Here is a 54,716-nt window from a genome sequence, read left to right as displayed (position 1 = left end):
CCCGGCTGTGGACCCGCAGGATCGTCTGTGCGACGGAGAGTTCGTACTCACGCGGCTTCAGCTCGTAGTCGACGAAGGCGCCGGGAAGCCGGTGCTCGCCCGCGTGTCCGGCGGACATCGCGATCTCCGCCTCGCCCTTGTGGTTCTGCCGCCGGCGCGGCAGCGCCCTGAACTCCTCAAGGTGTTCCCGGAGGCCTGGCGCGGAGTCCGCGACGGCCGTGAAGTCGGCGCGGGACAGGGTCAACAGGGTGCCCGCCGTCTCGGCCGTGGCGGTGCTCTCCCACCGGGCGTCCGGGTCCAACAGGGCGTCGTCCCCGAACCGTTCGCCGTCGGCGAGCACGGCCACCGCCAGTTCGTCGCCGTACTGGCCGACGGTGGTGCGGCTGACGCGGCCGTGGGCGATCAGATGGAGCCGGTCCGCGGGCGCGCCGCGCTCGGCCAGCGTTTCGCCCGCCCGGAAGTCGCGCTGGACACACCGGTCGGCGAGCGCGGTCAGCACCTGCACGTCGTCGAAGCCGCGCAGCAGGGCCAGTTCGCCGAGCTCGCGGGGGATCACCCGGACCTCGGCGCCGTCCTGGACGAAGTCCACGCGCCCGTCCCCGACGGTGTAGCTGAGCCGGCGGTTGACCCGGTACGCCCCGCCCTTGGTCTCCACCCAGGGGAGCATCCGCAGCAGCCAGCGGGAGCTGATCTCCTGCATCTGCGGGGCGGACTTGGCCGTGGTGGCGAGGTTGCGGGCTGCGGCCGTACTCAGGGACTGCTGCCGAACCGGTGCCACCTGCGGCTCGGGGCTCGTGTCAACGCTCATCGGGCGGGCTCTCCTTGGTGGGGCAGCGACTCGGCGGGGCAGCGACTGGGCCGGGGCGGCGGCCGTGACGCACCCATGGGCGGGCAAGAGGCACAACTGGCAGCAAAGGAACGGGAATCCGTCCAGATGTCGTGGACAGTAGCGGCCGATCCGGCCCTTCGACCCGGAGAATCCGGTGACATTAGCTCGATACGATGATCGTGGCCGCGCGAGGTTTGCCCGGGTACCGTCGGGATCCGGCCGAGTACACCCGGCACGTCCGCCGCACGCCCGCCGCACAGTCGCCGCACAGCCCGGCCGGCGCGCAGGCGCGGCCCGGGAGCGCATCGAGAATCGGCCACGCTCCGTGGGACGGCAGGTAGCGGACGCCCTGGCCATGCCGTAGGCAGCGAGCAGCCGCGCACGCACCGGACCTTTTCGCCCCGCAGAGCCCGTTCGGCGCCGCTCAGCGCCGATCGCACCGATCAGCGCCGGTCAGGGCTCTTCGGCACACTCGACGCCGGTCAGGACTCTTCAGCACACTCAGCGCCCTTCACGGCCACTCAGCGCCCCCCGGTGAACAGCGGTCGACGAGACGGCATCCAATTACACCGCGCTTGCATTAACCCGCGTCTGCAACTATTGTCTTCGCTTGTAAGACGCTACCGCAACGTACCTCGGAAGGTCTCCCCCATGCCTCTCGCGCTCCTGGCCCTCGCCATCGGGGCCTTCGGAATCGGCACCACCGAGTTCGTCATCATGGGGTTGCTCCCCGACGTCGCCGCCGACTTCGGCGTCTCGGTGCCCACCGCCGGATTCCTGGTCACCGGATACGCCCTGGGGGTCATGTTCGGCGCGCCGCTCATGACCGTCCTGGGCACCCGGATCTCCCGCAAGAACATGCTGATGCTCCTCATGGGCCTGTTCATCGTGGGCAACGTCGTCTCGGCGGTCGCCCCCACGTTCTCCGTGATGATCGTCGGCCGGGTGGTCGCCTCGCTCGCCCACGGCGCGTTCTTCGGCATCGGTTCGGTGGTCGCCGCCGAGCTGGTCGCCCCCGAGAAGAAGGCCGCCGCCATCTCCATGATGTTCACCGGCCTGACCGTCGCCAACGTCGTCGGCGTGCCGCTGGGCACCTTCGTCGGACAGAGCGCCGGCTGGCGCGTCACCTTCTTCCTCGTCGCCGCGCTCGGCGTCCTCGGCCTGGCCGGCATAGCCAAGTTGGTGCCGGACGTACCCAAGGCGGAGGGGGTCCGGCTGCGGCACGAGCTGGCCGCCTTCAAGAACGCCCAGGTGCTGCTGGCCATGGCGATGACCGTGCTCGGATTCGGCGGAGTCTTCGCGGCGATCACCTACATCGCTCCGATGCTGACCGAGGTCACCGGCTACGCGGAGTCCTCCGTCACCTGGCTCCTCGTCCTCTTCGGCCTGGGCATGGTCGCCGGCAACCTGACCGGCGGAAAGTTCGCCGACCGCAAGCTCATGCCGATGCTCCTCACCGCGCTCGGCGGCCTGGCCGTGGTTCTCGCCCTCTTCACCGTCGGCGCGCAGAACAAGGTCACGGCGGCCGTCGCCGTCTTCCTGATCGGAGCCCTCGGCTTCGCCACGGTGCCCCCGCTCCAGAAGCGCGTACTGGACTACGCCCACGGCGCGCCCACCCTGGCGTCCGCGGTCAACATCGGCGCCTTCAACCTCGGCAACGCGCTGGCCGCCTGGCTCGGCGGCATCGTGATCGCCGCCGGATACGGTTACACCTCGGCGAACTGGGTCGGCGCGGCCCTCGCCGTCGGCGCACTGATCCTCGCCGTCGTCTCCAGCCTCCTGGAGCGCAGGGAGCCCGCACGCCCCGTGGCCTCCGGTGTGGTCGCCGGATCTCCCGGGGCCACGGCAGCGGACCGTACGCCGGCCGAAGCCGCTCCGGCCGAACAGGCCGTCGCCACCGCCCACCGCTGACCCCACCTCCCCCGCTCCCCCTTCCCACGTACCGACTAAGAACTTCCCCCTTCCCCCGTACCAACAAGGAACAGCGCATCATGACCTCCCTCCCCCACATCCCCACCGTCACCCTGAACAACGGCGTCACGATGCCCCAGCTCGGCTTCGGCGTCTTCCAGGTCCCCGACGAGGAGACCACCGCCGCCGTCGGCTCCGCACTCGCCGCCGGGTACCGCAGCATCGACACCGCTGCCGTATACGGAAACGAGCGGGGCGTCGGCCGGGCGATCGCCGCATCCGGCATCCCCCGCGACGAGCTGTTCCTCACCACCAAGCTGTGGAACGCCGACCAGGGCTACGACGCCACGCTCGCCGCCTTCGACGCCTCCCTCGACAAGCTGGGTCTCGACCACGTCGACCTCTACCTGATCCACTGGCCGACCCCCGAGCGGGACCTCTACGCCGACACCTGGCGCGCCTTCGAAAAGCTGCTCGCCGACGGGCGCACCCGCGCCATCGGCGTCTCCAACTTCCAGCCCGCCCACCTGGAGCGCCTGCTCGCCGGTGCCTCGGTCGTCCCGGCGGTCAACCAGATCGAGCTGCACCCGGGCCTCCAGCAGCAGGAGCTGCGCGACGTCCACGCCCGGCACGGCATCCTCACCGAGGCGTGGAGCCCGCTCGCCCAAGGCGCCGTCCTCAAGGACGAGACGATCGTCTCGATCGCGGCCCGGCACGGCAAGAGCCCCGCCCAGGTCGTGCTGCGCTGGCACCTCCAGACCGGCAACGTCGTCATCCCGAAGTCGGTCACCGAGGCCCGCATCCGCGAGAACCTCGACGTCTTCGACTTCGTACTGAGCGAGCAGGAGCTCGAAGCCGTCGGCGCCCTGGACCGCGGCATGCGTACGGGTCCCGACCCCGACACCTTCAACTGAGTCACCCCCTCGTCCGACATCACGGCGGGCCGGGCCGGGCACCCCCGGCCCGGCCCGCCCCGGCGCCTTCCGTTCTCAGTCACCCGGTCACCCGGGCGCGCAGCCGGTCGACGAAGGTCCGCTGGCCCGTCACGAGCCGCTCGGCGGCCTGCTCAGGCGTGCACCAGGCGAACCGGTCCAGCTCCGGAAACTCCTGCTGTACGCCGGACCCGCGCGGCCACTCCATGACGAACGTCCCCGGCACCACGTCCGCCGGGTCCAGCTCCGCCTCCAGCGCCCACACGGTGACCGTTTTGCCGTTGCGCTGACGTACGTCACCGAGCGGAAGCCAGCTTCCGTCGGGAACGGGCAGCCCGAGTTCCTCCTCGAACTCCCGGCGGGCGGCCGCCGCGGGATCCTCGTCGGGCCCGTACTCGCCCTTGGGCACCGACCAGGCCGCCGCCTCGCGCCTCGCCCAGAACGGGCCGCCCATGTGCCCGATCAGCACCTCGACGTCCCGCTCCTCGCCGGTGCCCGTGACCCGGAAGAGGAGCAGTCCGGCACTGCGCCTGTCCTTCGCCATGCCGTCCAGTCTCCCGTCTGGCGTAGTACCGCGCCGCTCGGGCAGCGCGGGCAGCGGAGAGTGGAAGGCGTCGCCCCGTTCCTCACCCGAAGTTCCTCACCCGAAGTTCCCCACTCGAAGTTCCCCACTCGAAGCCTGGAGATGACATGGCCTCCTGCATGAACCACCGCCGCGACCTCGGTCTGCTCGTACTGCGGGTGGGTACCGGCGCGGTGCTGGCCGCGCACGGCACACAGAAGCTCTTCGGCTGGTTCGGCGGTGGCGGTATCAAGGGGACCGGCGCCGCCATGGAGTCCATGGGGTTCACGCCGGGCACGCAGAGTGCGGTCGCCGCGGGGCTCGGCGAGGCGGGCGGCGGCGCGCTCCTCGCACTCGGCCTCGCCACTCCGGCGGCCGGTGCGGCTGCCGCGGGGGCCATGGCGGGCGCTGTCGCCGTACACGCCCCCGCCGGGTTCTTCGCCCAGTCCGGCGGATTCGAGTACCCCGCCTTCCTCGGCTTCACGGCCGCCGCGATCGGCCTCGCGGGGCCGGGGCGCCACTCGCTCGACCATGCCACCGGCCACCGTTTCGACCAGCCGTGGACGGTGGCTGCCGCCTTCGTGGGCAGCGCGGTCGCCGCGGCGGTGGTGGTCGGCAAGCGGCAGAAGCGCAACGCGGAGGAGAACGGGGAAGGAAACGGAGAAGGGAACGGGGACGACACTCGCTGATTGGCCCCAAGTGCGGCTTTTCACACTCTGGTTGACGCTCCCTCATGTGTGCTTGGATGCGCGCGTGTGACCGGAGCGATGCCAGGGAGAAGAGTTGCGCATGGACCGACGAGGGTTCCTCAAGGGTGCGGCGGCCCTCTCCGCCACCGGACTTCTGACCTACGCGGGAACGGCACCGGCGGGCGCCCGGGTACGGGCTCGCGAGGTGCGGGCTCTCGGGGTGCAGGACTGGATGGCGGGGATCGACTCCGCGCGGCCGCTGCGCACGCTGACGTTGCCCGGTACCCATGACTCGGGCGCCCGGTTCGGCGGCCCGTGGGTGGAGTGCCAGAACACCACGATCGCGCAGCAGCTGGCGTCCGGCATCCGGTTCCTCGACGTACGGTGCCGGGCCTTCGAGGGGTCGTTCACGATCCATCACGGCGCGTTCTACCAGAACCTCAACTTCGACGACGTCCTCACCGCCTGCCGGGACTTCCTGGCGGCGCATCCGTCGGAGACGGTGCTGATGCGGGTGAAGCAGGAGTACTCGGAGGTCTCCGACAGCGAGTTCGGCGCGCTGTTCACCGACTATCTCGACCGTAGGGGATGGCGTTCGCTGTTCCTGATGGCCGACGCGCTGCCGTCCCTCGGGCAGGCCCGCGGCAGGGTCGTCCTGCTCGCGGACAACGGCGGGCTGCCGGGCGGGGTGCGCTGGGGCGACACGTCGGTCTTCGACATCCAGGACGACTACCAGGCGGAGCCGTTCGCCAAGTACCCGAAGATCGAGGCCCAGTTCAGGAAGGCCGCCGACCAGCCGGGCAAGCAGTACATCAACTTCGTGAGCACCGCTGCCGGCCTGCCGCCCCGGTGGAACTCCGACCGCCTGAACCCGAAGGTGCACTCCCTGGTGGACAGTTCCGGGGCGAGCGGCTGGCGGGGTCTGGGCATCATTCCACTGGACTTCCCGAACACCCGTGCGGGACTGGTGGATTCGCTGATCCGGCACAACTGAGCGGGCGCGATGCACGTCGGTTCCCTCGACGGGCATGCCCCCGTTCTCGATGCCCAGGCGCTGCCGCAGATCATCGACGCGGTCCGCACCGGCGGCTACACGATCACCAGCCTGCTCGTCCAGCCGTCTTCAGCCGCCGAAGCTCCACGAGATCGAGTTGTTCAGGTCGACGACGGTGGCGAGCACCACGAGGTCGGCGACGCCGAGGCCGAAACCGAGCCAGGCACGGAACCGGCGGGTGGTGCCGCCGCGCAGGGCGAGGGTGGCGAGCACGAGGGCGGCCGGGCCCAGCAGGATGTTCATGGCGAGCAGCCCGACCAGGCCGAGCACGAACGAGGCGACGGCCATCCCGTCGGCATCACGCAGGCCGACGCGACGGGAACGCTCGGTGGCGGCCGGATCGGCGGGGGCAGTGGGTGCGGTGGGGGCAGTGGGTGCGGTGGGGGCAGTGCGTGCGGTGAGCTGCATGGCGGGTCCTTTCTCGGTGGTACGGATGCCGGGGTACGGATGCCGGGGTACGGATGCCGGGGTACGGATGCCGGGGGTACGGATGTCGGGCTTGCCGTTTCTCAGCGCCGCCGGCGTTCCCGGACGGCGAAGACCAGCAGCCAGCAACCGATCAGCGCGGCGGCGATCAGGGTGACGGGCAGCGGTGCGTGGGCGACCGGGCCCAGCAGGACGCCCAGGAGCAGAAGTACGGCGACGAGAGCGATCACGGGTTCAACACCTCTCGAGGGAGTGGGAGTTGATGAGTTGAGTGAACAGTTGTAGTTACAGTTGTCCACTGAACCACACACCCATGCTTCCCTTCTTCGGAGAACGACTGTTTACTGGATGACATGAGTCACACCGCAACAACGGGGATCCGGCAGACCCAGAAGCTCAGGACCCGTCAGGCCCTCATGGACGCGGCCCTCGGCCTCCTGGAGCACCAGAGCCTGAGCAGCCTCGGCCTGCGTGAGGTGACCCGGGCGGTCGGGCTCGCCCCGACCGCGTTCTACCGGCACTTCAAGGACACCGCCGAGCTGGGCGTCGCCCTGGTCGAGGAGTCGCTGGGCGGTCTGCACAGTGCGATCCGCGCGAGCCTGGCCGCGCCCGACGCGGACGACAGCGAGGCCCGTATCGCCCTCACCGTCGCCCTGATCGCCGAGCTCGTCCGGTCCGCCCCCGCCCACGTACGGTTCATCGCCCGGGAGCGGCACGGCGGGGTGCGGCCGGTGCGCGAGGCGATCGGCGCCCAACTGCGGCTGTTCGCCGAGGAGGTGGCCGACGCGCTCGGCGCGCTGCCGGACTCCGCGGGCTGGTCTCGCGAGGACCTGGTGATGCTGGCCGGGGTCTACGTCGACCACATGGTGATGACCGCCTCGGCATTTCTCGACACGGAACCCGGCGACGAGGAGACCACCGCCGAACTGGCCCGCCGCCAACTGCGCCTGGTCAGCCTGGGCCGCCTCCACTGGCTCGACGCGGGGCAGGCAAGGGCACGGTGACGGGGTTTTGTCAGAGCAGGGCGGCGACGGGGTTTTGTCAGAGCAGGGCGGCGAGGGGCAGGGCGGCGACGTCGGCCGCGGGCCGGGACAGGTACAGGTCGGCGTGGTAGTAGCCGTCCGCCTCCTTGCCCGTCGTACGGAGTCCGGCCGCGGCCAGGGCGTCGAACGCCGCGTTCCGTTCGGCCTCGTCGGCGAAGCGGCGCTGCCGGAAAGTACGGGCGGGCAGCTTCTCCGTCACCAGGCCCGAGGCGCCGAGCAGTTCGGCGATCGGCCGGTACGGCACGGTGCGCAGCACGAACGAGGCGACCCACGGCGGGACCGGCATGCAGTCGAGGAGCCTGGCGAAGGTCCGGGTGCGGATGTAGCCGATGCCGCCCGTCACGGTGATGAGGTCCGCGCCCGCCACCGCGCGGCGCAGGGCGGGGCTCGGCGCACCGACTTCGAGGTTCTCCGCGAAGGAGTGGTCGAGCAGACCGACGTCACGCGCGTATCCGGCGGCGCGGGCCGCCGCGTCGACGCCAGTCACCGACACCGCCTCCGGTGTGCGGCGTGCGGTGAAGAAGGCCCGGTCCTCGGCCGTGAGGCGGCGGGCCGACAGTGTGGCCAGATGGCGGGCGGTGTAGCGGGCGTACAGCTCGGTCAGGGTGACCCGGTGGTTGAGGAGGGCCGCGTTGATCCCGTACGAGCAGCACAGGTCCACCACGTTCAGCGGTGACCGGTCGGGGCGCAGGCCGCGCAGCGCGCCGGTCAGCGCCCGGAAGACGGCCTGGCCGTGGTGGGGTATCTGGTACGCGAGGGGGCGCAGTGTGGCGAAGTACGAGCGGGGGTCGGGGCAGTCGTAGATGTCGCCGAAGTTCGCTTTGCCCCAGTCGGCGTTCGTGGTGGTGGTGCTGCTCGGTCGTGCAGTCATGGAAGCCCTCCTGACGTGCGTCGCCGTGCAAGGGACTCGACAGCCGCAGGACTGCGGCCGAAGCCGGTGCGCGGCGCACCACGCGTCCGCTCCCGCCTCGTCGGCACCAGAGGGCACCTCCGAGGAGCAGGCCGGGTGGGGCTCCACGTCCACAGTGTCACCAGCCCGGCCGGGCCCGTGCCAGCGGGAAACCAGCCAACACTTCGGCCCCGGGGCGCCCTTCCGTCACCTTCTGTCACCTCACGTCACCTCCCGCCACAAACGGCGTGCCCGGCGGCGTGTCGTAAATCCGGATGACGATCCATCAGATTCCATGCTGCTGCACCTGCCAGGCCGTACGAACGACGTGGGCCCCGGGTTCCCGTACCGAAGTCGGCAGAGTCCCACCAGCGCCGGAGGGCCCGTTGCCCAACAAGTCCCTGCCCTGGCTCCAGCGGAGCCTGGGCCGGCTGCGTGGCCTGGAGTCGGCCCCCGACCCGTTCATGGCTCCGCCCGCCGACCCCGAGCGCCCGGACGCCGCATTCGTCATCGCCCTCGCGCTGCTGATCGGCGATTCCCTGATGGCCAACGGCGCGGCCGCCGAGGAGACGGTCGCGGGCATGCTGGTCACGGCGGAGGCGTACGGACTCCAGTGGTGCGAGCCCGATGTGACGCTGTGGGTGGTTTCGCTGGCGGGCCGGATGGCCGAGGACACGGAACCCACCTCCGAGCACCGGGTCATCCGCCGCCGCACCCTGGACTTCACCGCGCTGGAAAGCACCCACCAGCTCGTCCAGGACATCAGCGACGGCCGCTTGAACGCCGTCGAGGCACGTGCGCGCGTGGTCACCCTCTGCCCCGCACCCGCGACCGAGGCCGCCGTGAGCCGTGCCGCCCACTGGGGCAGGGAATCGGCTCATGCGGGTCTGGTCGCCGCTTCCGGAAGTCTGATCGCGGGCGGCGACCTTCCGGTCGTGGTCCCCTCCTTCATCGCGGCCACCATCGCCGGACGCGTCTCCACCGCACTCGCCACGTACGGCGTGCCCGCCTTCTACCGGATCGCACTCGCCGTGCTGCCCGCCGCGCTGTTCGCCGTCCTGGCCGACAACCTCGGCTACGGCCGCAACGCCCCGGCCATCATCGTCGGCGGCGTACTGGCACTGCTGCCCGCCCTCACCATCATCAGCGCCGTCCAGGACGCACTGACCGGCCATTACGTGACGGCGTACTCCCGGCTCATGGAGGCGCTGCTCGTCTTCCTCGCGATCGTCTCCGGGACGGGGGTGGTCATGGCCCTCGCGGCGAAGGCCGGCTACAGCCTGCCGATCCTGCCGCAGACCAAATCCCTGGACTACTTCTCCTGGCGGCTGCTCGGGGCCGCGACGTTCACCGTGGCGATCGCTTCCCGGATGCGCGTCCCCCGCCGCAAATGGATCGTCGCCGCTCTCCTCGGGGTGGCAGGTGTCATCGGCTACCTCGCCCTGCGCGACGCGGGCTTCCTGCGGCTGTCGGCCACCGGCATCATGGCCGGCGCCATCGGCGCGGTCGGCCAGTTCCTGGCCCACCGGGACCGGGTGTCCGCGCTGCCCCTGGTCATCCCCGCCGTCACCCCGCTGCTGCCCGGCAGCATGCTCTACCGGGCACTGAGCGAACTGTCGATCGACCGCATCCCGCAGGGGACGACCCACATGGTGCAGGCCGTGGCCATGCTGATCATCCTGGCCACCGGGGTCAGCATCAGCGGCGAGGCGGCGTACTTCCTCAGACAGCTCAGGGATCAGCACCGCACGAAGCGGAACGCGCGGCCCCGGGGCGCGCCTTAGGACGTGCCGCCCCGGTGCACCGTTTCGCGGCCCGGTGCACCGTTCGCGGTCAGGTGCACCGTTCGCGGGAGCGGTTACGCGTCCAGCCAGGGCCGGCGTCCGGGGCCGGTCGGGTGGGTGCCCGTGACGGCCATGACCACCGAGTAGAGGCTGGTCTCCGCGGTGATGAAGAGGCGGTTGCGCTTGGCGCCGCCCCAGGAGATGTTGGCCACCGCCTCGGGGACGTCGATACGCCCGATGAGCGTGCCGTCGGGGTCGTAGCAGTGCACTCCGTCGCCCATCGCGGCGGCCCAGAGCCGGCCCCCGTCGTCGAAGCGGAGGTTGTCGAAGCGGGCCTTCTCGCGGGCCCCCGCCTCGGCGAAGACCTTGCCGTCGGACAGCGTGCCGTCGTCGCGCACGTCGAAGACCCGGATGAAGCCGGCCTTGGTGTCGGAGACGAACAACTGGCTCTCGTCGGCCGAGAAGACCAGGCCGTTCGGCGCACCGAAGCCGTCGGCGACCTGGCGCACCTCGCCGGTGACCGGATCGATGCGGTAGACGTTGTTGGCGCCGATCTCGCTCTGCGCGCGGTAGCCCTCGTAGTCGCTGGTGATGCCGAAGTCCGGGTCGGAGAACCAGATCGAGCCGTCGGACTTCACCGCCGCGTCGTTCGGGCTGTTCAGCCGCTTGCCCTGGCACCGGTCCGCCAACACACTGACGGTGCCGTCGTGTTCGGTGCGGGTCACCCGGCGGTTGCCCTGCTCGCAGGTGATCAGGCGGCCCTCGCGGTCGAGGGTGTTGCCGTTGGTGTGCCCGGCGTTGCGCCGGAAGACGTTGACCGCGCCACTCTCCTCGTCCCAGCGCAGCATCCGGTCGTTGGGGATGTCGCTCCAGATCAACTGCCTCCAGGCGGGCAGGTAGATGGGCCCCTCGGCCCAGCGGCAGCCGGTGTACAGCACCTCCAGTGCGTCGTCACCGTTCATGCACCGCCCGGTGCGGAACCTCTCGTCGAACATTTCGTACATGTCTCAACCACCCCTTGCCGAACGCTGTTTGGCCTGAGGCGAAGATTGCAGGATGTCGTATGGTCGGCACAAGACCTTCCCGAATGGAGAGTTGTGGATCACATAGACCGCGTGCTGCTGGCACAGCTCCAGCAGGACGCCACCCAGCCCTACGCCGCACTCGGCCAGGCCGTCGGCCTTTCCGCCGGTGCCGCTCATGAGCGCGTACGGAAGCTGCGCGAGCGCGGCGTCATCCGCCGCACCGCGGCCGAGGTGGACCCCGCCTCGGTGGGCGCCTCCGTCCTGGCCTACGTGATGGTCGACTCGACCTCGTGGATGGGTGATTCGGCGGAGGCCTTCGCCGCGCTCCCCGAGATCCTGGAGGCGCACGTCATCGCGGGCACCGCTTCAGTGCTGGTGAAGGTCAGAACCGCCGGCACCGAGCAGCTGCAGGACGTACTGCGCAGGCTCCACGCCGTCGAGGGGGTCAGCGGGACGCATGCCACGGTGGTGCTGGAGACGTTCTTCGAGCGCCCGGTCGACCCGCAGACCGCTGCTTCCGCTTCCCCTTCTGCCATGGGATAAGACGGCCGGGCGGCCGGGCGCAAGCACCGGCTGCACTTCCGAAAGGCAACCTGGTGCTGCTGGGCCACGGCGGCGGTACGGACAAGAGAGCACCGGGAACGGTGGGCGAGCCGGTCGGCCCGATCGTCGTCCGGTACCACGCGAGCCTCGCGGAACGCGCCGTACCGGAGTGGCAGGCCACCCTGGACGCGCTCCAGGAGCTGCCGGAGATCGGCACCGGAGGACCGGTCGGCTACTACAGCCCGGCCTCTCGCCCTGTTCGACGCCTTCGCCTCCAAGGAGAAGACGCTGCACGCCAACGCGGGCACGCACCTGGAACTGCTCGGGTGGCGCGCGGACTACTGTCGGATCGACGTACCAGAAACGGAGGAGAGACATGGCCCTTCCCCTGCATCTGACTCTCGACGACGTACGCGACGCCGCCGCACGGCTCAAGGGCGTCGCCCACCGCACCCCCGTCCTGCGCTCCCGCACCCTGGACGGGCTGGTCGGCGCCGAGGTGCACCTCAAGTGCGAGAACTTCCAGCGCATCGGCGCTTTCAAGTTCCGCGGTGCGTACAACGCCGCCTCCCGGCTCTCACCGGAGCAGCTGGCCAAGGGAATTGCCGCCTACTCCTCCGGCAACCACGCCCAGGCCGTCGCCCTGGCCGCGCGGGAGCTGGGCACCACGGCGGTGATCCTGATGCCGCAGGACGCCCCGCAGTCCAAGGTGGCCGCGACTCTCGGCTACGGCGCGGAGATCGTCACGTACGACCGGTACACCGGGGACCGGGACGCTCTCGGCGAGGCGCTGGCAGCCGAGCGCGGCCTGACGCTGATCCCGCCGTACGAACACCCGCACGTCATGGCCGGACAGGGCACCGCCGCGCTGGAACTCATCGAGGAGAGCGGTGAACTCGGCGCACTGGTGGCCCCGGTGGGCGGCGGTGGTCTCATCGCGGGCAGCGCCACCGCGGCCAAGGGCCTGTACGGCGGGACGCGGGTGATCGGGGTGGAGCCGGAGGCCGGGGACGACACCAAGCGGTCCTTGGAGGCGGGCAGGCGGGTCACCGTTCCCGTACCGCGCACCATCGCAGACGGCCAGGCGATCCAGACGCCCGGCGAGCTGACCTTCTCCGTCAACCAGCGGCTCGTCGACGAGATCGCCCTGGTCACCGACGACCAGATCCGTGACGCCATGCGGTTCGCCTTCGAGCGGTTGAAGATCGTCGTCGAGCCCAGCGGCGCCACCGGACTCGCCGCCCTGCTCACCGGCCGTATCGGCCAACTTCCTTCCCGGGTCGGAGTGATCATTTCCGGCGGCAACATCGACACGCGCCGCTTCACCGAACTGTGCGGGTGATCCCCGCGCCCGTGACCAGCAGCAGGCCGGCGGTGACGAGCCAGCCGTTCGCACAGCCGGCCGTCGCTGTCGCCGCGCTGTCCACCTGAGTGGGAAGCAGGAAGCAGCCGAGCAGGAGGGTCGTGCCGAGCAGGAGGGTCGTTCAGTCGCGCAGGGCCTTCTTCATGATCTTCCCCATGTCGTTGCGCGGCAGCGCCTCCCGCAGCCGTACTGTCCGGGGCCGCTTGTACGGGGCGAGCTGGCCGGCCACGTGGTCGGCGAGCTCCTGCGCGCTCGGCGGTGCGGCCGGGTCCCTCGGCACGATCCAGGCGACGACGGCCTCCCCCAGATCGGGGTCGGGTTCGCCGGTGACGGCGGCGTCGGCGACGGCGGGGTGTTCCAGGAGTACGTTCTCGATCTCGCCCGCGCCGATCTTGTAGCCGCCGCTCTTGATCAGGTCGGTGGAGCGGCGGCCCACGATCCGTACCGATCCGTCGGCGTCCTGTGTCGCCATGTCGCCGGTACGGAACCAGCCCTGGTCGAAGGCGGCCTCGGTGGCGTCCGGCCGGCCCAGGTACTCGGTGAAGAGGTTCGGTCCCTTCACCTGGATCTCCCCGAGCGTCTCTCCGTCCCCGGCCTCGACGGGCCGCCCGCCGTCGTCCACCAGGCGCAGCTCGACGCCGTCCAACGGCGTTCCCACACTGCCCGGTTGGGGCGGGCCGCCCGGCCTTACGCTCGTGTTCATGAGCGTCTCGGTCATGCCGTACCGCTCGACGACCTGCTGACCGGTCGCCCCGGTGATGGCCTCGTGGTCGCGGCGGGACAGCGCTGCGGAGCCGGAGACGAGGAGCCTGGCGCCGGCGAGGGCCTTCCCCAGTGCCGGGTCGGCCGGCAGCGCCTCGGCGAGCCGGTGGTACATCGTCGGCACGCCGAAGAGCACGGTGGCCCCGCCGGCCAGCTCCTCCCTGACCCCTTCCGGAGAGAAACGGCCGAGGTGGCGGAGGCTGCCGCCCCTGCGCAGCGGGCCGAGTACTCCCAGTACCAGACCGTGGACGTGGAACAGCGGCAGCCCGTGCACCAGGACGTCGTCCCCGGTCCACTGCCACGCCTCGGCGAGGGAGTCGAGGGTGGCGCGGATCGCACGGCGCGGCAGGACCGCCCCTTTGGGCGGGCCCGTGGTGCCGGACGTGTAGATGACGAGCGCGGGCGCCTCGTCACCTGGCTCTTCGGGGAGGTCCGGCAGGGGGCCTTCGGGGGTGAGGTCCGGATGTACGACGGGCAGTCCGGCGAACGCTTCCGGCAGCTCCACCCCGGGGGCCGCGAGGACGAGTTCGGGCGCGCTGTCGGCCACGACGTGCGCGAGCTCGCGGGCACCGCTGCCGGGGTTGACCGGCACGAGGGGAACCCCGGCGACGAGCGCGGCCACCGCCCCCACCGCGGACTCCAGGGTCGGGGTGGCCCAGAGGGCGACCCGGCCTGCCCCGGCGAGACGGACCGCCGTGGCCGAGGCCGCCGCCCTCAGCTCTGCGTAGTCCAACGAGCGGTCCCCGAACCGCAGGGCGGGTGCGTGGCCCGCGGTTTCGAGGGCGGGAAAGAGCTGGGGCATGTCTGTCTCCTGCGAAAGCGCTGAAGGACCGAAGGGCTCAGGGGCTGAAGGCCCGAAGGGCTCAGGGGCTGAAGGGCCGAAGGGCTCAGGGGCTGAAGGGCCGAAGGGCTCAGGGGCTGAGGGGTCGAAGGGCTTGCCTGGTGGGCAACATCTCATGATCCCGCGCCTCCCGACCAGTGCCCCGGCCCCGGGCTCAGAGCGGGAGGCGCTCACCGCCCCACGCCCGCGCGTACGTCACGGTCGCACGGTCCACCACGAACCCGGACTGCTCGTAGAACCCCCGCGCACCGCTCGGATTGGCCGTGTCCACGATCCACGATCAGTGACGCCGTGTCGTACCCGGCGTCGCGGGCCGCGTCCAGCAGCTCGGCCCTGGAGGGCTGAGCGGGGGCGCCGGGACGGATCACCCGCCGGTCGCCTCGCGCGGTGCCGTCCGCCCCGGGAGCAGTGTGTCCCCGCAGGCCGCCCGGCCGGACTGGTACTCCTGTCGGTCGAGGCGGTCCACGTGCTGCTGGGCCCAGCCGCGTACCGCTGCGATGCGGCTCTTGTCGCGTACGGCGTCGTACCGGAGCCAGTCGCCGTGCGAGCCCCTGAGCGCCAGCGGTACGTAGCCGTGGGCGGCCAGCGCCTCCCCTGTGAGGCCGGTCCTGCGGGTCCAGGCGCTGTGGACGTGGATGAACTCCGGGCGCACCTTGCGCAGTACGTGGTCGCGGACCCGTGCGGCGTCGTGGGTGGCGTGGGCGTCGGCGAGGGGTCGGTCGGTGAGTCCGGCGACGTCCAGGGCGGTCAGCCGGGTCGTGAGGAGGGTGCCGCCGAGGTCGGGCAGCGCCAACGTGGCTTCGTCCAGGCCGAGTTGGTCCGCGTAGGAGTTGAAGGTCTCGCCGTAGCGCTGGGCCACGTAGCACATCGGGACGGTCGGGTGGGCTTCGAAGCGGGCGTCCGCGTCCTGCCGTCCGGCGGCGGAGAGGACGAGCGCGACGACCGCGGTGGTGACCAGTGCGGGGCGGCCGCGGGCCGGGAGCGCCGGCCAGGCCGCGACCAGGACCAGCCCGGCCGCCAGCGCGCCCACCGACCACACGGGGGTGGCGAAGCGGTACATCGACATCCAGTCGGGGGTGAGCGCCCCGTACACACCGAGTGCGAGTGCGAGGGGGACGAGGACGGCCGCCACAGCCCGGCGGGCCGGGCCCGGACGGCTCAGGGCCAGGCCGGTGCACCCGGCCAGGACCAGTACCAGCAGCCAGCCGGCGTACGTCAGCAGCTGGCCGGTGCGCGCGAGTTCGGCGAGCGCGGGTGCGCCCTGCGACTTCGCGACTGCCGTGTTCGGCACCCAGCGCCCGAAGGTCTCGTGCCGCCAGAGCAGGAAGGAGCCGTACGGCACGGCGAACGCGGCGAGCGACGCGGCGGCGGATCGGGCGGACCGGCCCGGCTCCGTACGCCAGGTGCACAGCAGCAGTACCACCGGGTACGCCAGCACGTAGGCCGCCCCGTCCGGGCGGGTCAGCGCCGCCAGCAGGGCAAGCAGCCCGGCGGCGGCCGCGGTGCGTCCGGCGAGCAGGGTGCCCCGGGCGGCAGCGCGGGCCAGTACGGCGGTGAGCACGGACACGGCCAGCGCGTAGAGGGGGTTCTCCAGCCCGGAGAACAGCCAGATCACGAACGAGAAGTTGCCCGCGGCCGCGGCTCCCGCGAGGAGCGTCACGGCGGGTACGGCGAGGGGCCTGGCCGGGAAGGCGGCGCGTGCGGTCGCGGCCACCGCGACCAGGATCCCGGCCACGCAGAGCAGCGCGAGGAGCTTGGGGTACCAGACCAGGTCGGCGACGCCCGCCAGGGTCGTACCGCTGTCGAAGAGACCGAGGCGGCGGCCGAGGACGAGGAGCAGCAGCCAGGAGGGGTTGGAGTATCCCTCGACCGGTCCGGCACCGTGCTGCTGGACCGGACCGTAGCCCTCGTCGATGCTGCGCGCGTACGCGAAGGTGATGGCGGCATCGTCAATGAGCCAGTGCCCGAGCCGCGAGGCCTGCACGGCGGTGGCCACGGTGCCGAGTACGACGGCACCCCCCTCGGCAAGCCGGAGACGACGGGGAGCGGCGGGCACGGACGGGGCGGGGGAAGTGCTCGGCGGCGGAGGGGAGTCGGGTCGCTCCAGGAGCGCCGGATAAGTTCCAATCACCCGGGAAACATATGATATCGGGCGCTTCGGGACGGTGAGGCGCCGGAGTGGTTTCCCCTTCCCGACACACCCACCGGCACGGCCACCCGCCGGCGCGGGCGTCCGCCGGCGCGGGCGTCCCGTCTCGCCCCCCCACGGGCGCATACCGGTTCCCCGCGCCGCGCGCAAAGGGGGCGTTCGGATGGTTTATCTACCCGGACGGACGCTACCGCTCGCCCGGCTGACGAAACGTCAGGACATTACGGGCAGCGAAGTTTGTCTGAGTATCGACGGAAGAATGGTGACCACGGTGCACACGGTCCTTGGCAGATTCGGCAGTACGGGGCTCAGGGTGGCGGGGGTGACCTGGCTCGCTGCCGGTGCCGTGCTCCTGCCGCTGGGCATGGTCGGCCCGGCGGCCGCCGCGTCCCAGGGGGTGCGGGCGGATCCGTTGCCGGGCGGGCTCGGTCCCTGTGTGCCGGGCCGCTGCCCGGACCCGTACCCGCCCATCAACAACGACGACATCGCGGGCTACGACAACGGCATCAACGTCTTCGCGGGCGGCGACTTCCGGGTGCGCGGCAAGGCCGCCGAGGCGGAGGGGCGGGTCGTCGTGCTCGGCTCGTTCGACATGAACAAGTCGGCCGACGGCAGTCGGATCTACAACGTGGGCGTCGCGGGCGTCGGCTCCCGCGTCCCGCCGCCCGAAGGCTCGGACTACCTCACCACCGGCGGCTCCGTGACCATCGCCGCCGGTCAGCGTCTCGTCGCGGAGGGCGGTGTGGTCCGGCACGCAGGTCCGCTCACCGGCACGGTCGACGGCACCAAGACCCGCGACCCCGCCGCAGCCGTTCCGTACGTCGGGCTGCGCCAGGAACTGTCCGACGCGAGCCAGTGCTACGCCGACGGGGACACCGGTTCGCGCCCGGCCACCGGCACGGCGGTCAACGAGGGCGGCCAGACCGTCTTCACCGGCGACGGCACCTCCGCCCTCCAGGTCTTCAACGTCGACTTCGACCTGACCTCGGCCAACGGCGGCCAGCAGGGCATCGTCTTCCGCGGGATCCCGGCCGGGGCGACCGTCCTGGTCAACATCCTCGGCGCGAACCGCACCATCAACACGTACAGCGGCGGCATCGACGACCGCACCGACCCGCTGAACGGTCTCCGCGACAGGCTGCTGTGGAACTTCCCCGACGCCACGGCCGTGGATCTCAAGGGCACCGGCCAGTTCCAGGGCAGCGTGCTCATCGGCAACCAGGCCTCGGAGACGCACGTGACCCTGCCTGGCGTCAACGGACGCTTCTTCACCACCGGTTCGCTCACCCACGAGAGCCCGGCGTCCGGCGGCGGTGGGCAGGAGTTCCACTCGTACCCCTTCAACGGTGACCTGCCCCACTGCGGCACGCCCGTCCAGGAGGGCGCGCTCAAGGTCGTCAAGAAGGACGCCTCGACCGGCGCACCGCTGGCCGGCGCCGTCTTCCAGCTCTGGCGCGAGACCAACGGCGTCTCCGGCCTCCAGACCTCCGGCACGCGCCCCGACCGGCGCGAAGGCACACCGTGCACCACCGGCGCGCAGGGCGTGTGCGGTACGACTGCCGAGGTGGGCCACTCCTACTACTGGCAGGAGACCAAGGCCCCGGCGGGCTACGACCTGCCCGACCCCAACGTCTTCGGGCCGCTCCACCTCACCACCGCACTCCCGCACCCGGGCGTCACCACGGTCGTACGCGACAAGAAGACGCAGACCCCCGAAGTCACCGGACGGCTCCGGGTGCGCAAGGTCGACGCACGCACCGGGCACGGTCTGGCCCGCGCCGTCGTCGAACTGTGGCGGGAGAACGGCCGCAAGACGGGCCTCCAGACCTCCGGCCCGGACCGCGACCGGCAGGTCGGCACGGGCTGCGCCACCGACAGCCAGGGCCGCTGCGACTTCGACCGGCTGCAGCTCGGCTCGTACTACGTGCGGGAAACCGTCGCCCCCGAGGGCTACCTGCTGCCGGCCAACCCGGTCTCCGGACCGCACGCCGTGACCGGCTCGAACGCGGCCGAGGCCCTCGTCGTACGGATGACCAACGAGGCGAAGCCGAACCCGAAGAAGTAGCCGAAGAAGTAGCCGGAGGAGTAGCCGCACCGGCGGGACAGCACCTCGCCGGCCCGCCCGGCACCCCGGCCCGCCCGGCAAGCGCCGGACGGGCCGGACGGGCCGGACGGGCCGGACGGGCCGGACGGGCCGGACGGGCCGGACGGGCCGACTCAGGCAGGGATGCTCCCCGCCATGCGTTCGAACGCGGTGGGGGCCGGCCGCCGGCGGAGGAAGTCCTTGATCTGCCGGGCGCACTCGGCCGGGCTCGAACTGCCGCTGTCGCACTCGATGTCGTAGACGCCATGGGCGTGGACGCGGTCGAACTGGCGGGCGGCAAGACCGGCCGGCCGGTCACCGCGTGCCCGCTCACGGCGTTCCAGCTCCGGCAGCGGGCACCGCACTCCGACGAGGACGACGTCCTGGGGGGAGAACAGGGCCAAGCAGTCGCGAAGCCGCCACGGCTCGCTCAGGACGTGGTCCACGATCACGGTGTTGCCTGCCGCGGCCATGCCCGCGACCGCACGGTGGAACCCCAGCCAGGTGCGCTTGAGCACGACGCCCAACTGGTCCGGTGTCATCTCGGGCCCCGACCGCATGGCGTGGAACGCGTCCACGGGCATGTGGAACGACGGCCCGTCGAGGACCGCGGTGAGTTCCCTCGCGATGCTCGACTTGCCCGAACTGGACGTCCCGTTCAGGAAGATGACCAGTCCGCCGGCCGCCTGCCCCGCCTGCCCCACCGCTGGATCGCTCACCGCTTGATCACCCACCGCTGGATCACTCACCGCTTGATCACTCACGGCGCCGGCCTACTGGCCGGGTACGAGACCGTCGGCCTGCAGGCCGGTGAGTACCGCCTGGCCCAGGGCCTGCACGGCGGACTGGGGGCGGACCATCACGGTGAACTCCTTGATCCGGCCCGACTCGTCGAAGTGGAGCAGGTCGATGCCGTGGATCTCCTTGCCGTCCACGGTGGCCCGGAAGAGCAGGATCTCCGACGGGGCCTCCTCGCCGTCGGCGCTGGTCTCGGAAGCGCCCTCGAAGTGCCCGGTGTAGCGGAAGTCCTCGAAGGTGCGCAGCAGGACGCCGAAGAGTCCCAGGACCATGGGCCTGCCCTCGAAGGGGGTGAACTTCACCGGGCTGTAGAAGCGGACATCCTCGGTGAACAGGGCCTCCAGGGCGGCGAGTTCGCCCTTCTCCACTGCGGCGCGGAAGCGCTCAGCAGCCTCCATGACTCCTCCTCGTACTCATTCGTGCTCATTCGCACTCATTCACATTCATGTGTACTCAAGAATGTGACTAGTCAGTTTCTTGAGTATGATGCCGTGCCGGACGAGGAAAAGGGAAGGGGCTGCGCTTCGATGGCCTTGCGACATGCCGTACTGGCGGCGCTGCTGGACGGCGAGTACAGCGGTTACCAGCTGGCGAAGGCGTTCGACGTCGGCGTCGCCAACTTCTGGCACGCGCTGCCCCAGCAGCTGTACGCCGAGCTGACCAGGCTGGAGAAGGAAGGGCTGGTCGCGGGCCGGCAGGTGATTCAGGAGACGCGGCCGAACAAGCGGCTGTTCCAGGTCACCGACGCGGGCCGGGCCGAGCTGGAGAGGTTCGCCGCGGCCGTGTCGAAGCCCTCGTTCATCCGCGACGATCTGCTCGTCAAGGTCCAGGTCGCCGACCGCATCGGCACCGCCCCGGTGATCGAGCAGCTCCAGGAGCGGGCGTCCGCCGCCGAGGGCAAGATCGAGCTTCTCGGCAAGCTGCTGCGGCAGTTGCGCGGCGACGCGGACGAGGACGAGTTCCTGCGCAGCGGCGAGCGGATCGGGCCGTATCTGACCTGCCTGCGCGGTCTGGCCTTCGAACAGGAGCACCGGGACTGGTGCCTGCGGATCGCAGCCGTACTCAAGGAAAGGCAGTCGACCCGTGCCGAACGGTGAACACCCGCACAGCGGTCAGTACTCGCGTTACGTCGCCCTGGGCGACAGCCAGACCGAGGGGCTCGGCGACGGGGACGACACCGTCGGCCTGCGCGGCTTCGCCGACCGCCTCGCCGAGCAGCTCACGGCCGTCAACCCCGGTCTGCAGTACGCCAATCTGGCCGTCCGTGGACTGGTCGCCGGCCAGGTGCGCACCGGCCAGCTGGAACCGGCCCTGGCCATGCGTCCCGACCTGGCGACCGTGGTCGCCGGGGTCAACGACCTGCTCCGGCCCCGGTTCGACGCCGCGGAGGTGGCCGGGCAGGTGGAGGCGATGTTCGCCGCGCTCACGGCCGCCGGGGCCCATGTGGTGACCGTGACCTTTCCCGACGTGGGGAAGATCGTGCCGCTCGCCCGGCCTGTCAGGTCACGTGTGTTCGAGCTCAATGCCCGCATCCGCGTCGCCGCCGCCCGGCACGGGGTCACGGTGGCCGAAACCGGCCGGCAGGCGGTCACCGCCGACCCGCGGATGTGGAGCGTGGACCGGCTCCACGCCAGCTCGCTGGGCCACGAGCGGATCGCCGCAGCCATCGCTCAGGCCCTCCACCTGCCCGGCAGCGACGACGCCTGGACGCTCCCCCTGCCGCCGCAGCGGGTCCCCGCGGGGCTGCGGGCCACGGCCGCCGAACTGCGCTGGGCTGGCGAGTTCCTCGGCCCCTGGCTCGGCCGCCGGCTGCGCGGGCAGTCCTCGGGCGACGGCCGCACCGCCAAACGGCCACAGCTGCTGCCCCTGCTCGCTGCGGCCGGCGCCCCCGCGGATCTCAGCTCTTGACCGCTTCCGCGATCTGCCGCGCCACCTCGGCGGGTGTGCGGTGCGTGGTGTCGACGACCTCGGCCTCCTCGTGCAGCCAGGTGCGGGCCGCCTCCGCGTACGGGTCGAGGTGGTCGAGGCGGAACTGCGAGATGCCGAGGGTGGTGTCCCCCTCGATGCGCCCACGGAGGGCCTCCCGGTCGGCGTGCAGGACGAAGTGCCGTACGGGGACGGAGTGCTGGGCCAGGCCCGTGCTGATCTCGCGCCAGTACTGCTCGACCAGGACCGTCATGGGCATCACGAGGGTGCCGCCGGTGTAGTCGAGCACACGGCGGGCGGTCTCGACGACGAGCGGGCGCCACGGCGGCCAGTGCTGGAAGTTGCCCGTCCAGGGCAGCCGGGGCGTGATGTCCATGAGTGTCTCGCCGACCTTCTCCGCGTCGAACACCCTTGAGTCCGGGAGGAGTTGCTGCACGAGCGCACTGGTCGTCGTCTTGCCTGCACCGTGGGTGCCGTTGAGCCATACGATCATGGGACCGACCCTAGGGCCTCGCAAACCCCGGCGCAGGCCCGTCGACCGGCTCCTGTATTCGTACGGGTAGTCACGGGTGCATACTCGGGGTATGGCCGACACCACCGTGAAGATCGACACCGAGACGCGTGACCGGTTCGCCACGATCGCCGCCGCCCGCGGGCAGAGCGTGCGCGCCTATCTCGCCGAGCTTGCCGTGCAGGAGGAGAACCAGCTCGCGCTGGGCCGCGCCACCGCCGCCTTCCGCGAAGCCGTCTCCCGGCCCGGCATTGCCGAAGCCTTCGACCGCGACTTCGGCGGCCTCCCCGCAACCGTGCACCGCCCGCACCGGGCGGCCTGACCTTGGAACTGCACATCGACGTCCGCTGGCTCCTCGACCGGCAGGAAGATCTCCTCGGCAAGGAACTGGCCGTCCTCGACTACTCGGCCCTCGTCGCCGCGGTCGCCCGGCACCGGGTCAACACCCCACAGCTGACGGTGGGTTCACCGGACGCTTACTGGCGGGCCGCCGCACTGCTGGAGCAGATCGTGCTGCTGAGACCGCTGCCGGCCCGCAACGAGTACTTCGGGTACGGCGTGGCCGTCGCCTATCTCCGCGCCTCGGGCGAGGACCTGAGCACGGCGTACGAACCGTGGCGCGATCTCATCCAGGACATCCAGGCGCTGCGGGTGAACGTCTTCGACGTCGCCGACCGACTGCGCACCCTCGGGACCTGATACGCGGGGATGGGGCCCTACGCGAGGACGGGGCCCTACGCGGGGACGGGACCCGATACGCGGGCCTCTTTTCGGTTCCGGCGGGGAAGGGCTGCCGCGAATATTCGCCGTGCTGCAATTTCCGCCATCGTTGGCGAAAAACGACGCATCGCTCCTACCCCTCCCCACCGGATGAACCGGTGGTCAGGTATTCCTTCCTCGGGAATCGATACGCCCCATTTTGGAGTGCAGATTCCGGGATATCCCGACCCTCAACAGAACGCTCCCACGCCGTGTACGCGCTGGCCGGGGCGGACTGCCACGAACGATGATGCCGCACTCCCGCCGGTATTTCTTCGTACAGTTTCTCGGCATAATTTCCGTATGAATTTGTAGACTGACGGGAGTTCACATGCTCACGCGCGGGGAGAAAACCGCATGACTCACAAGACGGCCCTCAAAGCACTGCTCAAGGGGCGCCGGGAACGAATAGACCCCGAATCCCACGGATTTGTCCGGACTCCCAACCGGCAGGGCAGGCGCGCCCGCGGCCTGTCGCAGTCCCAGGTCGACCGGCTCCTGAACCGGGCCGCCGGCGTCTATCACCGTCTGGAGACGGGAACCTACACCAATCCCCCGCACGACCTCCTCGCCGACGTCGCCAAGCTCTTCCGTCTCGACGAGCAGGAGTGGGTCTCGCTCTGCCGTTACGCGCGTGCCTCCGATCCACCGGGGCCGCTCTACCCCCGTTCCGGCAAGGAGGTCCCCGGTGCGTGGCAGGACGCCGTCGACGGGATGTCCCACATGGCGTACGTCACCGACTGTTCGTGGGAACTCGTCGCCCACAACGCCCCGTTCGCCGGCCTGTTCCCGCACAGGAAGCCGCCCGCGAACACACTGCGCTGGATGCTTCTGGACCGCAGCGCCCGCGACGCCCTCGCCGACTGGGACACCGCCTGGGCGCCCTTCGTACTCCCCCAGCTCCGCACCGCGCTCGCCGCCCGCCCCCACGACGAGGTGCTTCGGGCCATCGAGGCCGACGTCCTCGCCGACCCGGACACCGGCCCGCTGTACGAGCAGAACGTCGCCTACATCCACCCCGACGGTGACGAACGCCCCCTGAATCACCCCGAGTTGGGGCGCGGCTGGGTCACGATGTGCGCCGCCCAGCCGATGTCCGCACCCGGGGCCCGCATCATCGTGCTGGTCTACCGGCCCGGCGCGGACCAGGCCGGCCGCCTCCCGACGCTCCGCGCGCTCTGACCCTGCGGCGCTTCCCTGGCCCGGCGTGCGGTCTCCGGCGGATCCTCCGCCGCCCAGGGGAAAACCAAGTGACTGTCGCGTAGGTTGTGGCAACTCCAGCACGACCACCCGATCCTTCACCAGTGGGAGAAGTCATGACCGGCGCCTACGTCAGCCGTCCCGCCGTGGTACTGGCCGGCCACCGGGTCACCACCGACCAGCTCCTGGAGGACCTCCGCCACCGGCACGCCGATCACCCCCGGCTCGGGGCGTTCCTGAGGGTGGTGGCCAACTGCGGGGTCTCCACCCGCTACCTGACCCGGCCCCTGGACCACCACAGCCTCAGCCACGAGGCCTCCGTCCAGGAGCGGACGACCACCGCCTTCGGCGACGCGCTGGCCATGGCGGAGCGGGCCGCCCGCCAGGTCCTGGAATCCCACGCCCTGACGCCTGCGGACGTGGACGCCGTCATCACCAGCCACACCACGAGTTGGGGCGTCCCCAACATGGACGTCCACCTCATCAACGCCCTCGGTCTGCGCCCCGACGCCCGGCACCTCGCCATGACCACCCTGGCCTGCGCCGGCGGCGCCCAAGCCCTCGTCCGGGCCGCCGACATGGTGGCCGCCCGCCCGGGGAGCACCGTCCTCGTCGTCGTCACCGAGGCGATATCCAGCGTCTGCACCAACCCCCACGACACCGGTATCGAAGCGATCATCTACCGGGCCCTGTTCGGCGACAGCGCCGGTGCGGTCCTCGTCACCGGCAGCCCCCTCGGGCCCGGCCTGCGGATCGGCGGCACCTGGGAGTACACCCTCCCCGAGAGCACCGACCGCTACTACGGCCGCCTCGACGGCACCGGCCTGCACTTCGACTCCACGAAGGCCGCGTTGCGCGCCGCCAAGGACGTACTCCCCCACCTGCTGACCTGGCTCGGCCCCCGGGACGTGCCCGACTGGGCCGTCGTCCACCCCGGCAGCCCCCGCATCATCACCGACGTCACCGACGGCCTCGGCCTCGGCCCCCAGGACACCCGGCACTCCCACAGCTCCCTCGCCGAGAACGGCAACCTGGGCGGGGTCGCGGTCCTGGACGTCCTGCGCCGCACCCACACCGAGCCCCCGGCGGACGGCACGAGGGGAGTGCTGGCGGCCTTCGGCCCCGGCTTCAGCGCCGCGGCGCTACGGGGCACCTGGCACGGCTAGCTGCTCGCGCGACCTTGAACCAGCCCGGATCCGTCAGGACGGCAGACGCCTGACCAGGGCGTTGCGCAGGCGGGTGTGTTCGGTGGACATGAAGCGGTGCAGGTTGCGGGAGCCGAAGGCTACGCGCTGGGCGCTGCGGCGGCGTTCGGAGTCGTACGTGCGCAGGGCGGTGCTCAGGCCGGTCGGGCCGTGGGCGGTGACGGCCCTGGTCAGGGAGTCCGCGTCGAGGATCGCCGTGCAGGCGCCCTGGCCCAGGTTGGGGGTCATGGCGTGGGCCGCGTCGCCCACCAGGGCGATGTGGGCAGCGCCGGAGGAGTCGGCGAGGGTGACGAAGGACGGGAGCGCCGGGTACAGGTGGCGCATCTCGTAGCGGGTCCAGGTTGCCGGGTCGGTCTCGGCGAGGATGCGCGGGATCGGGTCGTGCCAGCCTTCGAAGTACGTGCGCAGCTCGTCCGCGGTGGTGGCTCCCGGCACGGTGGCGTACCAGTTGGTGCGGCCCGGCTCCACAGGGGTCATGCCGAAGAAGCGGCCCTTGCCCCAGGTTTCGCCGTAGACGCCGCTCTCGAAGTCGGCGATGCCGATCCAGGCCACCGTGCCGATGTTCCGCGGGGAGCTGCGCGGGCCGAACGCCGCGGTGCGTACGGCGCTGCGGATTCCGTCGGCGCCGACCACCAGGTCGTTCTCGGCGGACAGTGCGGCGACGTCGCCGACGTTCTCGCCGAGTTTGAGGGGCACGTCGCCGAAGGTCTCCAGTTCGGCGACGAGCGCGTCGATCAAGTAGGGGCGGGAGACGAGGAGTTCGGGGCGGCCGGCCTTCCGCTCGATGCGTTCCAGGGGGAGGCTCGCCATCACTCGCCCCTCCGGCGTACGGATCCGGGCGCCCCGGTAGGGGACCGCGCGAGTGCGCAACACCTCGCCCACGCCGAGCCGTTCGAGTGCCGACTGCGCGGTGGGGTGGATGCCGAAGGCGGTGCCGTACCGCTCCAGGGCGTCACGGCGCTCCAGTACCGACACCGCCCACCCGGCACGGCGCAGGCCGATCGCCGTCGCGAGCCCCCCGACTCCCGCCCCTACCACTGCCACTGTTCCCGCCATGTCGTCGTCCTCCCGGATCGGTCCAAGCACCTCAGCACCTCAGCACCTCAACAGGGGCACTACACCTGTAGTATCACGGTCGTGACGGCATCATCAAGAGAACCGGGAGCGCCTCGCCGGGAGACCCACGGGGCGGCTCAGCCCGTCGTCCAGGGGCGGAGCTTCTCGGGGTTCCGTACGGCCCAGCAGTGCTTGATCCGGTCTCCCACGATCTCGAACGCCACCACCCCCGTGACGGCGCCCTCGTGCTGAACCACCAGGCCGGGACGGCCGTTGACCGTGCGCTCCAGCAGCGTCAGGCCGGGCGCCATGCCCATGAGCGCGGCCAGGTAGCGCGCAATCTGCTCGGCGCCGAAGAGCGGGGGCGCGGCGCTGACCAGGCCTCCGCCGTCCGCGAGTCCCGTGGCGTCGGGGTCGAGGAGGCCGATCAGGGCGTCGATGTCCTTGGCCTCCCAGGCCTGCTTGAAGTCCTTGACGATGTCGGCCCGCCCGGCCGCCGGGGTCTTCACCGGCGGGTGCGCGTCGCGGATGCGGCGGCGCGCCGATGAGGCCAGCTGGCGGCAGGCCGCCGGGGTCCGGCCGACGATGCCGGCCACTTCGGCGAAGGGGTAGCGGAACACGTCGTGCAGCACGAACGCGACACGCTCGGCCGGAGTCATCGCTTCGAGCACCACGAGGAACGCCATGCTGACCGACTCGTCGAGGGTGACCCGGTCGGCCGGGTCGGCCGGCCCGCTGCCGGACCGCCCGCCGAGCCACTCACTACGGTCGGGCAGAGGCTCCGGAATCCACTCGCCCACGTAGCGCTCGCGCCGGGCCCGCGCCGAGCCGAGGAGGTCGAGGCAGATGCGGCCGGCCACCGTGGTCAGCCAGCCGCCCGGGGACTCGACGGCCTCCTGCTGCCGGCGGGACATGGCGTACCAGCGGGCGTACGTCTCCTGGACGACGTCCTCGGCATCGGCCAGGGAGCCGAGCAGCCGGTACGCGAGATTGATCAGCTGACGGCGCTCGCTCATGACCGCGTCCAGGCCCTGGTCGGGCGTGCCGTCCCCCGCCACGTACTGGATTTCCTGGTTCCGCATGGTCTCGCTGCTCCTTCGGCCGTATCCGACTGTCGTCCTCACTCAGTACGACGGAGCAGGCCCCCGGAATGTGAGGTGAGGTGCCCGGCTCACATTTCGCGGGGCTGCGTCGTCGTAGTGCCGGAACGAACACCGCGGGACGGACGACCGTTCCGTCCCGCGGCCAACTGGCCGGTAAACGAAGGAGATTGACCACCATGCAGCACACTGCACAAGCCCGTCTCGACATCCTCTCCCACGAGCTCGGCCTCAAGTCCCTGAAGCACCTCGTCTCGGCCGGCAGGCCGATAGCGGACTCGGCGCTGCCGGCCACGACCCGGGAGCTGGTACTGCTCCGGGTCAGCCAGATCAACGGCTGCGGCTACTGCATCGACATGCACACCAAGGACGCCACCGAGGCCGGGGAGACCCCGATCCGCCTCCACCTGGTCGCGGCCTGGCGGGAGGCCACGGTCTACACCGACGCCGAGCGGGCCGCCCTGGAGCTGGCGGAGGAGGGCACCAGGATCGCGGACGCGGCCGGTGGCGTCAGCGACGAGGTGTGGGCGAACGCGGCCAAGCACTACGACGAGGACCAGCTCGCCGCCCTGGTCATGCTCATCGCCCTCATCAACGCCCTCAACCGGCTGAATGTCATCACCCAGCGGCCGGCGGGCGACTACCGGCCCGGCCAGCACGGCTGACCTTCATCCGTCAGCGTTCTTACGGGCGCGGAAGGCGGCGGCCTTCGTACGGTTCTGGCAGGCGGTGGAGCAGAACTGGCGGGCGGCGTTGCGCGAGGTGTCCGCGTACACCCGGTCGCAGCGGTCGGCCTGGCAGACGCCGAGCCGGCCGGCGAGGCCGCCGCCGACCACAAGCGCCAGGGCCGTGGCACAGCTCGCCCCGACACCGGACGCGAACGAGTCGTTGGCACCGTGGAAGTGCAGGTGCCACACCCCGCCTCCGTCCACGCCCTCGGCCCGGTCCAGGCGGGGGCGGGCGGCGGTGTCGCGCAGGAGCTGGTTGACGGCTTCGGCCGCGGTGTCCAACTCCCCTTCCTGGACCGCCCGGAAGACCTCCCGCATACGCCGGGCAGTTCCCGCCAGACGCTCCGCCTGGGCCGCGTCGATGGTCCGCGGCAACCCCGCCGACCCCGTGTGCGGCATCGCGGCGTCGACCGCCGCAGGCAGTTCGGCGCCGCGGGGCGCGGTGTAGTCGCGACCGCGCGCCGCACCGTCGGTGAGTGCGTTCACGAGCGATACGGCATGCTCCAGCCGGATCGCCACGTGACTGTCGAACATCACTTGACCAGTCACCCCTTCGGTACTAGCTTCCGTAACTGACGTTACTCCATTCGGCAGTCACGCGTACCCAGTCGCGCGCCGTGCACGGAACAGCGGAACAGCAAACACACGAGGGGGCGGCATGCCGCGGATCGTATGGCTCTTGGTGGTGGCACGGGCGATCAACCGTCTCGGCGCCTTCTCACTGCCCTTCCTGACCGTCCTGATCAGCACCGAGTACGGCGCGAGCGCCACCACCGCCGGAGTACTCTCGGCCGCCTTCGGCCTCGCGACGATCCCGTCCCGGCTGGCCGGCGGCCGGCTGGCGGCCCGGATCGGACGCCGCCGTACGATCGTGCTCGGCCTGACCGGTTGCGGCCTCGCCCAGCTGGGCATCGCCGGCGCCGAATCCCTGGGCGCGGTCGCGGTGTTCGCGGTCCTGCTCGGCCTGCTCTTCGAGCTGTACGAACCGCCGAGCCAGGCCATGATCGCCGATGCCGTCGGCCCCGCCGAGCGGGTGCGCGCCTACGGCCTGCTGAACGCCGCGCTCGCCGTCGGCGGGACGGGCGCCGGGCTGATCGCGGCGAGCGTGGGCCGCTGGGACCTGCGCTGGCTGTTCGTCGTCGACGCGCTCACCTGTCTGGCCTGCGCGGTGGTCATGCGCCTCGTACTACCGGCCGACCGGCCCCGCCCGACGGCCGATCCCTCCCACCCGGCGGCCGGCCCTTCCCGCCCGACGGCCGACCGTCGCCCCGGGCACACCGACCCCGCCCACCCCTGGCGGGACCGCACCCTGTGGGCCATGTTCCTCCAGGGCACGGTCTTCGCCCTGGTCGCCATGATGGTCATGATGGCCCTGCCGCTGACCCTCGACCGCCGCGGCTTCGAACCCGCCGACGCCGGACTCCTCTTCACCACCTCGGCGCTGACCGTCGTCGCCGCCCAGCCCGCCCTGCGGCTGCGCCGCCTGGCTGCCCTGTCGGCCTCCCGGGCCCTCGCTCTCGGCTACGCCCTGATGGCCGTCGGGCTCACCTGGTACGCCGTGGCGCAGACCCTGCAGTCCTTCGCACTGGCCACCGTCCTATGGAGCCTGGGCGACGCGTTCGTCATGGCCAGGGCACTCGGCGTGGTCGCGGGCCTGGCCCCGCCGAAGGGGACCGACCGCTATCTCGCGGCGTACGGGATCAGCTGGGGCATCGCGACCGTGACCGCCCCCGTCGCCGCGACCCAGCTGCTCGCCCATGCGGGTGACACCCTGCTGTGGGCGACCGCCGCCGCACTCTGCCTCACCCTTGCGGCGGCCCAACTCCTCGTGGTAGGGCCCCTGTTGGCGAAGCCCGTAAAGACCCTAGGGTCGGCGGCATGGTCAACCTCATATTCCCCGGCGGCGCCGAGCTGTTCCGACTCGGCACCCGGGTGACGCATCTCAACCACGGTTCCTTCGGGGCCGTCCCGGTGCCCGTCGCCGAGGCCCAGCGACGCCTGGCGCAGGAGGCCGACGACGATCCGGACGCCTTCTTCGTCGGCGTACCCGACCGGGTGGCACACGCCAGGGCCCGTATCGCGACCGGCCTGGGCGCCGACCCCGAAGGCGCGGCGCTCGTCGCCAACGCCACCGAGGCCGCGAACCTCGCCCTCGACGCACTGCGCCTGACCCCCGACGACGAGGTGCTGGTGACCGACCACGGCTACGGCACGGTCGTCGCGGCCGCCGCCCGCCGGGCCCGCGTCGTCACCGTCGCCCTCGACCCGGCGCTGCCGGACGAGGAGGCGGTGCGCAAGGCGGTGCTCGCCGGTCTCACGCCGCGCACCCGGGTCGCCCTGCTCGACCAGATCAGCTCCCCCACCGCCCGGTTCATCGCGACCCCGGCCCTCCTCGCCGACCTGAAGGAGCGGGGCGTGGTCACCGTCGTCGACGGCGCGCACAGTCCGGGCACCCTGGCCGAACCCCTGGCGGGGGAGCCCGACTTCTGGTTCGGGAACCTGCACAAGTGGGCGTACGCACCGCCGGGCAGCGCCCTTCTCACCGCGGCGCCCGCCCACCGGGACCGGGTGCCCGCGCCCGTTCCCTCCTGGGAGGACGACCGCGGCTTCCCGCGCGCGGTCGAGTACCGGGCGACCGTCGACTACACGGGCTGGCTCGCCGCCCCCGACGGCCTCGATCTGCTCGCGCGGCTCGGGCCCGCGCACGTACGCGACCACAACAGCGCCCTGGCCGGGCACGGGGCCGAACTCCTCGCACGCCTCCCCGGCGTGACCCCGCTGGCCTCCGACCCGCGGCTCCCGATGCGCTCGCTGCGCCTGCCGCCGGCCTTCGCCCGCACACCGGCGGAGGCCGCAGCCCTGCGCGAGGAGATCGCGGCCCGGCTGGGCTTCCGGGTGCTGATCTGGAGCCTGCCGGGCGTGGGCGGCATCCGGATCTGCGGGCAGATCTACAACGTGCCCGAGGAGTACGAGCGCCTGGCGGCGGCGCTGGGGCCCCTGCTGGACGGACGCTGATCGGCGGGGTGAACGGCGCGGTGAACAGCGGGGTGATGGCGCACGGCGGCCGGGGTCAGGCCGACGCCTGCCGGGTGGGCTTGGCGTGCGCCAGGAGGAACTCGGTCGCCCGCGCGATGGCCTCGGCCGCGGTGCTGCCTACGGCCTCGGACTCCTCCTCCTGCCCGTCCGCCCCCGTGGCGGCGTACCACCAGGCGTCGGCTTCCGGGTCGTGGTGGATGACGGCGGTGCCGCCCGCGTAGCTGAGGGGTACGGACTCGCCGGCGGACTTCTTGACCACTGCGTGGGGCCACTTGAGCCGGGCCGACTGACGCTTCAACCCGCCCCAGGCCGCGCCGAGTTGGCCGTAGCTGGCGCCGCTGCGGCCGGCCACGGTGGCGGCGCTCTCCGCCAGCCGGTCGACGGACTGCTTGGCCTCGTACAGCGCCCGCAGCATCGCCAGCTGCACATCGGGGGCGGCCATGAGCGCGGCGTCGAAGGGCTTGCCGGCGGTCCGGTAGGCCAGCGCGCGCGTCGAGATCCCTTCGGCCAGGGCGCGTACCGCGTCGAGCACCTTGTCGTCCATGGCGAACGAGTCGCCCTCGGTGGGCTCGCCCCAGGGGGCTTCACCTGGGTCCTCACTCGTCGAGACCGGCATGGTCGAGGTCCACGAACCCGTCACCAGTGAGGGGCGGTGGCGGTGGCGGGAAGCGCGGCCGGAGCGGGGCCCGCCGTCCGGGCGGGGGCGGGGGCGGAGCCGTGTCAGGGGGCGGTGGCGGCCCCCACGCGGCGCGGGCCCGTCGAGGTGGCGGGGTGCCCGGGGGCGGCGGGGTGTACGGAGGCGCCGGCTGGGGCGGCGGCACGTACGGCTCCTCCACGGGCAGCAGCGGCCGGCCCGCCCGCAGCCGCTCGATGGACAGCTCGGCGCGGCGGCGGGCGTTCGGGGCGTCGTCACGTTCGCATTCGGCCCGGTAGCCGATGCGGGGGACGAACTCCATGACGTCCAGCCGGTAGCCGAGCGCGCGGACGATCTCCTCCACCCGCTGCCGGTCGACGTCGCCGAGCTGCATCTCGACGCGGCCACGGCCGTCGAGGTGCGCGCGTATCTCGTTCTCCTCCACCCGACCCCTTTCTCGGACCCTCGGACTCTCGGACTCTCGGACCCTCGGACTGACAGTCAACCGGATCAGTCGAGGAACTCCACGACCAACTCCGCAAAGGCCTCCGGCGTCAGCACCTCGACCCCGTTCTCAGCCGCCTTGACCGCCTTCGAGCTTGGCTTGCCGCTCGCGGACGGGGCGGCCACCAGGTGCGTCGTCCGGGAGTTGACGCTGCTGCCCGCCTTTCCGCCGGCCCTTTCGATCAGGGCGTTCATCTCGCTGCGGCCGAAGCCGTCGAGGCGGCCGGTCATCTTGCCGGTGACCACGACCACCTTGTCCGCGAGCGGACCGTCGGACGCCCTCTCCTCGGCGGGCTCGGTCATGTTGACGCCCGCGGCGATCAGCTTCTCGACGACCGGGGCGAGGTCGGCGAGCTGCTGCACGATGACCGGGGCCTTCTCCGGGCCGACGCCCTCGACCTCCTGCATCGCCTCGGTGTCGGCCGCCCGCACGGCCTCCATCGTGCCGAAGTGGCGGGCGACACGGCGGGACATGGAGCGGCCGGTGCCGAGGATTCCCAGCGCGCAGAAGACCCGGTTCAGCGGGCGCTCCTTCGCCGCCGCGATCTGCTCGACGAGCTTGGCGGCCCGCTTCTCGCTGCCGGACGCGACGGCGAGCTGCTCGTGCGTAAGGGTGAACAGGTCGGCGATGTCGGTCACTTCGCCGGAGGCGACGAGCGCGTTGACGTACGTCGTGCCCAGGCCGTCGATGTCGAGCATGTCGCGCCCCGCCGCGTACCCGATCAGGGCGGGCAGACGGCACGCCGCGCCCTTCACGCACCGCCACCGCTCCTGCGACTTGTCGATGTCGTCCCCGCAGTTGGGGCACTGGTCGGGGAACGCGACGGGCAGTGCGTCCGCCGGACGGAGCTCCACGACCGCGGCCTGGATGCGCGGGATGATGTCGCCGGCCTTGTAGACGGTGACGGTGTCGCCCACGTGGAGGTCGCGGCGGCGGATGTCGGCCGGGTTGTGCAGGGTCGCGAACTCGACGATGCTGCCGTCCACTTCGACCGGCCGCACCCGGGCGCGCGGGGCGACGACGCCGGTGCGCCCCACGTTCCACTCGACCTCCAGCAGCGTCGTCATCATCTCGGCCGCGGGCAGTTTGACCGCGACGGCCCAGTACGGGAAGCGGGTGCCGAAGCCGGCGATCTGCTGCTCCTTGGGGTCGTTGGCCTTGACCACCACCCCGTCGATGCCGTGCGGCAGACCGGCCCGCATGGCGGCGATCTCGTCGACCCGCGCCTGCGCCTCGGCGAGCGTCCCCACGACACGCAGCCCGGCCGGGGTGTGCAGGGTGGTCTGCACCCCGGCGGCGGCGACGGCCTCCAGGACCTCCGCGTGCGTGGCCGTCGGGCTGACGAACCCGACGCCGTCGAGGTCCACGGCGCCGTACGCCCAGAACGTCATGGGCAGCCGGTACGGGCGGTTCTGGGCGCGGAGAGTGCCGGAGGTGCCGTTGCGGGGATTGCTGAAGACCCGTGCGCCGTGGGCGGTCCGGATCTCGTTCGCGGCCTCGAACTGCGCCTGGGTGAACAGCACTTCACCCCGCACCTCGACGGTGACAGGGGTGGGCAACTGCGCGGGCAGACCGTCGATGGTGCCGATCACATGGCTGACGTCCTCGCCGTGGCTGCCGTCGCCGCGCGTGATGATCTGTACGAGAACGCCCTCGCGGTAACGGGCCGCGACGGCCGCCCCGTCCAGCTTGGGCTCGACGGTGAACCCGCCGTCGGCCGGCCGGCCGAGCCGCCGCTCCAGCGACGCGCCCCAGGCCACCAGCTCGTCCGGGGTGAAGACGTTGTCCAGGGACAACAGCCGCTGCGTATGGGCGATGTCGCCCACCGGAGCCGCGCCCGCTCCGACCTTGCCGGTCGGCGATTCGGGCGAGATCTGATCGGGGTGCGCCTGCTCCCAGGCGGCGACGGCCAGCAGCAGCCGGTCGTACGTGGTGTCGTCGAGGCTGCTGTCGCCGTCGCCGTAGTAGGCCGCGGCGGACTCGCGGACGCGGCGCACCGCGTCCTCGTACTGGACATGGCTGAACAGCGCCTCTTCGGCGCGAAGGATCGTCATGCAGTGAATACTTGCGCATGGGTCTGACAATCGGTCTCCCGTCCGAACGCGCCGGCCGACGCGGCGAGGACGGCGGCCCTGGCCGCGCGGTCCGGCAGGTGCGGGTCGGGGGTGGCGCGGAGCAGTACCAGGTGGTGGTAGAGCGGGGCGGTGGCGGTGACGAGGAGTTGGCGGGCGTCGGTGTGCGGCGGGAGTTCACCGCGCGCGGCGGCCCGGTGGACGGCGATCTCGCACTGCGCGTACCGGTTCTCCCAGAAGTTCCGCAGGGCGTCGGCGGCCTGTCCCGAGCGGAAGGAGGCGGCGATCAGGGCCGCGGTGACGGACCGCTGCTCGGTGAGGGCGGTCTGGATCTCGTGGTTCAGCGCGGCCAGATCGCCGAACAGGGTGCCGGTGTCCGCGGGTTGCCAGCCGTCGTCGGTGCCGACGTCCAGGACGTCGGCGAGCAGTCCGCCGATGTCCTGCCAGCGCCGGTAGACCGTCGTGCGGTGCACGCCCGCCCGGTCCGCGACCGTGTCGACGGTGAGAGCGTCGTAGCCGTGCTCGACCAGCTCCGTGCGGACCGCGTCGAGTACTTGCGTACGGATACGGGCGCTGCGGCCGCCCGGACGGCGGGCGGGCACTGCGGCCGGGATGTCGCTTGCGGGACGGGAAGGAACCATGGCAAGATCTTAACGCAACTGTTGTCGCACTAACGGAGTCGTCGATGCTCTTCCGAAGCGTTCCCCCGACCTCGCGGTCCGTACTGCCCGTACCGGCCGCCCCGTCATCGAATGCTCCGGAGACCACGTATGCCCACGCAGATCGCCGCCCTGTCCGTCACGAAGTCCTTCAACGGCCGCACCGTCCTTGACGCGGTGACGTGCTCGCTCGCACCGGGCGAGCGCACCGGAATCGTCGGTGAGAACGGTTCGGGCAAGACCACCCTGCTGCGCCTGTTCGCGGGCGCCGAGCAGCCCGACCAGGGCGAGATCGTCGTCCAGGCGGAGGGCGGCATCGGCTACCTGGCGCAGGACGAGCAGCTGCCGCCCCTGGCCACCGTCCAGGAGGTCATCGACCGCTCCCTGGGCGAACTCCGCCGGATCGAGGCGGAGTTGCACCGCCTGGAGGCGGCGATGGCCGACGGCGAGGGCGACGCCATGGCCGCGTACGGAGACCTGCTCACGCTCTTCGAGCTGCGCGGCGGCTACGACGCGGACGCCCGGGTCGAACGCGCCCTGCACGGCCTCGGCCTGGGCCTGCTCGCCCGCGACCGCACCGCGGGCAGCCTCTCCGGCGGCGAGCAGGTCCGGCTGCGCCTCGCCGCGCTCCTGGCGGCAGGCCCCGAGGTGCTTCTCCTCGACGAGCCGACCAACCACCTCGACGAGGACGCCCTGCGCTGGCTGGAGGACCACCTCCGCACCCGGCGCGGCACCACCGTCGCGGTCTCTCACGACCGGGTCTTCCTGGAACGGGTCTCGACCACCCTGCTGGAGGTGGACGGCGACCTGCACCGCGTCGTCCGCTACGGCAACGGCTACTCCGGCTACCTGGCCGAGAAGGCGGCGGCCCGGCAGCGCTGGGTCCAGGCACACGCCCAGTGGCTGGCCGACATCGACGGACTCCGCACGGCCGCCGCGACCACGGCACGGCGGGTGGCGCCGGGCCGGGCGATGAAGGACGGCAACAAGATGGCGTACGACAGGGCCGGCGGCCGCGTACAGCAGTCGGTGGCCAGCAAGGTCCGGCAGGCGGAGGAGCGTCTGCGCCGCCTGTTCGCCGACCCGGTCCCGACCCCGCCGGAACCCCTCCGCTTCACCCCCGTGCTGCGCTCCGCCCGCCTGGAGGGCGCCGTCATCGACGCCTCCGGCATCCGCGTCACCGGCCGCCTGGACCCGACGGACGTCAAGGTCGCCGCAGGAGAACGGCTCCTGGTCACCGGCCCCAACGGAGCGGGCAAAAGCACCCTCCTCCGGGTCCTGGCCGGAGAGCTGGCACCCGACGGCGGCGACCTCTACCGCCGGGGCCGGATCGGGTACCTCCCGCAGGAACCCCGCTTCCCCCGGCCCGAGGCCCCACTGCTGGCCGCATTCGCCCGCGGCCGGTCCGGCAGCCCCGACGATCACGCCGAACTCCTGCTCTCCCTCGGCCTGTTCACCTCCGAGCAGTTCTCGGTGCCGGTGGGCAGGCTGTCCACCGGTCAGCGCCAGCGGCTCGCCCTGGCACGCCTGGTCAGCACCCCGTCGGACGCCCTCCTCCTCGACGAACCCACCAATCATCTGTCCCCCGCCCTCGTCGAGGACCTGGAGACCGCACTGGCGGGATACGAGGGCGCCCTGGTGGTCGTCAGCCACGACCGCAGGCTCCAGCAGCGTTGGATCGGCGGTCACTTGGTGCTTTCCGCGAGAAACCCGGTGGCGGGCCCGTGCCGTACGGGCCAGGATGGGACGTATGAGTGATCAATCCGCGCGCTGGACCCAGTCGACCGTCTACACCGACATGTGGGTGGATCCCGACGACGACCCCCGCGACAGCGAGGGCGACGGCCCGGAGGGGGAACTCGCGACGCTGCTCGACTTCCTGTCGGGCTACCGCTTGACCCTGCGGATGAAGTGCGAGGGCCTGGACCCGGAGCAGTTGGCCCGCAGGTCGGTTCCGCCGTCGACGATGTCGCTGCTCGGTCTGGTGCGCCACCTCGTCGAGGTGGAGCGGGACTGGAACAACTGGATCGACGACAGCGACCCGCTGCCGAAGCTGTACGGCAAGCGGGACGCGGACTTCCACGGCGCGGTCGCCGAACAGGCCGTGGTCGACGCCGCGTTCGCCGATCTGGAGCGCGAGCAGGCCGCGACGGACGCCGCACTGGCCGAGCACCCGGACCTGGGCGAGCGCCTGGCGAAGGACGGCATCGCGGTCCGGGAGCTCATGGTGCACAGGATCGAGGAGTACGCCCGGCACTGCGGGCACGCCGACCTGCTGCGCGAGTGTGTCGACGGCCGGGTGGGCCAGTAGCGCGGGCTGGGGACGGTGTCGTCCCCAGCCCCTCCGGGTCAGGGGACGAGGACGTTGCGGTACTGGGCCCGGCTCATGCCCTGGAAGGCCTCCTCGGCCTGTTCCAGCGGGTAGGCGCGGGTCATCGGGCGGATGCCCTTGAGGGCGGCGAAGGCGAGGGCTTCCTCGGCGTCCTTCGCGTGGCCGCTGTACCAGCCGGTGACCTCGCGGCGGCCGAAAATCAGCAGTTCGGGGTCGATGTCGAGGGGCCGGTGGTCGTTGGCGACGACGACCAGGCGGCCGTTGGGGCGCAGCCCCTGGACGAGGTCGCTCTGGGCGGGGCTGACGCCGACGGTGCTCAGGATGACGGCGGCTCCGCCCAGCGCGGTCAGGGCATGGCCCGCGCTGCCTTCGGTGGAGTCGAGGTACTCGTCGGCGCCGAGCCCGCGGGACAGTTCCTCCTTGTCCCGGCCGCGGCTGACGGCGATCGTACGGAAGCCCATCTTGTCGGCGAACTGCAGACCGAGATGGCCCAGGCCGCCGATGCCATGGACGGCCACGGTGTCGCCGGGGCGGGCGCCGCTGTTGCGCAGCGCGTTGAAGGTGGTCAGCCCGGCACACATCAGCGGGGCCGCCTCCTCGAAGGAGAGCGCGTCGGGGATGCGGGCGAGGGCGTCCTGCGGGACCCGGACGTACTCGGCGTAGCCGCCGTCGTACGAGGCGCCGACGATCTTGCGGTCCACACAGCTGACGAAATCACCCTGCCGGCAGTGGTCGCAGGTGCCGCAGGATCCGCCGTGCCAGCCGATGCCGACGCGGTCGCCGGTGCGCCAGGCGGTGACGCCGTCGCCGACCTCGTGGATCTCACCGGCGATCTCGTGTCCCGGCACGCGGGGCAGCGCGGTACCGAGGGCGCCGTGGCGGGCGATGTTCTCGCCGCCGCACACGCCACAGGCACGTACCCTCACCAGGACCTGGCCGGGGCCCGCCGCGGGGACGGGGATCTCGGCGAGTGCGAAGGGGGCGCCGGCGGTGACGGCCTGGACAGCGCGCATGGTGCTCATGAGGGGTTCCTTCCCGTACGGCCGTACCGCCGCGGTGCTGCGGGTACGGCCTCTGTGGCTCGCCCCCACCTTCACCCCGAACCCGGGACCTGACCATGGTGCTCTTTACCGGGGGGACGGCGTCCCCTGGTTGGCACCGGCGAGAGCGGCGACCATGGAGTCATGGACCTCGCAGAACTCGGTGCCTTCCTCAAATCGCGGCGCGACCGCATCCGCCCCGGCGACGTCGGCCTGACCGCAGGACCGCGCCGCCGGGTGCCGGGGCTGCGCCGGGAGGAGGTCGCCCACCTGGCCGGAGCGTCGATGGACTACTACACCGAGCTGGAGCGCGGCGGCAGCGCCCGCCCCTCGGAGCAGATGCTCACCGCGCTGGCCAGGGCGCTGCGGCTGAGCAGCGACGAACGCAACCACCTGTTCCACCTCGCGGGCCACCCGTCCCCGCCGCTGCACGGTCCACTGGGCCACATCCACCCGGCGATGCTGGCGCTGTTCGACCGGTTGGCGGACACCCCGGCGCGGATCATGACGGACCTGCACGAGCCCCTGACGCAGAACCGGCTCGCCGGCGCGCTCCTCGGCCCGCTGCCCACCGTCCAGAACCGGCGGCCCGGCACCGACAGCCATGTGTACCTGTGGTTCACCCGGCCCGAAAGCCGCGACCTCTACCCGGCCGAGGACCACGCCCGCCACTCCCGCGACTTCGTGGCCGACCTGCGTGCGGTCGCGGCCCGCCGCGACGACCCGGACATCCACCGCATGGTCGCCGAACTGCTCACCCGCAGCACGGAGTTCGCCGCCCTCTGGGAGGAGCGCGACGTCGCGCTGCGCCGGCACGCGACCAAACGGCTCGACCACCCGGTGATCGGCATGATCGAACTGGACTGCCACAACCTGTTCAGCGAGGACGGCCGACAACGACTGCTCTGGCTGTCCGCGCCTCCCGGCAGCCCCGCCGCCGACCAGTTGGCGCTGCTGGCCGTCGTCGGGACGCAGGAACTCCCCACCGGGGAGCGGCTCGTTTAGCGGCTCGTCCTTCGCCTCGTCGTTCGCCTCGTACTGCCGGATCGGTCAGGATTCGAGAAGCGCGGGCCGTGCAGCCGGACCTAGCATGCTCGTCATGGACATCACCATTCACACGACGGCACTCCCGCACGACGACCCGGACGCGTCCGTGGCCTTCTACCGCGACACCCTCGGCTTTGAAGTCCGCAGCGACGTCGGCCGGGGCAGGATGCGCTGGATCACGGTCGGCCCGGTCGGCCAGCCCGGCACCTCCATCCTCCTGGCGCCGCCGGCCGCCGACCCCGGGGTCACCGAGGACGAGCGCCGCACCATCACCGAGATGATGGCCAAGGGCACGTACGGCTGGATCCTGCTGGCCACCCCGGACCTGGACGGTACGTTCGCGAAGGTGCAGGCCGGTGACGCCGAGGTCGTCCAGGAGCCGACCGAGCAGCCGTACGGAATCCGCGACTGCGCCTTCCGCGACCCCGCGGGCAACATGGTCCGCATCCAAGAGCTCCGCTGAGCCGAAGGGGGCCACGCATGTGTCATCCCTCGTGGGGGCGCGCACGCATCGAGGCACAGCGCCGGGACGAGCTCGCGCGGCTGCGTCGTGACGGCGGCAGAACCGGCCGGGAGACCGGCCGGGAGACCGGCCGGGAGACCGGCCGGGAGGATGCTCCGCACCCCCGGGCCCTTGAGGCTCTTGACCTCGAACTGGAGGAAGCATGACGGACGCCCCGCCGCACGGACTTGAGGAGCGGCTGCGGGACACCCGCGCGCGGCTGGAGGGTGACATCGACCTCTGGGTCGCGACGTCCGGCTCCCCCAGCGGCGTCCACCTCGTCCCGCTCTCGTACCTCTGGAACGGGACCGCGTTCCTCGTCTCGACGCCGCGTACCTCGGTCACCGGCCGCAATCTGCTGGCGGACGACCGGGTACGGCTCAGCCTCGGGCCGACCCGAGACGTCGTGCTCGTCGACGGCACCGCCGAACCGGTGGACCTCGCCGGCCTCGGCCCGAGGGTGGGCGACGAGTTCGCCGCCAAGACCGGTTTCGACCCGCGCGACCTGGACGCGTACCAGTACTTCCTGATCCGGCCGCGGCGCATCCAGGCCTGGCGCGAGGCGAACGAGCTGCCCGGACGCGACCTCATGCGCGACGGCCGCTGGCTCGGCTGACCGGCGGTCGACCAGCTGCCTCGCGTCCGCGGTGCGGGCGCTCACCCGGCACAGCGACCCGGACCCGGCGCACCGCCCCGGCCCGGCACAGTGACCCGGGCCCTGCACAGCACCCCCGGCCCGGCGCACCGCCCCGGCCAGGCCCTTAGGATCGAGGGATGACTTCCGCACATCCGACCCTGTCCGAGATCCTTGAGGGCGGCGACCCCGACCACACGGACCTGCTCGCCGCCGTCGTCGCCGACGGCGTGATCATCGCGGTGGACGAGGCCGAGTCCGTCGTCTTCATCAGCGGCCAGGACGGAAAGCCCTGGCTGCCCGCCTTCGCCGACGAGGCCACCTGCGCCCGCGACATCGTGCACGGCAAGCCGTTCCGGTGCGACGCCGCCAGGCTGCTCGACATCGCGGCACGTACCGGAGTCAGGACGATGACGGTCGCCTCGGCGACGCAGTGCGCGACGGTGCCGATCGCGCTGGTGGGCAGGGCGGCCGGCCGGCAGTCGTAGGGCCGGGCCGCCCCCGGCGACCCGGCCCCGGCGCCCCCGGCGACCACCTCGGCGACCGCTCTCCGCGACCGTGGCCCACCGCCTCGTACGCTGCGAACCGGGCGTCACGACCCGGGGCCTCGCCGACGCCGTCGCCGAGCACGGAGACCACGCTCCCCACACCCTGCCCGCCCGCGCAGGGCCCCGTGACGGGCGCCCGCCTCCTGGTCCGCGCCCAGCGCGAGCAGGCGGAACGGGCCGCGGAGCCGCTGCCCCGCGCCGAGGAGTACCCGGAAGGCCGACTCTCGCTGCGCACTCCGCTCCACGATCGGGTCCACGCCGCTCATCGCCGTCGCCGCGATGACGGGCGCCTTCTTCCCACCCGCTCAACTGCGCCTGGTCGCGGAGGACTTGGCCGCACTCCGACACCCGCGGGTACGGCCTCGGTCCGCCGTCCTCTCGAAGATCCGGCGGATCTCCTCCGCCGGGTACGGAGCCTCCCGGTCCTCCTTCTCCACCTTGGCGATGAAATCCGTCATGACTGCCGCGAGCGGTGCGTGCCGCACGAGGAGGGCCATGACCCCCGGCGGCCCCGCCGGGGGACGCTCGCCGTCGGCGATCGCGCGGATCAGGGCCTCGCGCTCCACCCGCTTGAGCCCGTACAGGTCCGCGATCAGCCAGCTCACCAGGTAACTGAGCGCGTAGGCACGGTCGTACGTACGGTGCCTGTCGAAGAAGTCGGCCTCGCGGGGCGACAGGTCGAAGCGGGAGGAGACGGCCAGGCCGTAGTCGGCGAAGTAGAGGCGGCGGCCGTCGGTCAGGATGTTCTGGAAGTGCGTGTCGAAGTGCAGGAGACCGCGGTCGTTCATGAAGGACACCCCGGCCTCCAGCTCCCTCTCCACCAGGGAGAGGGCCAGGCCGGCGGCCTCGTCACCGGCGCGCAGCTGCTCGGAGAGCCAGACGTGCACGGTCTGCGGGAGGTGTTCCAGGAACAGCACGAGGCTCGCCGGGGACTCTCGCAGACCTTCGATGCGACGGCGCACCTCAGGCCCGCCGCCCCAGTACGCCACGGCCCGCTCCACGTCGGCGAGGTCTTCCGGCAGGGGAGCCGGGTCCTCCTCCGGCAGTACGCGCCAGTGGTACGTCAGGGGGAAGCCCCGGTACTGCCCGGCGAGCACCCAGTTCGTGGTCATCGTGTGGACGGCGGCCTCCCGCCAGGCCCCGAAGCCGGGGCCGCCGATGGTGCCGACGCCGTACTGACAGAAGTCGGGCAGGCCGAACACATTGGCCGTGGAGCGGGCGTGCTCCGGCCGCAGCTCCTGCCCGGTGAGCGGTACGCGCTTCACGAAGACCGGCCTGCCGTCGATCTCCATCCGCGCCGACCGCCCGCCGATGCCGGAGCCGAGCGGTACGGCGGTGTCGAGGAGCGCGCTCAGCTCCCGGTCGCTCCGCAGGGCGAGGGAGGTGGACACGGTGCTGTACGCGGCGGACCGCGCTTCGGCCGTCATACCGGGGCCTTCGGTCATTTCGCGCAACTCCCGCAACTGGTCCGTTCGTTCAGAAGGTAGTCCCGGTGGCCGGATCCCTCCCTTGTGCCGGGTGGGGAAAGGGAGAAGGTTCACGGTGGCCGGGGCGGACCACATTAGCCCCGGCCGTCGAACGACGAACAAGACGCACAAGACGAACAAGCGGACAAGGGGCGGGCGTTGAACAGACGTAACGCATGGCGAGGAACACTTCGCGGGGCCGTGGCCCTGGCGCTGGCCTGTTCCGGGGCCCTGGCCCTGACTCCGACGGCGGGCGCCGCGCCCGCTGCGGGAACGGCGGCTGTCGCGGACGCGGCCTGCGGGGTGGACTCGCAGGCGCAGGGGCAGCGGGGCAACGCGACCGGGGACCAGGTGTCCGTACCGCGTGCCGACGGCAGGATCGAGCAGTTCCAGACGTTCTACGACCCGACCGCGCCGGTTTCTCTGCCGTTCCTCTGGCACCGCTCGCAGCCCGCGCCCGGCGCGGAGTACGGGGACTGGGTCCGGGTGAGCGCGACGACGGTGGGCCCCAAGTCGTACGCCGTCACCGGGATCGAGAACGCGGCCGGCGGCATCGAGCTGCTCTGGTCCGCCTACGGATCCTTCTGCCACTCGGCGCTTCCCTCCGGAGCCACCGAATGGCCCGCGGCCGATGCCTTCGGCCTGCAACCGGCGCCCTACCACGGCGCGGTGACCCTGCACCGGCGGTTCAACGGGACGATCCTCGCGATCGCCTCGTCGAACCTCACCGGCCGCTCGGCCGAATCCCGCACCCTGTACGCGCAGGACGCGGCGGCCGGCGCATGGCGGCCGGTGACCTCGGCGGGCTTGGTGCCCGAGGCCAATGTCGGCCTCGGGCAGCCCGAGGTGTTGGCCGAACTCCCCGACCACCGGATCAGGGTCAGGGCCCGCGAGTGGAACCGGGACCGCTACTGGACCCAGATCGAGGTGGCTCCCGACTTCGGCCGTCCGTCCGGCTGGTGGAACAACCAGTGGACCCTGTGCGCGACACCGGCCTGCGCATGACCCCTGACGGGGCCGGTCAGATCAGACCCTGCGCCAGCATCGCGTCGGCGACCAGCTCGAAGCCCGCGATGTTCGCGCCGACCACGTAGTTGCCGGGGGTGCCGTACCGCTCGGCCGTGGTGTGGCACGCCTCGTGGATGTGCCGCATGATCTCCTGCAGCCTCTCCTCCGTGTGGGCGAAGGTCCACGAGTCGCGCGACGCGTTCTGCTGCATCTCCAGTGCGCTGGTGGCGACTCCGCCCGCGTTCGCCGCCTTGCCGGGGGCGAACGCGACGCCCGCCTCCTGGAAGATGCGTACGGCTTCCGGGGTGGTGGGCATGTTGGCGCCCTCGGCGACCGCGCGGACGCCGTTCGCCACCAGGGTGCGGGCGTCGTTCTCGTCCAGCTCGTTCTGGGTGGCGCAGGGCAGCGCCACGTCGCACGGAACGTTCCAGACGCCGCGCCCGGCGACGAACTGGACGTGGGCGCCCCGGCGTTCGGCGTACTCGGAGACCCGGCCGCGGCCCGCTTCCTTGATCTCCTTGAGCAGTGCGACGTCGATGCCCTTGTCGTCGACGACGTACCCGCTGGAGTCCGAACAGGTCACGACGGTCGCACCGAGCTGCTGGGCCTTCTCGATGGCGTAGATCGCCACATTGCCGGAACCGGACACGGCGACCCGGCGGCCTTCCAGACTCTCGCCCCGGGCGCGCAGCATTTCGGCCGTGAACATCACACACCCGTACCCCGTCGCCTCGGTGCGGGCCTGCGCGCCGCCCCAGCCGAGACCCTTGCCGGTGAGCACCCCGGACTCGTACCGGTTGGTGATCCGCTTGTACTGGCCGAAGAGGTAGCCGATCTCGCGGCCGCCGACGCCGATGTCACCGGCGGGAACATCCGTGTACTCGCCGATGTGGCGGTGCAGTTCCGTCATGAACGACTGGCAGAACCGCATGACTTCGGCGTCCGAGCGGCCCTTGGGGTCGAAGTCGGAGCCGCCCTTGCCGCCGCCGATGGGCATGCCGGTCAGGGCGTTCTTGAAGATCTGCTCGAAACCGAGGAACTTGACGATGCCGAGGTTCACCGACGGGTGGAAGCGCAGACCGCCCTTGTACGGGCCGAGCGCGCTGGAGAACTCCACCCGGAAGCCGCGGTTGACGTGCACCACGCCGTTGTCGTCCGACCACGGCACCCGGAAGATGAGCTGCCGCTCGGGCTCGCACATGCGCTCCACTATGCGGGCGTCCATGAACTCGGGGCGGGCGCTCAGCAGCGGCGACAGCGTTTCGAGGACCTCGCGCACCGCTTGGTGGAACTCGCCCTCGCCCTGGTTCCGGCGCAGCACTTCGCCGTACAGCTTCTCGATGACACCTTTCTCGGTCGTGGCAGACATCTGGTCACATCCTTCGTAGGCGCACGGGTGTTCCGGTCGTTCTGGACCGTGATTGTTCCAGCGCAGGTCAAGGAGGTCTCCAGCCGTCCACATTCTGGCGCTGGGACAGCATGCCCGTGACAGCACGCCCCTAGGGCCTGTCCGGCGGATCAGGCCGCATGGGAGTGACCTTGCCCTTTCACTACCGCTGAGCGGGGCATGGTGCGTGCAGCTGCAAGGCGGAGGATTGAGACATGGCGGAGCCATGGCGATTGACGACAACGCCGCAGATGTGCGTGCCAGGGCACGCGACCGCGGCAAGATCCGCCGGACAGGCCCTAGCAGCTTGCCTGTGACAGCATGGCCCGGATGCTGAGCATCGAGATCAACGGCGGGCCGCCCCGGGCCGAGGACCTGCACCGGGCCGCTGCCTGGAACTACGGGCACTACACGTCGATGCAGGTGCGCCAAGGGGCCGTGCAGGGGCTGGAGTTGCACCTCGACCGGCTGCGGGCGGCATCGCGCGAGTTGTTCCACACCGCCGTCGACACGGATTCCGACCGGATACGGGACCTGCTCCGGCAGGCGATCGGCCCGCAACAGGACGCTTCGGTACGGCTCACGGTGATTCCGCACGAGAACGCCCCGGACCGTACGGACGTGATCGTCGCGGTCGACGCACCGGCGTCCGACGCACCTCGCCCGCCCCTCCACGTACGCTCCACGGCCTACGAACGGGACCTCCCCCACCTCAAGCACCTGGCCACCATGGGCGCCACCCATCGGGCACTGCAGGCCCGGCGGGACGGTTTCGACGATGTCCTGTTCGTCGGGCCCGGCGGCCTGGTGCTTGAGGGCTCGGCGTGGAACGTGGTGTTCTGGGACGGCGAGCAGGTCGTCTGGCCCGAGGCCCCGATGCTGTCCGGCATCACGATGCAACTCCTCCGGTCCGCACTGACCCGGGCCGCAGTGCCCTGGACCTCGCGCCCCGTACGAGCCGCCGACCTCCCGTCGCTCCTCTCCGCCGCCGCCACCAACTCGCACAGCCCGAGCAGGCCGATCGCCCGCGTCGACGAGGTCGGCCTCGCGCGCGACGCGGGGGCGCTGGTGACAGCGCTCGACGCGGCGTGGGCCACCGTCGAGTGGACGGGACTCTAAGCCTTCCGCACCCAATTCGGCGTCCAGACACCGCTGTTGGGGCGCCCGGGGTACGCGGCGGTGAGGTGGTCGCGCAGTGCGGTGAGGGCGGGGTGCGGGTTGTCCGTGCGCCAGATCAGGGAGTGCGGGTAGACCGGCGTCGGGTCCTGCAGGGTGATGCGTCGCAGGTCGTGGCCGGCGGGCCAGACCAGCGGGGTCTGCGGGCTGACGAAGGTCGCCAGCGTCGAGGAGGCCGCGATCGTGTCGAGGAGGTGCTCGATGCCGAAGTTGGGGCCGATCGCGTCGATGGTGAGCCCGAACTCGGCGGCGAGTTCGTCGTAGTAGGCGGCCCACTCGGTGCCTGGAGTGTTGCCCGGCATCCAGATCCGTCGCCCGGAAAGCTGGGCGGGAGCGACCGCGCGGGCGGTGGCGAACTCGTGGGCCGGCCCGGTGAACAGTTGCAGCGGTTCGTCGAAGACCGGCGTGGCCTCGATGCCTTCGGGGAGCTGCCGGCCCGGCATGTCCACGGCGCGGAAGGTGGCGTCGATCGTCCCTGACCGTACGGCGGCAACGGCCGTGTCGAAGTCGAAGAGGGTCACGACGTCGAGATCGGTCTCGGGGTACGCCCGGTGGAAGCCGCGCAGCAGACCCGCCACCGAGAGCCGGCGGCCGATCACATCGACGCGCAGCGCCCGGCGCCCCGGCCGCACGGAAGCGGCGGCCCGCTCCTCGGCCTGGAGGAGAGCGCGGGCGTACGGCAGAAACGCCTGTCCGTCGATGGTGAGCCGGGCCCCGCGCGCGGTACGGCTGAACAGCTGCACACCGAGGTCCTTCTCCAGCACGGCAACGCGCTTGGAGACGGCCTGCGGGGTGATCGACAGGTCGACGGCGGCTTCCTGGAACTGTCCCGCGTCGACGGCGGCAACGAAGGTGCGTACGGCGGTGAGGTCCACGCCTTCCACCATAGATGGACAACCAGTCGTTGACTGCGAGCAGCGAAATGGTCGTTTGATTGCTGTGCGCCATGCTGTTTTTGATGTCCCTGGTCAACGTTTGGTTTCGCAGACCCCGCAGGCGTACGTAGGTGGACCCGGCGAAATGCACGGTAACGAGGAACACGGTCAGCAGCAGGCCGGCGGTCACCGGGGCGTTGCGCAGCAGGGGCCCGCGGGCGGACCGGTCGGCCGGGCCTGCGGGCACGGCCGGGCGGGGGAAGCGGGGCCAGCGTCTACGAGGAGGCCACCGGGGCCTTCCGCCGGCTCCGCGCCCGCCACGAGGTGACGACGGTGCTGAGCGAGATCCGACCCCGAATTGACCGTCGGTTTCCGTTTTCCGCCGCGGCAGCGGGTGCTGGCCGTCTCCTCCTCCCACCCGCTGGCCGGCGCCGGGCGCGTACCCGCGAAAGGAGCTGGCGGGCGTGGACGTGCTGCGTCCGGCCGGGGGACGCCCCCGAGTACTGGACGGCCGCCCGCGCGGCGCACACCACGCCCGCGGGCGCGCCCATCCGCTCGACGACGGGCATCACCACCGTCCAGGAGGGCCTGGCACTCGTGGCGGGCGGCGATCGCACCATGCTGGTGTGCCGCCCCATCGCTGGGGCTGATCTGGCGCACCGACCGCGCGACCCCTCAACCGGTCGCGCCGACCGGGCTGTTGGCCGAGGAGTTCACCCAGGCACGGACTCGGGGCCAGGCACGGACTCAGGGCGCGTACGGCAGCTGACGCTTGTGGTCGGTGAGGCGGTAGCGGCGGACGATCGTCTCGAAGACGGCTTCGCCCACCGGCTTGCCCTCCAGGAAGTCGTCGATCTCGTCGTACGTCACCCCGAGGGCGTCCTCGTCGGGCCTGCTCGGGACGAGGGTCTCCAGGTCCGCCGTCGGAACCTTCCACACCAGCTCGGCCGGGGCGCCCAGCGCGTCGGCGACGCCTCGTACGCGGCGCTTGGTGAGCCCGGTCAGCGGTACGACGTCGGCGGCGCCGTCCCCGTACTTCGTGAAGAATCCCGAGACCGCCTCGGCCGCGTGGTCGGTGCCTACGACCAGGCCGTTCTGTGCGCCCGCGACCGTGTACTGGGCGATCATCCGCTGCCTGGCCTTGATGTTGCCCTTGACGAAGTCCTGGTGGCTCGCGTCCCGGAAGGTCACCCCGCCGGCCAGCGCGGCCTCCAGTGAGGCGTCGCTCGCGGACTTCACGTCCACGGTCAGGACCTGGTCGGCGTTGATGAAGGCGAGGGCGAGCTGGGCGTCCTTCTCGTCGGCCTGGACGCCGTACGGCAGGCGCATGGCGTAGAAGGTCGCCTCGTGTCCGGCGGCGCGGGCCCGCTCCACGGCGAGCTGGCAGAGCCGGCCCGCGGTCGTGGAGTCGACGCCACCGCTGATGCCGAGCACCAGCGACCGCAGCCCCGTGGAGGTGAGCCGCTCGGCGAGGAAGGCCACCCGCCGCTCGATCTCCTGCTCCGGATCGAAACTCATCGACACCTGGAGATCCCGTGCGATCTCCTGCTGCAGGGTGCTGGACGCCGGGTCGGTCACGGCTGCTCCTCGTACTCGCTCGTGGTGGGCTGGGGCGGAGGCCGGGAGCCGCCGCTCTTCCCGACTCTATGCTGCGTCCCCTTCCGGGCTCCGACCTGCCCTTACGGTCACGGCGTACGGGCGCCGCGTACATTCGTGGCTCACCTCTTGCGCCACTCCTCGGCCAGCAGCTCGTACGAGCGCACCCGGTCCGCGTGGCCGTGGGTGATCGTGGTGATCAGCAGCTCGTCCGCGCCGGTGGCTTCGCGGAGCTGCGCCAGCTGGTCGGCGACGCGTCCCGGGGAGCCGACGAACTGGGTCTCGACGCGGTCCTGGACCAGCGCCCGGTCCGCGTCGGTCCAGACGTGGGCGCGGGCCTCGTCCGGGGTGGGGAAGGGGATCGCACCCTCTGCGGTACGGATGCTGCGGACCCAGGGGGCGTAGCCGGTGGCCAGTTCGCGGGCGGTTTCGTCGTCCCCGGCGACGACGACGTCCGCGGACACGCTGACGTACGGCTTTTCGAGGATGTCGGACGGCTGGAACGCAGCGCGGTAGCCCTCCGCCGCCTCCAGCACCGTGCCGGGGCTGACGTGGTAGTTCGCCGCGAAGCGGAGCCCGCGCCGGCCCGCGACCTCGGCGCTCTCGCCACCGCTGCTGCCCAGGATCCAGAGCTCAAGGTCGGCGCCCTCGCCCGGCACGGCATGTGCTTCGATGCCGTCCGCCGAGCGGTACGTGCCTGCGAGGAGCGCCTGGATGTCGTCGATCTGCTCGGCGTAGTCCTGCGACTCGGCATGCGGCTGCTGGAGCAGCGCACGCTGGAGGGCGACGCGCGGCGAGCCGACCAGGTGCGCGAAGGAGAACCGGGGCGGGATGCGCAGCCCATTGGGGGCGCGCCCTTCGACCACCGGGGTGGCGTCCGGCAGCGGGGCGGCGGGCGTCCCGGGCGGCCGTCCGCCGGAGCGGCCGAGGCCCAGGTCGATGCGGCCGGGGTGCAGTGCGTCGAGCAGGCCGAACTCCTCGACCGTGGACAGGGCGGTGCGGTGACCGAGCTGTACGGCGCCGGCGCCGAGCCGGATGTCCGAGGTCGCGGAGGCGGTCAGGGCGAGGACGACGGCGGGCGAGGTGCCCGCCACGCCCGGGTTGAGGTGGTGTTCGGCGAACCAGTAGCGGGCGTACCCGAAGCGCTCGGCCTGCTGGGCCAGGTCGATGGAGTTGCGGAGCGCGTCGGCGGCGGTGGAACCGGACGGAACCGGGACCAGGTCGAGGACGCCGAGGGGGATGTCGGACATGGCGGGAGTTCTCCTCAGTGGCCGGTGGTGACGGATGCGGATGCGGGTACGGATGCGGGTACGGATACGGATGCCGGGGCGTGCTCCGCGAGGGCGGGTGCCCACGGGAACGGTGGGTCGGGGATCTCGCGGCGCAGTACCGGAGCCACGTCCGACTGGAAGAGGGCCAGCGAGTCCCGGTGCTGACGGTCCGTCAAACCACCTGCGTCCGCGTGCAGATGAAGCACCGTGTGCCCGAACTGCTCGTGGTAGCGGTGCACCTTCTCGATGATCTGCTGCGGGCTGCCGACGAGCGCCGAGCTGCGTTCCACGAAGTCCTCCAGGGTCGTGAACACCGGGTTCAGGCCCTGCCGCTTCTGCTGTGCCAGGTTCCCCTCGAAGGTGGGCCGGTAGGCGGCGAGCGCATCCTGGGAGGTGCGGGCCGCGTGGAAGCCCGCCGTGCCCGCGCCCACCGCGATCGCGGCCGGGTCGTGGCCGTAGTGCACCCAGCGCTCTCGGTAGTAACGGATCAACTCGGCGTACGGCTCCATGGGGTTGGTGACGTTGGCGGAGAAGAGCGGGTCGCCGTAGCGGGCGGCCAGGTCGACCGATTCCTTGCTGGTCGCGCTGCCGTGCCAGACCCGGACGGGCTGCTGGAGGGGCCTTGGCCAGACCTCCGCCTCGGTGAGTTCCGGGCGGAAGCGGGTCTTGGCGGTCACCTTGTCCTCGCGCCAGATCCTGCGGAACAACTCGTAGCTCTCGGCGTTGCGCTCCCACTGGTCGTCGACGGTGACCTCGAACAGGTCGCGCTGCGCGGTGCCGTTGCCCTTCCCGACGATCAGTTCCAGGCGTCCGCCGGAGAGGTGGTCCAGCGTCGCGTAGTCCTCGTACGCGCGCACCGGGTCGAGGAGGCTGAGGGTGGTGACCGCGGTGAAGAGGCGGATGCGGGAGGTGAGGGCGGCGAGGTGGCTCAGGACGACGGGCGGCGAGGAGGAGATGAAGGGGCGTTCGTGCCGCTCCCCCACTCCGAAGCCGTCGAAGCCCAACTCCTCGGCGAGCAGGGCGTTCTGGATCACTTCGCGGAAGCGCTCGGTGGTCGGCTTCTGCACGCCGGTCACCGGGTGCGGGGTGTGCGCGATCAGGGTAATGGCCAGGAACTTCATGACGCCGCCCGCAAGGTCCGCGCCTCGGCGTCCGGGTGGGTCAGGCCGAGGTGGTCGCGCAGGGTGGTGCCCTCGTACTCGGTGCGGTGGACGCCACGCTCCTGGAGCAGCGGGACGACGGTGTCGGCGAAGGCGTCGAGGCCGCCGGGGGTGACGTGCGGGACGAGGATGAAGCCGTCGGACGCGTCGGCCTGGACGAGGTCGTTGATGGTCTCGGCGACCGTGGCGGGGGTGCCGACGAAGGTCTGGCGACTGCCGGTCTCGATGACCAGATCCCGGATCGACCAGTTGTGGGCGGCGGCGCGCTCCCGCCACTCGCGGGCGGTGGCCAACGGGTCCCGGAACATACGGACTTGGGCACGCCCCCGGGCCACGGTGTGCTCGCCGGGGTCCGGGTCGACGTCGGGGAGCGGGCCGTCCGGGTCGTACCCGGAGAGGTCCCGGTTCCAGACGAATTCGAGGTGCTTGATCGCGGTGGCGCCGCTGACCTGCCGGCGGCGTACCTCGCGGGCCAGTTCCTGCGCCTGCGCGTCGGTGTCGCCGAGCACGAAGGTGGCGGCGGGCAGGATGAGCAGCTGGTCGTGGGCGCGGCCGTACCGGGCGAGGCGGCCCTTGACGTCCCCGTAGAACGCCTGCCCCTCCTTGAGGGTGGCGTGCCGACTGAAGATCGCGTCGGCGCTCGCGGCGGCGAACTCGCGGCCCTCCTCGGAGTCGCCCGCCTGGAAGATCACCGGCCGGCCCTGCGGGCTGCGCGGGACGTTGAACTGCCCCTGGATGTCGAAGTGTTGGCCCTGGTGCGCGAAGGCTCCGGCGCGTGCGTCGCGCAGGAAGGTGCCGGTCCGCCGGTCAGCGGCGATCTCGTCGCCGTGCCAGGAGTCGAAGAGTTCGTGCGCGGTGGCCAGGAACTCCTTGGCTCGGGAGTAGCGCTCCTCCTGCGGGAGGAAGCCGCCGCGGCGGAAGTTCTCGCCGGTGAAGGCGTCCCAGGAGGTGACCACGTTCCAGGCGGCGCGCCCGGCGGAGAGGTGGTCGAGGCTGGCGAACTGGCGGGCCACCTCGTACGGCTCGTTGAAGGTGGAGTTGATGGTGCCGGTCAGGCCGAGGCGTTCGGTGACGGCGGCGAGGGCGGTGAGGACGGTGAAGGTGTCGGGGCGGCCCACGACGTCCAAGTCGTATATCTCGCCGCCCTGTTCGCGTAGCCGCAGCCCTTCGGCGAGGAAGAGGAAGTCGAACTTGGCGCGCTCCGCGGTCTGCGCGAGGTGCACGAAGGAGCTGAACTCGATATGGCTGCCGGCCTCGGGGTCGCTCCACACGGTGGTGTTGTTGACGCCGGGGAAGTGGGCGGCGAGGTGGACCTGCTTGAGGGGTTTGTCGCTCATGACCGTGAGGGCCTTCCTGCTCTGGCTGGGGCGGGTTCAGGCGGGGGTGGGTACGGCGGCCGCGTAGCGGTTGGCGGGGCGGGCGAGGCCGAGCAGTCCGCGCAGGGTGTCCGCCTCGTACGACTGCCGGAATGCGCCGCGGCGCTGGAGTTCGGGCACCAGCCGGCGGGTGAGGGCCGGGAGGTCGTGGCCCGCGACGGCGGGCCGCAGCCGGAACCCGGACAGGCCGGCGGACTGCAACTCCTGGAGCAGATCGGCGAGTTGGGAGGGCGTGCCGGTGAAGACCGGGGCGTCACCGGTGTACGGGCTGCCCGCGAGCGCGTCCAGCCGGTCCCGGCGGGCTTCGGCGGCGCCCGGGTCGTCGTCGAGGAAGACCAGCAGGTCGCCGAAGACGTGCAGGGTGTCGCCGGCGCGGCCCGCCGCCTCCTGTTCGGCGCGGATCTGGGCGACGGCGGCGCGGGCCTCGGCGGTGTCGTGCGGGGTGACGTACCCGATGTCGGCGGACCTGGCGACGAGGCGGTACGGGCCACTCCCGTGCGCCAGGGCGCTGACGACCGGCTGGCCCTGGGGCGGCCTGGGGGTGATCGAGGGGCCCTTCACGCGGAAGTGCTTGCCCTCGAAGTCGACGTAGTGGAGCTTCTCGCGGTCGATGAAGCGGCCGGTGGCCACGTCCCGGATCTCCGCGTCGTCCTCCCAGCTGTCCCAGAGCCTGCGCACGGCTTCGACGTAGTCGGCGGCCTCGTCGAGGAGTTCGCCCGCCGCCTGCTGTCCGGCGGGGGTGTCGTACCCGCCGGCGGGGATCGGCGGGACCGTACGGCGCCCGAAGTGGGCGGCCTCGTCGGGGCGGGCGGCGACCTGCACGCGCAGACCCGCGCGGCCGGAGCTCACGTAGTCGAGGGTGGCGATCGCCTTGGAGAGGTGGAACGGCTCGGTGTGGGTGGCCACCACCGTCGGCACAATGCCGATGTGCCGGGTCAGCGGGGCGACCCGTGCGGCGACGAGGACGGCGTCCAGGCGCCCGCGGACCTGGTCGGTGCGGTCGTCGGGTGCGGTGGGGTCCGAGGACTGGAGGCCGAGCCCGTCCTCGATGGTCACGAAGTCGAGCAGCCCGCGCTCGGCCTCGGTCACCAGGTCCGACCAGTAGGCGGCGGTGAGGAGTTCACGGGGCCGGGCGACGGGCTCGCGCCAGGCGGCCGGGTGCCAGCCGGCGCCGTCGAGGGCGACGGCGAGGTGCAGGGGGGTGGGCGAGGGTGATGACACTGGAAGGCTGCCTTCCGGATCGGGTCGGGTCGGGTCGGGTCGGATCGGTGTACGGGACGACGTGGCTGGTGCGGCCGCCAGGGCCGGTGCGGCCGCCGGGGCTGGGCTACGCCGCTTGCGGTGCCGCGTCCGGGGCTCGTACGAGCAGGAAGCGGGTCGTGCGGCGCAGGGTGAAACCGATCGACTCGTAGAGCCGGATCGCGTCGGTGTTGCTCGCGGCCGTGTGGAGGAAGGGGGTCTCCCCGCGCTCCCGGATGCCTGCCGCCACCGCCCGGACCAGCCGGGTGGCCAGTCCCCGGCCGCGCCGGTCGGGGTGGGTGCAGACGGCGCTGATCTCGGTCCAGCCCGGCGGGTGCAGCCGTTCGCCGGCCATCGCGATCAGCCGTCCGTGGTCCCGGATACCGAGGTAGGTGCCGAGTTCGACGGTGCGCGGCAGGAAGGGTCCTGGCTTGGTGAGGGCGATCAGTTCGAGGACTTCGGGCACGTCGGCGGGCCCTAGCCGGACCGCTTCGGGCGCGGGTTCGGCGTACAGCGAGGTGTCGGCCAGCTGGACGCCCGCGATGCTGTGCTCGGTCCGCCACCCGTCGGGCACGCCTCCGTCCGGAACGCCGGCGACGGAGACGGCGGCGCCGGGCCCGACGAGCCGGGCAAGGTCGTCCCAGGCACGGGGGTCGGCGGGGTCGTCGAGGGCGGTGAACGGGGCGACGTCCGCGGGGTAGCGGGCAGCCCGGCCGAGCCGCTCGGCGAACCGGGAATGCGGGCCGGTCAGGGCGGCCCAGGCGGCGTTGTCGAGGAGGTGCGGCTGGGTCGTCGGGGCGTGGTGGACGCGGGTGGTCATGGCGGTACGGGGACTCCGTTTCGGGTGGGTGGGGTCGGGGGCGTGCGGTCGGAGGGCGGGGCTCCGCGTGGGGGCCGCCCCCTTGCCCACCCGTCCCGCCCCCGGGGGCGGCCCCGCTGCCCAAGGAGGCTGGCGGGGCTGGGGGCTGGGGGGCTGGGGGGCTGG

At 71.8% G+C, this 54,716-nt stretch carries 55 protein-coding genes and 1 pseudogene (1 of these 56 running past the window's edge); 28 read left to right on the top strand and 28 right to left on the bottom strand.

Going from position 1 to position 54,716, the window contains the following annotated elements; all coding sequences use genetic code 11:
* Positions 1-808 carry the 5' portion of a family 2B encapsulin nanocompartment shell protein gene (locus tag AB0D18_RS38015; RefSeq protein WP_362429715.1) on the bottom strand. It extends 605 nt beyond the left edge of the window, so the window shows 808 of its 1,413 coding nt (coding positions 1-808); it begins with the start codon at positions 806-808; its stop codon lies off the left edge, out of view.
* Positions 809-1,480: 672 nt separating this feature from the next.
* Here AB0D18_RS38015 and AB0D18_RS38010 point away from each other — a divergent pair.
* Positions 1,481-2,740 (top strand): MFS transporter, encoded by a 1,260-nt coding sequence (locus tag AB0D18_RS38010; RefSeq protein ID WP_362429713.1) that lies wholly within the window; start codon positions 1,481-1,483, stop codon positions 2,738-2,740.
* An 80-nt stretch (positions 2,741-2,820) separates the two neighbouring features.
* A complete protein-coding gene (locus tag AB0D18_RS38005; RefSeq protein WP_362429710.1) occupies positions 2,821-3,654 on the top strand; it encodes an aldo/keto reductase in 834 nt (277 codons plus the stop codon).
* A 79-nt stretch (positions 3,655-3,733) separates the two neighbouring features.
* Here the strand turns inward: AB0D18_RS38005 and AB0D18_RS38000 are convergent, their stop codons facing one another.
* Positions 3,734-4,216: an NUDIX domain-containing protein gene (locus tag AB0D18_RS38000; protein WP_362429707.1), complete on the bottom strand. Its 483-nt coding sequence runs from the start codon at positions 4,214-4,216 to the stop codon at positions 3,734-3,736.
* A gap of 146 nt (positions 4,217-4,362) precedes the next feature.
* Between AB0D18_RS38000 and AB0D18_RS37995 the strand changes: the two genes are divergently transcribed.
* Both AB0D18_RS37995 and AB0D18_RS37990 read left to right on the top strand, forming a co-directional pair.
* Positions 4,363-4,923 carry a DoxX family membrane protein gene (locus tag AB0D18_RS37995; RefSeq protein ID WP_362429704.1) on the top strand — a complete coding sequence of 187 codons (561 nt, stop codon included), beginning with the start codon at positions 4,363-4,365 and terminating at the stop codon, positions 4,921-4,923.
* A gap of 100 nt (positions 4,924-5,023) precedes the next feature.
* The gene (locus tag AB0D18_RS37990; RefSeq protein WP_362429701.1) at positions 5,024-5,917 is read left to right on the top strand and encodes a phosphatidylinositol-specific phospholipase C; all 894 of its coding nucleotides are present in this window, start codon (positions 5,024-5,026) and stop codon (positions 5,915-5,917) included.
* 129 nt (positions 5,918-6,046) lie between these two features.
* Here AB0D18_RS37990 and AB0D18_RS37985 read toward each other — a convergent pair whose 3' ends face one another.
* The gene (locus AB0D18_RS37985) at positions 6,047-6,385 is read right to left on the bottom strand and encodes a DUF4190 domain-containing protein (protein ID WP_362429698.1); all 339 of its coding nucleotides are present in this window, start codon (positions 6,383-6,385) and stop codon (positions 6,047-6,049) included.
* A gap of 101 nt (positions 6,386-6,486) precedes the next feature.
* Positions 6,487-6,633: a hypothetical protein gene (locus AB0D18_RS37980; protein ID WP_362429695.1), complete on the bottom strand. Its 147-nt coding sequence runs from the start codon at positions 6,631-6,633 to the stop codon at positions 6,487-6,489.
* A 123-nt stretch (positions 6,634-6,756) separates the two neighbouring features.
* On the opposite strand from AB0D18_RS37980, the gene AB0D18_RS37975 reads away from it, so the two are divergent.
* Entirely contained in the window at positions 6,757-7,407 is a 651-nt protein-coding gene (locus tag AB0D18_RS37975) for a TetR family transcriptional regulator (RefSeq protein ID WP_362429692.1), read from the top strand.
* 37 nt (positions 7,408-7,444) lie between these two features.
* Here AB0D18_RS37975 and AB0D18_RS37970 read toward each other — a convergent pair whose 3' ends face one another.
* A complete protein-coding gene (locus AB0D18_RS37970; RefSeq protein WP_362429689.1) occupies positions 7,445-8,317 on the bottom strand; it encodes a hypothetical protein in 873 nt (290 codons plus the stop codon).
* A 404-nt stretch (positions 8,318-8,721) separates the two neighbouring features.
* Between AB0D18_RS37970 and AB0D18_RS37965 the strand changes: the two genes are divergently transcribed.
* Positions 8,722-10,119, top strand: coding sequence for a threonine/serine exporter family protein (locus AB0D18_RS37965; protein ID WP_362429686.1), 1,398 nt, complete (start codon positions 8,722-8,724; stop codon positions 10,117-10,119).
* A 74-nt stretch (positions 10,120-10,193) separates the two neighbouring features.
* On the opposite strand, the gene AB0D18_RS37960 is transcribed toward AB0D18_RS37965, so the two are convergent.
* The gene (locus tag AB0D18_RS37960) at positions 10,194-11,123 is read right to left on the bottom strand and encodes an SMP-30/gluconolactonase/LRE family protein (RefSeq protein WP_362429683.1); all 930 of its coding nucleotides are present in this window, start codon (positions 11,121-11,123) and stop codon (positions 10,194-10,196) included.
* 93 nt (positions 11,124-11,216) lie between these two features.
* Between AB0D18_RS37960 and AB0D18_RS37955 the strand changes: the two genes are divergently transcribed.
* The 3 genes and pseudogenes from AB0D18_RS37955 (at position 11,217) to AB0D18_RS37945 (ending at position 13,029) form a co-directional block, all read left to right on the top strand.
* Positions 11,217-11,687 (top strand): Lrp/AsnC family transcriptional regulator, encoded by a 471-nt coding sequence (locus AB0D18_RS37955; protein WP_362429680.1) that lies wholly within the window; start codon positions 11,217-11,219, stop codon positions 11,685-11,687.
* A gap of 104 nt (positions 11,688-11,791) precedes the next feature.
* A pseudogene (locus AB0D18_RS37950) lies at positions 11,792-12,026 on the top strand (alpha/beta hydrolase); the annotation flags it as partial.
* Positions 12,027-12,063: 37 nt separating this feature from the next.
* Positions 12,064-13,029: a pyridoxal-phosphate dependent enzyme gene (locus AB0D18_RS37945; RefSeq protein ID WP_362429678.1), complete on the top strand. Its 966-nt coding sequence runs from the start codon at positions 12,064-12,066 to the stop codon at positions 13,027-13,029.
* A 142-nt stretch (positions 13,030-13,171) separates the two neighbouring features.
* On the opposite strand, the gene AB0D18_RS37940 is transcribed toward AB0D18_RS37945, so the two are convergent.
* Positions 13,172-14,614: an acyl-CoA synthetase gene (locus AB0D18_RS37940; RefSeq protein ID WP_362429675.1), complete on the bottom strand. Its 1,443-nt coding sequence runs from the start codon at positions 14,612-14,614 to the stop codon at positions 13,172-13,174.
* Positions 14,615-15,017: 403 nt separating this feature from the next.
* Positions 15,018-16,784 (bottom strand): hypothetical protein, encoded by a 1,767-nt coding sequence (locus tag AB0D18_RS37935; RefSeq protein ID WP_362429673.1) that lies wholly within the window; start codon positions 16,782-16,784, stop codon positions 15,018-15,020.
* A gap of 277 nt (positions 16,785-17,061) precedes the next feature.
* Here AB0D18_RS37935 and AB0D18_RS37930 point away from each other — a divergent pair, with 277 nt between their 5' ends.
* Positions 17,062-18,867, top strand: a complete 1,806-nt coding sequence (locus AB0D18_RS37930) for a choice-of-anchor A family protein (RefSeq protein ID WP_362429670.1) — start codon at positions 17,062-17,064, stop codon at positions 18,865-18,867.
* Positions 18,868-19,019: 152 nt separating this feature from the next.
* On the opposite strand, the gene AB0D18_RS37925 is transcribed toward AB0D18_RS37930, so the two are convergent.
* Both AB0D18_RS37925 and AB0D18_RS37920 read right to left on the bottom strand, forming a co-directional pair.
* The gene (locus tag AB0D18_RS37925) at positions 19,020-19,604 is read right to left on the bottom strand and encodes an AAA family ATPase (protein WP_362429668.1); all 585 of its coding nucleotides are present in this window, start codon (positions 19,602-19,604) and stop codon (positions 19,020-19,022) included.
* Positions 19,605-19,658: 54 nt separating this feature from the next.
* Complete coding sequence (locus tag AB0D18_RS37920; protein ID WP_362429666.1) at positions 19,659-20,081, bottom strand: nuclear transport factor 2 family protein; 423 nt, start codon at positions 20,079-20,081, stop codon at positions 19,659-19,661.
* A gap of 129 nt (positions 20,082-20,210) precedes the next feature.
* Here AB0D18_RS37920 and AB0D18_RS37915 point away from each other — a divergent pair, with 129 nt between their 5' ends.
* Together AB0D18_RS37915 and AB0D18_RS37910 are read left to right on the top strand one after the other, a co-directional pair.
* Positions 20,211-20,780: a PadR family transcriptional regulator gene (locus AB0D18_RS37915; RefSeq protein ID WP_362429663.1), complete on the top strand. Its 570-nt coding sequence runs from the start codon at positions 20,211-20,213 to the stop codon at positions 20,778-20,780.
* The gene (locus tag AB0D18_RS37910; RefSeq protein WP_362429660.1) at positions 20,767-21,591 is read left to right on the top strand and encodes an SGNH/GDSL hydrolase family protein; all 825 of its coding nucleotides are present in this window, start codon (positions 20,767-20,769) and stop codon (positions 21,589-21,591) included. Before AB0D18_RS37915 ends, AB0D18_RS37910 begins: the two co-directional genes overlap by 14 nt.
* Here AB0D18_RS37910 and AB0D18_RS37905 read toward each other — a convergent pair.
* Positions 21,581-22,102 (bottom strand): ATP-binding protein, encoded by a 522-nt coding sequence (locus tag AB0D18_RS37905; RefSeq protein WP_362429658.1) that lies wholly within the window; start codon positions 22,100-22,102, stop codon positions 21,581-21,583. The two genes, AB0D18_RS37910 and AB0D18_RS37905, sit on opposite strands and share 11 nt — an antisense overlap.
* A gap of 91 nt (positions 22,103-22,193) precedes the next feature.
* On the opposite strand from AB0D18_RS37905, the gene AB0D18_RS37900 reads away from it, so the two are divergent.
* The 4 genes from AB0D18_RS37900 to AB0D18_RS37885 all read left to right on the top strand — a co-directional run bounded on the left by AB0D18_RS37900 (position 22,194) and on the right by AB0D18_RS37885 (position 25,245).
* The gene (locus AB0D18_RS37900) at positions 22,194-22,442 is read left to right on the top strand and encodes an antitoxin MazE7 (protein WP_362429655.1); all 249 of its coding nucleotides are present in this window, start codon (positions 22,194-22,196) and stop codon (positions 22,440-22,442) included.
* Positions 22,443-22,444: 2 nt separating this feature from the next.
* Positions 22,445-22,819: a toxin Doc gene (locus AB0D18_RS37895; protein ID WP_362429652.1), complete on the top strand. Its 375-nt coding sequence runs from the start codon at positions 22,445-22,447 to the stop codon at positions 22,817-22,819.
* Positions 22,820-23,236: 417 nt separating this feature from the next.
* A complete protein-coding gene (locus AB0D18_RS37890; RefSeq protein ID WP_362429649.1) occupies positions 23,237-24,061 on the top strand; it encodes a helix-turn-helix domain-containing protein in 825 nt (274 codons plus the stop codon).
* Positions 24,062-24,195: 134 nt separating this feature from the next.
* Positions 24,196-25,245 (top strand): PhlD, encoded by a 1,050-nt coding sequence (locus AB0D18_RS37885; protein ID WP_362429646.1) that lies wholly within the window; start codon positions 24,196-24,198, stop codon positions 25,243-25,245.
* A gap of 33 nt (positions 25,246-25,278) precedes the next feature.
* Here the strand turns inward: AB0D18_RS37885 and AB0D18_RS37880 are convergent, their stop codons facing one another.
* Entirely contained in the window at positions 25,279-26,340 is a 1,062-nt protein-coding gene (locus tag AB0D18_RS37880) for an NAD(P)/FAD-dependent oxidoreductase (RefSeq protein ID WP_362429727.1), read from the bottom strand.
* A gap of 137 nt (positions 26,341-26,477) precedes the next feature.
* Entirely contained in the window at positions 26,478-27,422 is a 945-nt protein-coding gene (sigJ, locus tag AB0D18_RS37875) for an RNA polymerase sigma factor SigJ (protein WP_362429643.1), read from the bottom strand.
* Positions 27,423-27,619: 197 nt separating this feature from the next.
* Here sigJ and AB0D18_RS37870 point away from each other — a divergent pair, with 197 nt between their 5' ends.
* The gene (locus AB0D18_RS37870; RefSeq protein ID WP_362429640.1) at positions 27,620-28,105 is read left to right on the top strand and encodes a carboxymuconolactone decarboxylase family protein; all 486 of its coding nucleotides are present in this window, start codon (positions 27,620-27,622) and stop codon (positions 28,103-28,105) included.
* A 3-nt stretch (positions 28,106-28,108) separates the two neighbouring features.
* Here AB0D18_RS37870 and AB0D18_RS37865 read toward each other — a convergent pair whose 3' ends face one another.
* Positions 28,109-28,702, bottom strand: a complete 594-nt coding sequence (locus tag AB0D18_RS37865) for a CGNR zinc finger domain-containing protein (protein ID WP_362429637.1) — start codon at positions 28,700-28,702, stop codon at positions 28,109-28,111.
* A 124-nt stretch (positions 28,703-28,826) separates the two neighbouring features.
* Here AB0D18_RS37865 and AB0D18_RS37860 point away from each other — a divergent pair, with 124 nt between their 5' ends.
* A complete protein-coding gene (locus tag AB0D18_RS37860) occupies positions 28,827-30,104 on the top strand; it encodes an MFS transporter (protein WP_362429634.1) in 1,278 nt (425 codons plus the stop codon).
* On the top strand, positions 30,047-31,183 hold the full coding sequence (locus AB0D18_RS37855; protein ID WP_362429631.1) for an aminotransferase class V-fold PLP-dependent enzyme: 1,137 nt from the start codon (positions 30,047-30,049) through the stop codon (positions 31,181-31,183). Before AB0D18_RS37860 ends, AB0D18_RS37855 begins: the two co-directional genes overlap by 58 nt.
* Before the next feature lie 55 nt (positions 31,184-31,238).
* Here the strand turns inward: AB0D18_RS37855 and AB0D18_RS37850 are convergent, their stop codons facing one another.
* From AB0D18_RS37850 to AB0D18_RS37835, 4 genes are all read right to left on the bottom strand, one after another.
* Positions 31,239-31,820 (bottom strand): hypothetical protein, encoded by a 582-nt coding sequence (locus AB0D18_RS37850; protein WP_362429628.1) that lies wholly within the window; start codon positions 31,818-31,820, stop codon positions 31,239-31,241.
* Entirely contained in the window at positions 31,801-32,283 is a 483-nt protein-coding gene (locus tag AB0D18_RS37845; protein ID WP_362429625.1) for a hypothetical protein, read from the bottom strand. Before AB0D18_RS37845 ends, AB0D18_RS37850 begins: the two co-directional genes overlap by 20 nt.
* A gap of 65 nt (positions 32,284-32,348) precedes the next feature.
* Positions 32,349-34,397: an NAD-dependent DNA ligase LigA gene (gene ligA / locus AB0D18_RS37840; RefSeq protein ID WP_362429622.1), complete on the bottom strand. Its 2,049-nt coding sequence runs from the start codon at positions 34,395-34,397 to the stop codon at positions 32,349-32,351.
* Positions 34,394-35,056: a TetR/AcrR family transcriptional regulator gene (locus AB0D18_RS37835; RefSeq protein WP_362429619.1), complete on the bottom strand. Its 663-nt coding sequence runs from the start codon at positions 35,054-35,056 to the stop codon at positions 34,394-34,396. Before AB0D18_RS37835 ends, ligA begins: the two co-directional genes overlap by 4 nt.
* Before the next feature lie 129 nt (positions 35,057-35,185).
* Between AB0D18_RS37835 and AB0D18_RS37830 the strand changes: the two genes are divergently transcribed.
* Positions 35,186-36,832, top strand: a complete 1,647-nt coding sequence (locus tag AB0D18_RS37830; protein ID WP_362429616.1) for an ABC-F family ATP-binding cassette domain-containing protein — start codon at positions 35,186-35,188, stop codon at positions 36,830-36,832.
* Entirely contained in the window at positions 36,816-37,385 is a 570-nt protein-coding gene (locus AB0D18_RS37825) for a DinB family protein (RefSeq protein WP_362429613.1), read from the top strand. Before AB0D18_RS37830 ends, AB0D18_RS37825 begins: the two co-directional genes overlap by 17 nt.
* Positions 37,386-37,423: 38 nt before the next feature.
* Here AB0D18_RS37825 and AB0D18_RS37820 read toward each other — a convergent pair whose 3' ends face one another.
* The gene (locus AB0D18_RS37820) at positions 37,424-38,428 is read right to left on the bottom strand and encodes an alcohol dehydrogenase catalytic domain-containing protein (protein WP_362429610.1); all 1,005 of its coding nucleotides are present in this window, start codon (positions 38,426-38,428) and stop codon (positions 37,424-37,426) included.
* A 162-nt stretch (positions 38,429-38,590) separates the two neighbouring features.
* Between AB0D18_RS37820 and AB0D18_RS37815 the strand changes: the two genes are divergently transcribed.
* The 5 genes from AB0D18_RS37815 to AB0D18_RS37795 all read left to right on the top strand — a co-directional run bounded on the left by AB0D18_RS37815 (position 38,591) and on the right by AB0D18_RS37795 (position 41,117).
* Positions 38,591-39,451 carry a helix-turn-helix transcriptional regulator gene (locus AB0D18_RS37815; protein WP_362429607.1) on the top strand — a complete coding sequence of 287 codons (861 nt, stop codon included), beginning with the start codon at positions 38,591-38,593 and terminating at the stop codon, positions 39,449-39,451.
* A gap of 94 nt (positions 39,452-39,545) precedes the next feature.
* Positions 39,546-39,956: a VOC family protein gene (locus AB0D18_RS37810; protein WP_362429605.1), complete on the top strand. Its 411-nt coding sequence runs from the start codon at positions 39,546-39,548 to the stop codon at positions 39,954-39,956.
* 17 nt (positions 39,957-39,973) lie between these two features.
* Positions 39,974-40,162, top strand: coding sequence for a hypothetical protein (locus AB0D18_RS37805; protein ID WP_362429602.1), 189 nt, complete (start codon positions 39,974-39,976; stop codon positions 40,160-40,162).
* Entirely contained in the window at positions 40,159-40,611 is a 453-nt protein-coding gene (locus AB0D18_RS37800) for a pyridoxamine 5'-phosphate oxidase family protein (protein WP_362429599.1), read from the top strand. The genes AB0D18_RS37805 and AB0D18_RS37800 overlap by 4 nt, the downstream gene beginning before the upstream one ends.
* Before the next feature lie 158 nt (positions 40,612-40,769).
* Entirely contained in the window at positions 40,770-41,117 is a 348-nt protein-coding gene (locus AB0D18_RS37795; RefSeq protein WP_362429596.1) for a hypothetical protein, read from the top strand.
* 365 nt (positions 41,118-41,482) lie between these two features.
* On the opposite strand, the gene AB0D18_RS37790 is transcribed toward AB0D18_RS37795, so the two are convergent.
* Positions 41,483-42,622 carry a protein kinase family protein gene (locus AB0D18_RS37790; protein WP_362429594.1) on the bottom strand — a complete coding sequence of 380 codons (1,140 nt, stop codon included), beginning with the start codon at positions 42,620-42,622 and terminating at the stop codon, positions 41,483-41,485.
* Positions 42,623-42,844: 222 nt separating this feature from the next.
* Between AB0D18_RS37790 and AB0D18_RS37785 the strand changes: the two genes are divergently transcribed.
* The gene (locus AB0D18_RS37785; protein WP_362429591.1) at positions 42,845-43,648 is read left to right on the top strand and encodes a hypothetical protein; all 804 of its coding nucleotides are present in this window, start codon (positions 42,845-42,847) and stop codon (positions 43,646-43,648) included.
* A 16-nt stretch (positions 43,649-43,664) separates the two neighbouring features.
* On the opposite strand, the gene gdhA is transcribed toward AB0D18_RS37785, so the two are convergent.
* Entirely contained in the window at positions 43,665-45,020 is a 1,356-nt protein-coding gene (gdhA, locus tag AB0D18_RS37780; RefSeq protein WP_362429588.1) for an NADP-specific glutamate dehydrogenase, read from the bottom strand.
* Between the two features lie 348 nt (positions 45,021-45,368).
* On the opposite strand from gdhA, the gene AB0D18_RS37775 reads away from it, so the two are divergent.
* Complete coding sequence (locus tag AB0D18_RS37775) at positions 45,369-46,157, top strand: aminotransferase class IV (protein WP_362429585.1); 789 nt, start codon at positions 45,369-45,371, stop codon at positions 46,155-46,157.
* On the opposite strand, the gene AB0D18_RS37770 is transcribed toward AB0D18_RS37775, so the two are convergent.
* From AB0D18_RS37770 to AB0D18_RS37740, 7 genes are all read right to left on the bottom strand, one after another.
* The gene (locus AB0D18_RS37770) at positions 46,154-47,089 is read right to left on the bottom strand and encodes a LysR family transcriptional regulator (protein ID WP_362429583.1); all 936 of its coding nucleotides are present in this window, start codon (positions 47,087-47,089) and stop codon (positions 46,154-46,156) included. The two genes, AB0D18_RS37775 and AB0D18_RS37770, sit on opposite strands and share 4 nt — an antisense overlap.
* A gap of 747 nt (positions 47,090-47,836) precedes the next feature.
* The gene (gene nadE / locus AB0D18_RS37765) at positions 47,837-48,667 is read right to left on the bottom strand and encodes an ammonia-dependent NAD(+) synthetase (RefSeq protein WP_362429580.1); all 831 of its coding nucleotides are present in this window, start codon (positions 48,665-48,667) and stop codon (positions 47,837-47,839) included.
* 140 nt (positions 48,668-48,807) lie between these two features.
* Positions 48,808-49,935: an LLM class flavin-dependent oxidoreductase gene (locus tag AB0D18_RS37760; protein ID WP_362429577.1), complete on the bottom strand. Its 1,128-nt coding sequence runs from the start codon at positions 49,933-49,935 to the stop codon at positions 48,808-48,810.
* A 14-nt stretch (positions 49,936-49,949) separates the two neighbouring features.
* A complete protein-coding gene (locus AB0D18_RS37755) occupies positions 49,950-51,077 on the bottom strand; it encodes an LLM class flavin-dependent oxidoreductase (RefSeq protein ID WP_362429574.1) in 1,128 nt (375 codons plus the stop codon).
* Positions 51,074-52,453 carry an NtaA/DmoA family FMN-dependent monooxygenase gene (locus AB0D18_RS37750; protein WP_362429571.1) on the bottom strand — a complete coding sequence of 460 codons (1,380 nt, stop codon included), beginning with the start codon at positions 52,451-52,453 and terminating at the stop codon, positions 51,074-51,076. The genes AB0D18_RS37755 and AB0D18_RS37750 overlap by 4 nt, the downstream gene beginning before the upstream one ends.
* A gap of 36 nt (positions 52,454-52,489) precedes the next feature.
* Positions 52,490-53,713, bottom strand: coding sequence for an LLM class flavin-dependent oxidoreductase (locus tag AB0D18_RS37745; RefSeq protein ID WP_362429569.1), 1,224 nt, complete (start codon positions 53,711-53,713; stop codon positions 52,490-52,492).
* 106 nt (positions 53,714-53,819) lie between these two features.
* Positions 53,820-54,551, bottom strand: a complete 732-nt coding sequence (locus tag AB0D18_RS37740; protein WP_362429566.1) for a GNAT family N-acetyltransferase — start codon at positions 54,549-54,551, stop codon at positions 53,820-53,822.
* Between the last annotated feature and the right edge of the window lie 165 nt (positions 54,552-54,716).

This window comes from Streptomyces sp. NPDC048442 (genome assembly GCF_040651475.1).
Lineage (GTDB): Bacteria > Actinomycetota > Actinomycetes > Streptomycetales > Streptomycetaceae > Streptomyces.
The sequence above is the reverse complement of the archived record's forward strand: the minus strand, read 5'-3'. Positions and strand labels throughout refer to the sequence as shown.

Bases quoted from the DNA above. Each gene is read 5' to 3' on its own strand.
- AB0D18_RS37805 (WP_362429602.1), top strand. From the start codon at position 39,974: ATGTGTCATCCCTCGTGGGGGCGCGCACGCATCGAGGCACAGCGCCGG.
- AB0D18_RS37930 (WP_362429670.1), top strand. From the start codon at position 17,062: ATGGTGACCACGGTGCACACGGTCCTTGGCAGATTCGGCAGTACGGGG.
- AB0D18_RS37870 (WP_362429640.1), top strand. From the start codon at position 27,620: ATGCAGCACACTGCACAAGCCCGTCTCGACATCCTCTCCCACGAGCTC.
- AB0D18_RS37880 (WP_362429727.1), bottom strand. From the start codon at position 26,340: ATGGCGGGAACAGTGGCAGTGGTAGGGGCGGGAGTCGGGGGGCTCGCG.
- AB0D18_RS37860 (WP_362429634.1), top strand. From the start codon at position 28,827: ATGCCGCGGATCGTATGGCTCTTGGTGGTGGCACGGGCGATCAACCGT.
- ligA (WP_362429622.1), bottom strand. From the start codon at position 34,397: ATGACGATCCTTCGCGCCGAAGAGGCGCTGTTCAGCCATGTCCAGTAC.
- AB0D18_RS37885 (WP_362429646.1), top strand. From the start codon at position 24,196: ATGACCGGCGCCTACGTCAGCCGTCCCGCCGTGGTACTGGCCGGCCAC.
- AB0D18_RS37970 (WP_362429689.1), bottom strand. From the start codon at position 8,317: ATGACTGCACGACCGAGCAGCACCACCACCACGAACGCCGACTGGGGC.
- AB0D18_RS37990 (WP_362429701.1), top strand. From the start codon at position 5,024: ATGGACCGACGAGGGTTCCTCAAGGGTGCGGCGGCCCTCTCCGCCACC.
- AB0D18_RS37800 (WP_362429599.1), top strand. From the start codon at position 40,159: ATGACGGACGCCCCGCCGCACGGACTTGAGGAGCGGCTGCGGGACACC.
- AB0D18_RS37945 (WP_362429678.1), top strand. From the start codon at position 12,064: ATGGCCCTTCCCCTGCATCTGACTCTCGACGACGTACGCGACGCCGCC.
- AB0D18_RS37985 (WP_362429698.1), bottom strand. From the start codon at position 6,385: ATGCAGCTCACCGCACGCACTGCCCCCACCGCACCCACTGCCCCCACC.
- AB0D18_RS37850 (WP_362429628.1), bottom strand. From the start codon at position 31,820: ATGCCGGTCTCGACGAGTGAGGACCCAGGTGAAGCCCCCTGGGGCGAG.
- AB0D18_RS37775 (WP_362429585.1), top strand. From the start codon at position 45,369: ATGCTGAGCATCGAGATCAACGGCGGGCCGCCCCGGGCCGAGGACCTG.
- AB0D18_RS37865 (WP_362429637.1), bottom strand. From the start codon at position 28,702: ATGTTCGACAGTCACGTGGCGATCCGGCTGGAGCATGCCGTATCGCTC.
- AB0D18_RS37920 (WP_362429666.1), bottom strand. From the start codon at position 20,081: ATGGAGGCTGCTGAGCGCTTCCGCGCCGCAGTGGAGAAGGGCGAACTC.
- AB0D18_RS38010 (WP_362429713.1), top strand. From the start codon at position 1,481: ATGCCTCTCGCGCTCCTGGCCCTCGCCATCGGGGCCTTCGGAATCGGC.
- gdhA (WP_362429588.1), bottom strand. From the start codon at position 45,020: ATGTCTGCCACGACCGAGAAAGGTGTCATCGAGAAGCTGTACGGCGAA.
- AB0D18_RS37975 (WP_362429692.1), top strand. From the start codon at position 6,757: ATGAGTCACACCGCAACAACGGGGATCCGGCAGACCCAGAAGCTCAGG.
- AB0D18_RS37940 (WP_362429675.1), bottom strand. From the start codon at position 14,614: ATGCCCCAGCTCTTTCCCGCCCTCGAAACCGCGGGCCACGCACCCGCC.
- AB0D18_RS37830 (WP_362429616.1), top strand. From the start codon at position 35,186: ATGCCCACGCAGATCGCCGCCCTGTCCGTCACGAAGTCCTTCAACGGC.
- AB0D18_RS38000 (WP_362429707.1), bottom strand. From the start codon at position 4,216: ATGGCGAAGGACAGGCGCAGTGCCGGACTGCTCCTCTTCCGGGTCACG.
- AB0D18_RS37835 (WP_362429619.1), bottom strand. From the start codon at position 35,056: ATGGTTCCTTCCCGTCCCGCAAGCGACATCCCGGCCGCAGTGCCCGCC.
- AB0D18_RS37995 (WP_362429704.1), top strand. From the start codon at position 4,363: ATGGCCTCCTGCATGAACCACCGCCGCGACCTCGGTCTGCTCGTACTG.
- AB0D18_RS37790 (WP_362429594.1), bottom strand. From the start codon at position 42,622: ATGACCGAAGGCCCCGGTATGACGGCCGAAGCGCGGTCCGCCGCGTAC.
- AB0D18_RS37900 (WP_362429655.1), top strand. From the start codon at position 22,194: ATGGCCGACACCACCGTGAAGATCGACACCGAGACGCGTGACCGGTTC.
- AB0D18_RS37740 (WP_362429566.1), bottom strand. From the start codon at position 54,551: ATGACCACCCGCGTCCACCACGCCCCGACGACCCAGCCGCACCTCCTC.
- sigJ (WP_362429643.1), bottom strand. From the start codon at position 27,422: ATGCGGAACCAGGAAATCCAGTACGTGGCGGGGGACGGCACGCCCGAC.
- AB0D18_RS37855 (WP_362429631.1), top strand. From the start codon at position 30,047: ATGGTCAACCTCATATTCCCCGGCGGCGCCGAGCTGTTCCGACTCGGC.
- AB0D18_RS37760 (WP_362429577.1), bottom strand. From the start codon at position 49,935: ATGTCCGACATCCCCCTCGGCGTCCTCGACCTGGTCCCGGTTCCGTCC.
- AB0D18_RS37905 (WP_362429658.1), bottom strand. From the start codon at position 22,102: ATGATCGTATGGCTCAACGGCACCCACGGTGCAGGCAAGACGACGACC.
- AB0D18_RS37915 (WP_362429663.1), top strand. From the start codon at position 20,211: ATGGCCTTGCGACATGCCGTACTGGCGGCGCTGCTGGACGGCGAGTAC.
- AB0D18_RS37825 (WP_362429613.1), top strand. From the start codon at position 36,816: ATGGGACGTATGAGTGATCAATCCGCGCGCTGGACCCAGTCGACCGTC.
- AB0D18_RS37960 (WP_362429683.1), bottom strand. From the start codon at position 11,123: ATGTACGAAATGTTCGACGAGAGGTTCCGCACCGGGCGGTGCATGAAC.
- AB0D18_RS37890 (WP_362429649.1), top strand. From the start codon at position 23,237: ATGACTCACAAGACGGCCCTCAAAGCACTGCTCAAGGGGCGCCGGGAA.
- AB0D18_RS37755 (WP_362429574.1), bottom strand. From the start codon at position 51,077: ATGAAGTTCCTGGCCATTACCCTGATCGCGCACACCCCGCACCCGGTG.
- AB0D18_RS37795 (WP_362429596.1), top strand. From the start codon at position 40,770: ATGACTTCCGCACATCCGACCCTGTCCGAGATCCTTGAGGGCGGCGAC.
- AB0D18_RS38005 (WP_362429710.1), top strand. From the start codon at position 2,821: ATGACCTCCCTCCCCCACATCCCCACCGTCACCCTGAACAACGGCGTC.
- AB0D18_RS37750 (WP_362429571.1), bottom strand. From the start codon at position 52,453: ATGAGCGACAAACCCCTCAAGCAGGTCCACCTCGCCGCCCACTTCCCC.
- AB0D18_RS37815 (WP_362429607.1), top strand. From the start codon at position 38,591: ATGGACCTCGCAGAACTCGGTGCCTTCCTCAAATCGCGGCGCGACCGC.
- AB0D18_RS37820 (WP_362429610.1), bottom strand. From the start codon at position 38,428: ATGAGCACCATGCGCGCTGTCCAGGCCGTCACCGCCGGCGCCCCCTTC.
- AB0D18_RS37810 (WP_362429605.1), top strand. From the start codon at position 39,546: ATGGACATCACCATTCACACGACGGCACTCCCGCACGACGACCCGGAC.